This is a genomic window from Actinomadura sp. 9N407 (genome assembly GCF_044326315.1).
Lineage (GTDB): Bacteria > Actinomycetota > Actinomycetes > Streptosporangiales > Streptosporangiaceae > Spirillospora.
In genome coordinates this window covers 56,883-114,113 of record NZ_JBIRAW010000007.1, presented here as the reverse complement: position 1 = coordinate 114,113, position 57,231 = coordinate 56,883, and the positions used below count along the sequence as shown (strand labels likewise).

The window sequence follows — 57,231 nt, the reverse complement described above, 5'->3', positions numbered from 1 at the left end:
GCCCTGCTTGCCGCGCAGGTAGCGGCCCAGGACCTCGGTGAACGCGGACAGGTCGAGCATGAAGTGCTCGGTCTCCACGAACTTCGGCTTCTCGCCGTTGATCCGGCTGACCGGGTTGATCAGGTCGACCGGGTCGAGCTGGTTGCCGCAGTTGTCGCACTGGTCGCCGCGCGCGCCGTCGTACCCGCAGATCGGGCAGGTGCCCTCGATGTAGCGGTCGGGCAGCGTGCGGCCGGTGGACGGCGAGATCGCGCCCATCGTGGTCTTGGGGAAGATGTAGCCGTTGTCGTACAGGCCCTTGAACAGCTGCTGGACCACGGCGTAATGGTTGCGCGTGGTGGTCCGGGTGAACAGGTCGTAGGACATGCCCAGGCCGAGCAGGTCCTCGGCGATCACCCGGTTGTAGCGGTCGGCCAGCTCGCGGGCGGTGACGCCCTCCTTGTCGGCCTGGACCTGGATCGGCGTGCCGTGCTCGTCGGTGCCGCTCACCATCAGGACCTTGTTGCCCGCCATCCGCTGGTAGCGGCTGAACATGTCGGCGGGCAGCGCGAATCCGGAGACGTGCCCGATGTGACGGGGCCCGTTGGCGTACGGCCATGCGGGCGCGGTGAGGATGTGTCGGCTCGACGAGGACATACCCCAAGACTAGAGGTCCCGCCAGGCCCGCTCGAACTCGTATCGGCGCCCGGGCAGGGCGTGCCTGCCGATACTCTGCGATTCGGACACCACTCTGATTCTGCACCCCATCCCACAGCGAGGTTGAGCGAGGCATGGCCCAGACCACGGTGCGCGAGCCGGCCGGCCAGGACGCCCCGACCCGCACCGGACGGGCCAGGACGCCCCTGCGCAAGCGCCGGGTGGTCTGGCTCTCGGCACTGGTCGCGGCGTGCGGTGTGCTGGCCCAGTGGGTGGTCAACCCGCCGCCGCTGTACTTCGACCCGTACTACGTGTGGCTGGGCGCCCGCGACTGGCCGGACATCGCGCTGGACCAGTGGCCGTTCAACGAGGTCCCCCACCAGGTGACCCGGCTCGGCCTGGTGCTGCCCGCGCGTGTCGTCCAGGAGCTGCTCGGTCCCGGCCAGGCCGCCTACTTCACGATCGCGGCGATCGGCGGCGCGCTGTTCTTCGTGGGCTGCTACCTGGCCGTACGGTCGCTGTTCGGCGATCTGGCCGGGGTGGCGGCGGCGCTGCTGCTGATCGTCCACCCGTTCTTCACCATGACGAACCCGTACGGGGTCGACGTCACCTGGTCGGCGGGGGCGGTGCTGCCCGACATGCCGGGCGCGGGGCTGTTCGCGTTCGGGATGGCGGCGCTTGTGGTGGCGTCCCGCCGTACGGGACGGGCGCAGACGCGCATGCTGGTGGCCGCGGGGCTCTGCTTCGGCTCGGCGTTCCTGGTCCGGGAGTTCCTGGCGTTCCTGTTCCTGGCCATCCCGATCTACCTGGCGCTGCTGCGGATCCCGTGGCGGCGGAACGTGACGGTCGGCGTCCCGATGGTCGCGATCCTGGCCGGCAACCTGACCCACAACTTCGTGGTGTGGGGCGATCCGCTGGCCGGGCTGATGTCCGCGGCGAGCCACGGCGGCGAGTCCCGCGACTACGTGACCCGGATGCTGGCGCTGCGCTCGTTCCTCCGGGCGATGCACGACTGGCATCCGATGGGCTGGGTCTTCGTCGCCGCGCTGGTGCTGACCATCGTCGGCTGGGTCGTGACCCGCGACCGCCGCCTCGCGCTGGTCCTGGTGTGGTTCTTCACCCTGTGCGTCCCGCTGACGCTGATGTCAGGGGTCATCGACCCGCACGACATCTCGCTGCGGGGCTGGCTGCTGCGGTACTGGTTCGCGATCTTCCCCGCGCTGCTGGCGGGCGGGTTCGGCTCTCTGATCCTGCTGGGCCGGCGAATCCCCAAAGACATGGTGGCCCGGTTCCGGCTCCGTACGGTCGTCGCGCCCGCCCTGGCCACGATGCTGGCCCTGGCCTACGCCGCCTCGGCCGTGAACACCGTCCCGTACCTGCCGCGCGACAAGGCCTGGAACGAGCTGCGCGTCCACCTTCAGGCCGATGGCGGCGACATGCCCGTCCTGTGGGCGGACCGGCGGCTGGCCCAGACGCTGACCTTCTACACCCGTTCCCCATGGGGCGACCCGGTCTGGAAGGGCCAGATCAAGGACTTCGAGCACTCCTCCACCAAGCTTCCAGAGGAGTCGTACGGCCGGCCCATGCTGTTCACCCGCTGGCGCGGCCAGGAGTCGCAGATCCTCGGCGGCTACCGTCCCAGCGCCGAGGCAGGGTGGCGCCAGATGTGGCGTTCCTCTGATGGCGTCCTGGAGATCTGGGGCCCCGCTGTGTCTTAACAGTCCCGGCTCAGGTGCTCGCCTGGCGGCTCGCACCTGACCGTGCCTTGTGCGAGCGCTGCATCGCTACGCGATCTGCCCGGTGAAGCTCGCCTCCGGCATCACTGCACCGTGCAGGTAACGCGCTCGCGTCGTTGGCCGGGGCTTGATCAAGAACCCGCGCGCCAGGCCACCCAGTCGCCCTCAGGGGAACGGCGGCTGTCGACGACCTTCCAGCCGTTCGGGGCGTCCTTCCAGCTGGCGGTGGCGGGCACGTTCTTCGGCCAGTGCAGCACCGCGAGGTCCACGTTCTGCGGCACCGGGGTCCAGCGGGCGTCGAACAGCGACCCCTTGCTGTCCCAGGCCCAGTAGAACAGGCTGAGCCGTACCGTCCAGGGGACGTTCCAGTCGACGGCGATCGAGCGCTGCGCCTCCAGGTCGGTCTTGCCGCGCAGGTCGGTGTACGCGGCGAGGTTCTGGCCGAGGGGACGCGAGATCTGGTTCGTGGCCGTGGTCACCGTGGCGATGTTCACGATGACCAGCAGGCCGACCAGGACCGCCGGGCCGTGCCGTGGCAGCCGGGCGGCGATCAGGCACAGGCCCAGCAGGACGAGCCCGGCGAGCGTGGCATGCCAGAGCTGGAACCGGGTCCAGTCCCAGGTCAGGAACGAGATCTCCGGGAAGTCGAAGAGCGTGTAGGTGTACTCGCTCAGCAGGTCGCCCGCGTACCACTGGACGACGCCTGCGGTGAGCACCGCCAGCGCCACCGTGGCGGCCGCGGCCCACAGCACCGTACGGAGGGTGGCGCGCAGCAGCACGGCCGCGCCGACCGCGAAGAGCACGGGCGTGATGCAGGCCAGGTAGCGGCCGTAGACGTAGTTGCCGATGCGGTACTCGACCGGCAGCGCCGCCGACGTCGCGAACGCGATGCCCGCGATGGCCGCCAGGACGGCCAGTGACAGCACGCGCAGCTTGGGCGCGGTGCCTCGCCGTACCGCCACGACCGCGATGGTGACCAGCCCGATGCCGGCCACGCCGCCGGTCGCGACGATCTGGTACCAGACCTGGCCGGTCCCCAGCGACAGCACCCAGCCGTAGCCGTCCACCGTGGTCAGCCGGCGCCCGAGGTTGCCCGACAGGTCGTTGTCGCCGCCCGGGTACAGGGCCGGCAGGAGCGTCCGGTTGAGCAGAACGCCCGCCCCCGCCACCGCCGCGGTCGCGGCGGCGGCGAGCGCGCTCTGCCGCAGGCTGAGCCATCGGCACGCGACGGCGGCCAGCATGATCCCGGCATGCACGATCAGCAGGATGGCGCCCCGGCTGTGCGAGGCGTACACGTACGCCACGACCATCCCGGCCGACGCCCCGTACAGCGCCACCCGCGATCGGGACGTGTCCGGCGGCGCGGTCAGCCAGGCGTGCGTCAGCAGCAGCCACCCGAAGATCGCGACCGGGAGGACGGCGTCGGTCAGCACGAACTGGGCGTAGAAGAGCACGCAGGGCAGCAGCGCGGTGACGTGCCCGACGGCGTACGACCAGTTCCGCGTCAGCTGCAGGCGGCGCAGCATCAGGTAGGCCAGGGGCAGCATCGCGGCGCTGATGAGCGCGTTGATGACCAGGCAGATCCGGTAGATGGTCACCGGCTCGTCGGCGATCCAGAACGCCGGGAGCAGCAGCAGCGCGTACCCGCCCCGGTAGACCGTGCCGTACGACATGTCGGCCTCGGGCCCGCCCGTCAGCACCCGGGCCGCGAACAGGTAGCCCGCCTCGTCGGGCGTGGCGACCGGCATCGTCTGCCCCGACGCCAGCCACAGCCGGACGGCCACCTGCGCGGCCCAGCCGATCAGCAGCAGGACGCCCCACCGGCCGAGACGCCGCCTCGTTCCGGCGGGAGCGGCACCCGACCCGGCGGAACGGGCCGCCTGCCGGGCAGCGGGAAGGGTCGCGGCCTGGGGATTCATCAGAGGCCGGTGTCCGGAGAACCGGCGGGCACGGGCGAGAGATCCATCAGCGAGTCAGCCTGACACACACCGGCACACCCGTTTCGCTTGCTCGGCGAACACTCAGCAAGTTGTCGGGTTTGGCGTCGGCCTGTGACGACGTCGTTCCCTTCCGTAAGCGGCGGGGCACATGCCACGGTCGCGTCCCGCCATCGGAAGGGAGCGCCGGGCTGCGCCGGTCTACTCGGACTCGTCCTTGGCGGGATCGGCGGGCTGAGCCTTGGTGGGCTGAGCGTCGGTGGGCTGAGCCTTGGTGGGCCGGGCCTTGGTGGGGGCCTTCGCGGGCTGAGCCTTGGCAGGCGCCTTGGTGGACCGAGGCTTGGCGGGAGCCTTGGCGGCAGGCCGAGGCTTGGCAGGGGTCTTGGCGGGCTGAGCCCCCGCGGGCTTGGCCTTGGCAGGGGCCTTGGCGGCCTGAGTCTTGGCGGCCTGGGCCTTGGCGGGCTTGGTGGTGCCTGCGGCGGTCTTCGCGGAGGCGCTCGCGGGCTCCGGCTCGCGCTCGGGCTGCTCGGTCCCGGTCGGCTCGGTCTCGGCCTCAGCGGTCTCGGACTTCGCGGACTCGGACTTCGCGGCCCGCTCGGCCTCGGCGGCCTCTGCGGCGGCGGTCTCGACGGCGACCTGGTGCACGGCGGCGTCGACCACGCCCGCGGCCTCGTCGGCCGGGTCAACGGCCGGGGGGTGCTGCCTCCGGCGGATGCTCAGGATGCTGGCGAACAGCGAGGCGAACACGGCCTGCAGGCTCATCACCAGCGCGGTGGCGGACGGGACGACGATGCGCAGCGACTCGCGCGGGTCCAGCTCACCGAAGTTGTTGACCCGCCAGTGGAAGAGGGAGGCGGCCAGACCGGCCAGACCGGCGACGGCGAGCAGCCCGCCGAGCACGAGACCGCGTTCCAGGCTCCACCAATCAATGATCTTCTGTACCCTCCGATCATGCGGCAGGAATCCCTCCTGCATCGCATAGACCTTGGTGAGCAGGGCGAACAGCGCCGACTGGAAGCCGATCACCATCGCGGCGCCCGCGCCGACCAGCGTGTCGACGTCGAAGGCGATCTCCCCGACCCGTACCGGACCGAACGACAGCGCGATCCCGGCGACCAGTCCGAGCGTCATGAAGACGAGGCCCGGGATCAGGAACAGCCAGCGCGGGCTGTAGAGGAGGAGGAAGCGCAGATGACGCCAGCCGTCCCGCCAGGTGTTGAGATGCGGCGCGCGCGTCCGGCCGTCCGGGGAGAGCGTGGTCGGGACCTCGCGGATGTCGTACTTGGCGAGAGTGGCCTTGACCACCATCTCGCTGGCGAACTCCATCCCGCCGGTCTGCAGCCCGAGCCGCGTGATCGACTCCTTGTTGAAGGCGCGCAGCCCGCAGTGGAAGTCGCCGATCTTGCTGCCGAAGAACAGCCGGCCGACGAAGCTCAGCACCGGGTTGCCCAGGTAGCGGTGCAGCTTGGGCATGGCGCCCTCGGCGATGCCGCCCTGGAACCGGTTGCCCATCACCAGGTCGGCGCCGTCGCGCAGCTCGTCCAGGAACGGGCCGAGCGTGGCGAAGTCATAGGAGTCGTCGGCGTCGCCCATCGCGACATAACGCCCGCGGGCGGCGCGGATGCCGCCCATCAGCGCGTTGCCGTACCCCTTCTCGACGACGGGCACCACCCGGGCGCCCGCGTCGCGGGCCAGCTGCTGGCTGCCGTCGGTACTGCCGTTGTCGGCGATGACGACCTCGCCGTCGATGCCGCTGTCCTTGAAGAAGCCGATCGTCTTACGGACGCAGGTCTCGACCGTTTCGGCCTCGTTCAGACACGGCATCACTACGGAGAGTTCCACGCGATCTCCTTCGTTACCCCTGGTGACCGTCTGCGGTATTTTCCACTAATCTCGTCATGTTCCGCCGGGCGGCCGGCCGTTGTTCATGATGCCTGCCCGGAGCAAGCGATGCGCACCGCTCTCGTCAAGAGCGTCCGTATCGTGTTGCGTACTTGCAACCTGAAGACCCGCTCGGTCAGGGCCGTAGGCGGCAGGCTAGACGGACAAGCATACGGGCATGGCGGCCCGGAAAGGTTGGGTCGGCTTTGACGCGCGCCGGAGAACGCAGTGCCACCGAGCTGGGGGCCGGAGAGCACGGCGCTGGTCGGAACGGGGATGCGCAGCACCCTTCCGAGCGGCCGAGCGCCGGCCTGGACCGGGGAAAAGCCCCCGAGATCCTCGACCCGGAGCCCCCGGATCCCGGCGACACGCCGAAGGGCGGCCGTTTCGGTAAGGGCGGTCTCAGCAAGGAAGGGGCGGCCCGCACCGCGCGCCGGGTCCGTACCGCCGCCGTCGCCCGTGCCGCCCCGGGCCACCCGCGACGCCGCCGAGCGGGCGGCCCGGGAGGCCACCGACGATCCGGTCGGTCGGCTGCGCGACCGGACCGTCCGGCTGTGGGCGCTGACCCGTCGGAACCCGCTTTTCGCTGTGATCCTCGCCACGGCCGCGATGCTGCGGGCGATCACGATGCTCGGCTACCAGCCGGCGATGTTCTTCAACGACAGCTTCGACTACCTGCACGTCGCGATGAAGCCGTACCCGCACCCGCTGCGGCCCGACGGCTACTCGTTCCTGCTGATCATCCTCAAGCCGTTCCACAGCTTCGCCCTGGTGGTGGGGGTCCAGCACCTGATGGGCCTGGCGATGGGCGTCATGGTCTACGCGCTGCTGCGGCGCAGGTTCCGGCTGCCCCGGTGGGGCGCGTCGCTGGCCACCGTCCCGTTCCTGCTGGACGCGTACCAGATCCAGCTCGAGCACCTGATCCTGTCCGACACCATGTTCACCTTCCTGGTGGTGTGCGCGGTCACCGTGCTGCTCTGGCACGACCGCCCCACCTGGAAGATCGCCGCCGCGCTCGGCCTGATCATCGGGGTGGCCTGGCTGACCCGCTCGGTCGGGATGCCGGTGCTGATCGGCGTCATGATCTACATGCTGATCCGGCGGACCGGCTGGCGGATGATGGCGGTCACGCTGGCCGCCTGCGCGCTGCCGGTGGTCGCGTACGCGGGCTGGTACAAGGCCGAGAACGACAAGTTCACGATCACCGAGAGCAACGGGATCTTCTTCTACGCCCGGGTCTACAAGTTCGCCGACTGCCACCAGATGAACCCGCCGGTGGAGGAGATCCCGCTCTGCACCGAGGTGGGGACCCGGCTGCCCAACTCGCAGGACGGCATCTGGAACGCGGCGTCCCCGCTGGGGCGCTACCCCGGCGAGCGGTTCAGTCCCGAGAAGAACGAGCTGGCCAACACCTTCGCCAAGCGCGCCATCATGTCCCAGCCCGGCGACTACCTGAAGGTGATCGGGTACGACTTCCTGCGGGTCTTCCGGTGGGAGCGGACGGTCTTCCCCGACAAGGCCACCTACAACCAGTACGAGTTCGGCGAGACCTCCAGCAAGCTGCCCAACTGGCGGATGGACAACGACAACACCGCCGCCGACGAGGCCATGGCGTACGAGCAGGGGCAGGCCCGCACCCGGGTCGTGGAGCCGTTCGCCGGGATCATGCGGTTCTATCAGGACCACTTCTACATGCGCGGCACGGGCGTCGGAGTGCTGCTGCTGATCGGCCTGGCGGGGATGGGGGCGATGTGGCGGCGGCTGGGCGGCATGGCGTTCCTGCCGTGGTCGCTGGGCACCGGACTGCTGCTCGCTCCGGCCGCGACCGCCGAGTTCGACTACCGGTACGTGCTGCCCGCCATCCCGCTGGCCTGCCTGGCCGCGGGCATGGCGTTCTCGCCCGAGGCACGCGGCCGGATGACCGGGCCGCCGCGGCGGCTCGCCGAACTGCTGCGCCGCCGCAAGGGCGCCACGGGCACCCCGACCGAACCGCCGGCCGAGCCCGTGGAGGACAAGGTCCCCGAGCCCGCCGCCAACTGAGCCCGTACGCGGGCCTCGCGGTGGCTCAGTAGGCGTGCAGGCGCCGGAGCCGGAACACCAGCTCGAGATCGTCGGGCCGCGGCGCCGGCACCACCGGCGCGTGCCAGCCCCAGGGCGCCAGGGAGGCCCTGACGTTCTGGCTCTCGCAGTTGGGGCAGACGTGGTCGACCCAGGGTGACATGCACCGCTGCCCGTCCCGCCGGAACACCACCGCGTCGCCGCCGTGCCCGTCCGGGCTGTGCCGGATCTCGAATCGCTCGGCCCAGGTCGTCGAGCAGCACTGGCATTCGTAGACCCAGGTCTCGTGGCTCGACCATGCTTCGTGCATGGCCCCCACCCCCTTGGTGACCAGCCACTTCGCGCCCGGACGCGTCGCCTGCCCGCGCACGCTGCCGATTACCAGTATCCCCCCGCGAGCGCCGTACGGCCCCTCCCGGCCGGGTGATTTTTCCTGATTAGCGCTTCCCGGTTACGTGCGCTTCCCGTTACTTGCGGGCGGCGACCACGGCGTCGTACACCAGCCGCTTGGGAACGCCGTTCTCCTTGGCCACCTCGACGATGGCCTCCTTGCGGGGCGTGCCCGCCGACTCCCGTACGGCGACGGCGGCGGCGAGATCGGCCGGCTCCGACAGCCCCTCGGGCTCGGGCGCGCCGCCGACCACGATCGTGATCTCGCCCCGCACGCCGTCCTCCGCCCAGGCGGCCAGCTCGCCCAGCGGGCCCCGGCGGATCTCCTCGTAGGTCTTGGTCAGCTCCCGGCACACGGCGGCGGGACGGTCCGTACCGAACGCCTCCACCATCGCCGCGAGCGTGTCGTCCAGCCTGCGCGGCGACTCGAAGAACACCATCGTGCGCGGCTCGGCGGCCAGCGAGGCCAGCCGCCGGGCCCGCTCGCCCGCCTTGCGCGGCGGGAACCCCTCGAAGCAGAACCGGTCGGTGGGCAGCCCGGACACCACGAGCGCGGTCGTGACGGCGGACGGGCCCGGCAGCGCGGTCACCGGCACGTCCTCGTCCACCGCGGCCCGGACCAGCCGGTAGCCGGGATCCGACACGCCCGGCAGCCCGGCGTCGGTGATCACCAGCACGTCCCGTCCGGCCAGCAGCTCACCGAGCAGCTCCGCGGCCCGCGCCCGCTCGTTCTGGTCGTAGTACGAGACGACCCGGGCGCTGATCGCGACGTCCAGGTCGGCGGCCAGCCGGCGCAGCCGCCGGGTGTCCTCGGCCGCGATGATGTCCGCCCCCGCCAGCGCCGCTCGGAGCCGTGCCGAGGCGTCCTCCGGCCGTCCGATCGGTGCCGCCGCCAGCAGCAGCCTGCCCGTCGTCGCGCCGCCGTCGCCCGTGCCCGCCGCGTTCCCCGTCACCCCTCCATTCTGGCCGGTCGCCGCCCCTCCTCCGGCCCGGTACCGGCTCCGGCGCGGCTCCGGGACGGCTCGCGCGCCGCTCCCGGGCGGCTCCGGCGCATCCCGGCTCCGGCCCGACACGTGCCGGAAGCGCCCGTACGATGTCGGAATGGCGATGACGGATTACGCGCCGGCACCGGCCACCGCGGGGCCGCCCGCCGCACCCTCGCTGCGCGACCGGCTCGCGCCGCGCGTCCCGGGGAGCGCGGCGCTGAGCTGGCTGGGGCCGCTGCTGGTGACGCTCTTCGCCGGGTTCCTGCGGTTCGACCGGCTGGGCGTGCCCAAGGCGGTGGTCTTCGACGAGACCTACTACGCCAAGGACGCGCTGGCGCTGCTGAAGTTCGGCTGGGAGCACAACACCGTCAAGGACGCCGACAAGCTCCTGATCGCGAACCCGGACGCGAACATCTGGGCCGCCGGGCCGTCGTTCGTGGCGCATCCGCCGGCCGGCAAGTGGATGATCGCCATCGGCGAGTTCCTGTTCGGCGCGACACCGTTCGGCTGGCGGTTCACGGCGGCGCTGTGCGGCACGCTGTCGGTGCTGATCCTGTGCCGGGTGGCCCGCCGGATGACCGGTTCCACCCTGCTGGGCTGCGCGGCCGGGCTGCTGCTGGCGCTGGACGGCCTGCAGTTCGTCACCAGCCGCGCGGCGCTGCTGGACATCTTCGTGATGTTCTGGATCCTGGCCGGGTTCGCCTGCCTGGTGGCCGACCGGGACCGGTCCCGCCGGCTGCTGGCGGGCAAGATCGAGGACGGCGACGGCTCACCGTTCGGGCCGTTCGTCCCGCACGGCTGGCGCATCGCCGCCGGCGTCTGCCTGGGGATGGCGGTCGCGACCAAGTGGACCGGCCTCTTCTACGTGGCGGCCTTCGGTCTCATGGTCGTGTTCTGGGACTACGGGGCGCGCCGGGCCGCCGGGGTACGCCGCCCGGCCGCCGGAACGCTGCTGCTGGACGCGGCGCCGGCGTTCGCGCAGCTGGTCATCGTGGGCGCGATCACCTACATCCTCACCTGGTCGGGCTGGATCTTCCGGCCGGGCGGCTGGGGGCGCGGCGACGTCGCCGGATTCGTCCCGGCGCGGCTCTTCGAGGCGCTGCCCCCGCTGTGGAATTACCACGCGGAGATGCTCAACTTCCATACCGGGCTGGATTCGGAGCATCCGTACCAGTCATGGCCGTGGGACTGGCCGATCCTGCGCCGGCCGGTGGCGTTCTTCTACACCGAGCCCAAGGGCGACATGTGCCCCGCCGAGCGCTGCTCGCGCGAGATCCTCGGCATCGGTACCCCGGCGCTGTGGTGGGGCGGACTGATCGCCCTGGTCGTGTCCGTGGTGCTCTGGCTGGTGCTGCGCGACTGGCGCGCGGGCGCGATCCTGCTGGGCTTCGTGGCGGGCTGGGTGAGCTGGTTCCCGTCGGCGCTCTCCGACCGCACGATGTTCCTGTTCTACGCCACCCCGATGCTGCCGTTCATGGTGCTGGCGATCGTCCTGGTGCTCGGCTATCTCATCGGCCCGGCCAGATCGGACCCGCCGGCCGGGCCCCGGCGGGTGGCCGGGGCCGCGGCGGCGGGCGCCTTCGTCCTGGTGGTGCTGGCGAACTTCGCGTACTTCTACCCGATCCTGTCCGCCAAGGTCATGCCGTACGACGACTGGCATGCCCGGATCTGGTTCAGCAGCTGGATCTGATCCGCGCCCCCAGGACCCTTCTCCCTGCTTGAGCAGGTTCTCTACGTGAGCACGTTCTCTACTTGAGCACGTTCTCTACTTGAGCAGGGCGCGCATCTTCGCGATCTCGTCCTGCTGGGTCTTGATGATCGTCCCGGCGAGCTTCTTCGCCTCCGGGTCGGCGCCCTTGGCCTGCTCGTCCTCGGCCATGGCGACCGCGCCCTCGTGGTGCTCGATCATCATGGTGAGGAACATCCGGTCCAGTCCGGCGCCGGTGGCCTTCTTGAGCTCGCCCATCTGCTCGGGGGTCATCATCCCCGGCATTCCGGCACCGTCCTGGCCTGCACCGTCCTGGCCGCCGTCGCCGTGACCGCCGTGACCGCCGCTCGGCGCGCCGCCGCCCTCGGGCGGGACGGTGGCGCCCCACCGCTTCAGCCAGCCGGTCATCGTCTCGATCTCGGGCGCCTGGGCCTGCTCGATCTGCCGGGCGAGCCTCTTGACCTCGGCGTTGCCGGACTTGTCCGCGACGATCTCCGACATCTGCACCGCCTGCCGGTGGTGCGGGATCATCATCTGGGCGAACATCACGTCCTGCTCGTTGTGGCTCGCCGTGGCGCTGCTCGTCGCGGTGGCCGTGGCGGACGGGGACGCCTGCCCGGTCCCGCCCTCGTCGCCGCCGCATGCCGCCGTTCCCGCCAGCATGAACGCGGCCGTGCCGAGGGCCAGTAGCGTCGTCTTCACTTCGTCGTCTCCTGTGTCGTGGGTCGTATCAGGGCATGCCGGAGGAACCGGTGCGTGGCACCGGTCCGGGGGATGCCTTCTACAGCCGCAACACGGAGAGCCGATAGATGCTGGGCGGCCGGGGCGGGGGTCTCGCCAGGAACGAGAGCGGCCCCGAGACCGAGGTCAGGCGCGCCAGCAGGACGTTCAGTGCCCTCCCTCGTACGAGAGCGAGCACCAGCCCCGCGAGCAGGGCAAGACAGACCGAGCCGGCCGCCGCGCACCCGTTCTCATGTACGCCCGAATGCCCCGGATCGCCCCACTGCGCCCCCGCAGGCGCTTCGTGCATGCCCTGCCTGTCGGGTGCGCCGAGCGTGCCGTACGCACCATTCGCGCTAGGAACGCCGTGGGCGCCGCCTGTGCTGGATGTGCTGGGTGCGCCATGCGTGCCGCTCGTACTGAACGGCTGGAGGACCGGGGCGGACTGGATGACCGGGGTGGAGCTGTGCACGGGGGAAGGCGTGGCCGTGACGCCGTGCATCATGAACATGCCGGCGAGCAGGCCGAGCCCCATAAGGGCCAGCCACGCGCTCTGCGCCTTCTCTCGCCGGCTCACGGCCCCACCCTAGTGCGCGCTCACTCGTCGTTGACTCGTGGCGTGTTCGCCCTTTACGGGGGGGGGTTTGGGGGAACACGCCACGAGTCAACCGGAGGGGTGAGGAGGCGGGTGCCTGCTAGGCAGGTGGCTAGGGCCAGGAGGCCGCCGATTGCGGCGGCGGCGAAGGCACCTGGGACGCCGGCGAGTTCCTGGCCGAGGCCGGCGGCGGCGGAGCCGACGGCGCCGCCCACGCCGACGGCGGCGACGACCCAGGCGAACGCCTCGGTCACGGTGCCGGCCGGGGCCAGCTCGTCCACCAGCGTGAAGCTGCAGGCCAGCATGGGTGCCAGGAACAGGCCGCTGACGAAGGCCAGCACGCTCATGACCGGCAGGCCCGGCGCCCAGACGAGGGGCAGGTAGCCGACGGCGAGCGCGGCCATCAGCCAGGGGAAGCGCTGGTGGTCGTCGCCGGGCCAGGAGCGCGCCCCGTAGACCAGGCCGCCGGCCAGGGCGCCGCCGGACATGGCCGCGAGCAGGATGCCGTGGGCGAGGTCGTCGTGGGCGCGTTCGGCGTAGGCGGTGGCGGCGACCGCGTACACGCCGAGCGCGATGCCCGCGCAGGCGAGGCCGAGCAGCAGGACGCGCAGGCCGGACGAGCGGAGCGGGCCCGCCCAGTCGGCCGCGCGGGGCTCGCCCTTCCAGGTACGGGACGGCGGCGAGGTGGTGATCACCAGGGTTCCGGCGACGCCGAGCGCGCCGGTGAGCAGCAGGGCGACCTCGGTGTTGACGACGGCGGCGGCGACCACGAACAGCGGGCCGACGGTGAAGAGGATCTCCTGGGCGGCGGCGTCCAGCGCGTAGGCGGTCTTGATCTGGGCCGGTCCGGGCAGCACCCGGTTCCACAGCGCGCGCAGCCCGGCCTCCAGCGGCGGGGTGGCGAAGCCGGCCAGGATCACCGCGCCGACCGTCACGGGAAGTGGCCCGCCGCCGTTGAGCGCGATCAGCCCGAATCCGGCGGCCGACAGCCAGGCGGCGGGGAGCAGCACGCGAGGCTGGCCGTACCGGTCCATGGTGCGGCCGAGGATCGGCTGGCCAGCGGCCATGGCCAGGCCGAACACGGCGCCGAGCGTGCCCGCGAGGGCGTAGCCGCCGCCCTCGGCACGGATGTGCAGCACGATCGCGAACATGGCCATGCCGTTGGGCAGCCGGCCGAGCAGGGTGCCGCCGAGCAGGCGGGCGGCGTAGGTCACCCGCAGGAAGTCGAGATAGGCGCGCATCGTTCTCCGTGCCGGCTCCATGCCGGATCGTGCCGGATCGGTGCCGGCCGATGGCCGGGGTCATCCGGATTGGGTCATGCGGACTTGGGGCATGCGGACTTGGGGCATCGGCTTGGGGCATCGGCTTGGGGCATCGGCTTGGGTCATACGTATTACTTGGCCCGTCATACGTACCACCTCAGGGCCGTGCGGTTCTACCCTGTTCTCGTCCCGTCCGGCGCGAGGAGGTACCGCGGTGAGCGACCCCAGAGCCCGGAACGGGCGCCCTACCAGCAGGGACGTGGCTCAGGACGCGGGTGTCTCGCAGTCCACCGTCTCGCTGGTGCTGGGCGGCAAATGGCACGGGCGGGTCTCCCCCGCGACGGCGCGGGCCGTCCAGGAGACGGCGGACCGGCTCGGCTACCGGCCCAACGCCGCCGCCCGCAACCTGCGCCTCGGTACGACCCGGACCGTCCTGCTGGTGGTCCCGACCCTCACCGCGCCCTTCTTCGGCTCGGTCTACATTGGCGCGGCACGGGTCGCGGCGCGGCACGGGTTCGGGATCGTCGTCTACCCGCCCGACGACGCCAGGCCGGCCGGACCGGCGGGCAACCCGGCGGGCAGCCCGTTCGCGGTCCCGCACGAGGCGATCGACGGGATCATCGCCTCGTCCATGACGCAGCAGGCGCTGAGCGGGTTCGGGGGCACGCCCGTGGTGATGCTCGACAGCGGCCCGGCGGCCGCCGCGCCCACGGTCGATTTCGCGGTCGAGGACGGCATGCGGGCCGTCGTCGCCCATCTCGCCGCGCTCGGCCACCGGCGCTTCGGCCATGTCGCGGTGGACCTGGACGAGTGGACGTTCCAGGCGCGCGGCGAGGCCGTCGCCGACGCGGTCGCGGCCCTGCCCGGCGGCGTGCTCGACCGCGCGGCCGGGTCGATCGACGTGACCTCGGCGAAGGAGGCGGCCGGGCGGCTGCTCGACCGGCCCGTCCCGCCCACGGCGCTGATCTGCGACGACGACCTGATGGCGGCGGGTGCCTACAAGGCGGCGCGGGCGCGCGGGCTGGACGTGCCGGGCGATCTCTCGGTGACCGGGTTCGACGACGTCCAGGTCGCGGTGGCGATCGAGCCGGAGCTGACCACGGTACGGCTGCCGGCGCGGGAGCTCGGCGAGCAGGGCATGAGCGCGCTGCTGGACCTGCTGGAGGGCGGCCGGCCCGAGACGCGCCCGCTGCCCGTCGAACTGGTCGTACGGGCATCGACCGCGCCGCCCTCGACGGCGCCGCCACGGACTTAGGACCTGGTCACCGGACTTAGGGCCTGGTCAGGGGGCCGTTCTCAGCCGGCCGTTGTCAGCCCGTCCGGGTCCTCCTGGCCGGCCGTGGTGCCGTCCAGGAGGCGGCGCAGGCCGGCGGTCTCGGCGACGTCCAGCCCGCCGAACAGCTCCAGGGCCTCCTCCCAGCAGCGCCGTGCCCCGGAGGGATCGCCGAGCGCGGAGCGGATCCGGCCGAGGACCGTGAGCGCCCGGCCCTGCTGGTACTGGTCGCCGATCTCGCGGCCGACCGACAGCGATTTCTCGGCGCTCGGGCGGGCCTCGCGCGGGCGGCCGAGCCGCAGCCGGGTCTCGGCGATCCGCAGCAGGACGTACGACTCGCGCGCCCGCAGGCCCTGCGACCAGCAGATCGCGAGCGCGTCGTCGAACCGCGCCACGGCCTCGTCCAGGCGCCCGAGCTCGCGCAGCGCGATCCCCAGCGTGTAGAGCGCGTACGCCTCCCCTGCGCCGTGCCCGGACTCCCGGGCCAGGTCACGGCTCCGCTCGGCGGCGGGTACGGCCTTGGCCGCCTCGCCGACCTCCACGTAGGCGTAGGCGAGGTTGCCCGTCCGCTCGGCCTCGCCCGCGCCGTCGGCGAACTCCCGGCCCAGCTCAAGGGCCCGTTCGATGTGGCCGATGGCCTCGCGGTGGCCGCCCTCGTAGAACGCGATGTGGGACAGCAGGTCCAGGGCCGGAACGAGCAGGCGGCGGTCGCCGATCTCGCCGCAGAGCTCGACCGTCCGCTCGCCCTGCGCGCGGGCCTCGGGAAGCCGGCTCGTGTGCGTGAGCAGGCGCCCCAGCTCCAGGCGGGCCCGCGCCTCGACCTTGGCGTCGCCGCGCGCGGACGCCTCGTCCAGTACGGCGCGCGCCGCCGGGGCCGCCTCGTCCCAGCGGAAGGTGTCCTCCAGCAGCGGGTCCAGGCTGAGGAGGAGATCGGCCGCCTGGACGAGCGTGCGGTGGTCCGACGCGGTGTCCTCGGCGACCTGCCTGATCACGGCCAGCAACTCCGGGAGCTTGCGGGACGTCCAGGCGCGCGCGTCGTTCGTACTGCTGAACTCCAGGCCGCCCGTGTTATCCAGCCCCGTGTTATCGAGCCCCGTGTCGTCTGGGACCGCGTCATCGAACCCCGTGTCGTCGGGGACCGGAGTGCCTGGCCTGACCAGCCGGAGCACCTCCCGCTGCGTGGCCAGCGCGAACCGCAGGAGGCGGCGCAGCGCGGCGTGGCGCTCGCCTTCCTCGCCGGGAGGCTCGGGCAGCGCGCGGGCGAACAGCCACAGCAGGTCATGGATCCGGTAGCGCTCGGGCGAGGGCGAGTCGAGCAGCCCGAGGTCGACGAGGGACTCCAGGACGCGTTCGGCCTCGGTGCGGGAGGTACCGAGCAGCGCGGCGGCGGCCGCAGGCGACAGGCCGGGGATCTCGGGTACGGCCAGCAGCCGGAACGCCCGGGCGGTGGCCGTGTCGAGCTGGTCGTATCCCAGCCGGAACGTGGCTTCGACCGCGAGATCGCCGATCCGCAGCTCGGCCAGCCGGCGATGCCGGTCCGACAGCCGGGCGGCCAGCGACCGGATCGACCAGCCGGGCCGGGCCGCCAGCCGGGCGGCGGCGATCCGTACCGCCAGCGGGAGGAAGCCGCACAGCGCGACCGTGTCGACCACGGCCCGCCGCTCGGCGGCCGCCCGCGCGCCCACGATCCCGGTGAACAGCGTGATCGCCTCGACCGGATCGAGCACGTCGAGATCGACCGCCCGGACGCCGTGCAGCCCGGCGGGCCGGGCCCGCGCGGTCACCAGGACCGTGCAGCCCTTCGTTCCGGGCAGCAGCGAGCGGATCTGGTCGGCGTCGCGCGCGTTGTCGAGCAGGATCAGCACGCGCCGGTCGGCGAGCAACGACCGGAACAGCGCCGACCGCTCGTGCTCGCCTTCGGGCACGGACGGGCCGGGCTCGCCGAGCGCACGCAGGAACTCGCCCAGCACCACGGCGGGCTTCAGCGGGCGGTCGCCCGTGCCCAGGAGATCGACGTAGAGCTGCCCGTCGGGATGGGCGTCGCGTACGGCGTGGGCAACGTGCACGGCCAGCGCCGTCTTGCCGACGCCGCCGACCCCGGACACCGCGACGACCACCGGGGCCCGGCGCCCCTCCTGGGCCAGCCAGCCGGTCATCCGCTCGACCAGCGCGGCCCGTCCGGTGAAGTCGGCCAGGTCGGCGGGCAGCGAGGCGGGCCGTTCCGTGTTGCCTCCGTTTCCGCTGCCTCCGTTTCCGCTGCCTCCGTTTCCGCTGCCTCCGTTTCCGTTGCCTCCGCCACCGTTCGCGGTGGCGGGCGGCGCCGCCAGCGACGGGTCGTTGCGCAGCAGCCGGCCGTGCAGCTCGCGCAGCTCGGGCCCGGGGTCGACGCCCAGCTCGGCGGCCAGCGTCCGGCGCGCGGACTCGTACGCCCGCAGGGCCTCGGCCTGCCGCCCGCAGCGGTACAGCGCGATCATCAGCAGCCCGCACAGCGGCTCGCGCAGCGGGTGCTCGCGGCTCAGCGCGGCCACCTCGCCGACGATCCCGGCATGCCGGCCCAGCTCGAGATCGGCCTCGATCCGCGCCTGCAGGACCGCCAGCCGCCGCTCGGCCAGCCGGACCCGCGCCGCCTGCACGTACGGACCGGGCAGTCCGGGCAGCGGGGCACCGTCCCAGAGGTCGAGCGCGCGGCCGAACAGCTCCCGGGCGCGGGCCGGATCGCCCCGCCCGCGCGCCCGCTCGGCCTCGGCCGCGAGGGTCTCGAAGACTTCGGCGTCCAGCATGCCCGGGGCGGTACGGAGGGCGTAGCCTTTGCCGGTCGAGACCAGGACCTCGGGGTGGGCCCGATCGTTCTCAAGGGCCCGGCGCAATCTGGAGGCGTACGTGCGCACCGTTCCCACGGCACGGGCAGGCGGATCGTCTCCCCAGAGCGCGTCCACCAGGCCGTCGACCGACAGGGACCGCCCGCCGCTGAGCAGCAGCACGGCGAGCATGGCCCGCTGCTGCGGCCCGCCGAGCGCCGGCTCTCCGGTGCCCCGCCACGCGCGCACGGGCCCGAGCACGGTGAAGCGCAGTGCGGGAGTCGTCACAGCAGCAGAGTCTCTCATCCAGGTCTGACACCAGAGTTAACGATCTTCGATCGGTCCGCACGCCACCACCCCCCGCACCGCCGTTTATATTGCCGCATATGGTGCTTTGCAATGGAAGTGTCTCCGGTGTCCCCGGTACCCCTCTCGTTCGCCGTCCTCGGTCCCCCACGGGTCTGGCGCGACGGCGAAGAGCTGTCCCCGGGGCCGCCCCAGCAGCGCGCGCTGCTGGCCGCGCTGCTGCTCAGGGAGGGGCGTCCGGCCACCGCGCAGGAGCTGGTCAACGCCGTCTGGGGTGAGGAGCCGCCCCGCCGCGCGGTCGGCGCGCTGCGCACCTACGCCTCCCGGCTGCGCCGCCTGCTGGAACCCGGGCAGGACGCCCCGTACCGGGTCCTGGTGTCGGTCGGCGACGGCTACGCACTGCGCCTCGCGGCCGGGTCCCTGGACGCCACGGCCTTCGAACGCGACGTCGCCGCCGCCGACCAGGCCCGTTCCCAGGGCCGTACGGCCGAGGCCCGCGAGCTGCTGCGTTCCGCGCTCGCCCGCTGGCACGGCGAGCCGCTGGCCGGCGTGCCGGGACCGTACGCGCGGGCGCACCGGATCCGGCTCCTCGAACGCAGGCTGGCCGCCGTCGAGGCACGCCTCGAACTCGATCTCGAACTGGGCGCGCACGCCGGGATCATCTCCGAACTCACCGCTCTGGTCGCCGAGCACCCGCTGCGCGAGCGCCTGCACGGCCTGCTGATGCTCGCCCTGCACCGGGCGGGCCGCCATGCCGAGGCCTTGGCCGTGTACGCCGAGACGCGCCGGACCCTCATCGAGGACCTGGGCATCGAGCCCGGCCAGGACCTGTCGGATCTGCACCAGCGGCTGCTGACCGACGTACCGGAGCCGGCGCCGGCGCGGCCGCCCGCGCACGCGCAGGCCCAGCTCGCGCACGCACCGGCACAGCTGCCGGGGGACGTCCCCGACTTCACCGGCCGCGCCAGGATGGTCGACGACCTGCGGACGGCCCTGCTCGCCGGGCCGCGCCGCGCCGTCGCGCTGGTGGCGGTCTCCGGAGCGGGCGGCGTGGGCAAGACGGCCCTCGCGCTGCACCTGGCGCACCGGATCAGGGCGGAGTTCCCCGACGGCCAGCTCTACATCGACCTGCACGGCGCCGGCTGCGACCCCGCCGACCCGCATCCGGTGCTCGGCGCGTTCCTGCAGGCCCTCGGGGTGGAGCGGGACGCGATCCCGGCGGGCGTGGACGAGCGCGCCGCCCTCTACCGGACCCGGCTCGCCGGCCGCCGCGTCCTGGTCCTGCTCGACGACGCCCGCGACGCCCGGCAGGTCAGGCCGCTGCTGCCCGGCTCGCCGTCCTGTGCCGTACTGATCACCAGCCGGTCCAAGCTGGGCGGCCTGGACGCCGCGCGGCTGCTCGACCTGGACGTGATGGAGCCGGCCGAGGCACTGGCGCTCGCCGGCCGGATCGTCGGCGCGGACCGGCTGGCCGCCGAGCCCGCCGCCACCGGCGCGCTGCTGGCCGCCTGCGGGCACCTGCCGCTGGCGGTACGGATCGTCGCCGCCCGGCTCGCCGCCCGCCCGTCCTGGACGGTGGCCTCCCTGGTGGCGCGGCTGGCCGACCGCCGCCGCAGGCTGGCCGAGCTGCGGGTCGCCGACCTGGCCGTCGAGGCGGCCTTCCGGCTCGGCTACAACCAGCTGGGCACGGCGCAGAGGCGGGCGTTCCGGCTGCTCGCCCTCGCCGAGGGCCCGACGATCTCCCGTGACGCCGCCGCGGCCCTGCTCGGCCTGCCCGTACTCGACACCGAAGAGCTGTGCGAGTCGCTGGTCGACGTGAGCATGCTGCGTTCCCCGACCGCCGGCCGGTACCGCTACCACGACCTGCTGAAGCTGTACGCGCGCCAGCACGCCGACAGCGACGAGGCTCCAGAGGAACGCGCCACCGCCCTGCACCGGCTGTTCCACTTCCACCTGGCCACCGCCCGTACCGCGCACCTGCTCATCAACCCGGCGGACGGCCGCGCCCGCAACGCGCTGCTCCCCGCCGCCGTCCCGGGCCAGGCGTTCGATGGCCCGGACGCCGCCCGCGACTGGTTCTTCGTCGAGGCACCGGGACTGTTCGCCACGATCGCCCAGGCCGTCCACACGCGCGATCTCCTCCCGCTGGCCGCGGATCTGCTGCTGCTGACCGACACCCTGGTCAACTCCGGCGTGCACGCCAAGGAGTGCGAGCGCGCCGCGTACGCCGTCATCGACGCCGCCTGGGAGCACCGCGACCCGCGCAGCGAGGGCCGCGCCCACGCGCATCTGGGCCTGATCTACTACTACGCCGACCGGATGGACGACACCGCCGCCGTGTGCGAGGTCGCGCTGCGCCGTGGCCGGGAGACCGCGGACGTGTGGCTGGCCGCCGACGCGCTCGGCCTGCTCGGCCGCTGCGCGTTCATGAAGGGCCGCCGGGAGGAGTCGCTGCGCCGCCACATCGAGGCGCTGGACGCGTTCCGCAAGCTCGGCGACCGGTACGGGGAGGCCAGCACGCTCAGCGCCCTGTCCCGTTCGCTGCTCGCCCTCGGCCGCGCGGACGAGGCGCTCGTGGCCGCCGAGCGGGGCCTGTCCCTGCACCGCGAGCTGGGCGGCCCGCACCGTGCGGGCTACGGGCTCTACCAGCTCGGCATCGTCCTGGACGGCCTCGGCCGCACGGCGGAGGCGGTGAGCTGCCAGCAGGAGGCGGCGGAGACGTTCCGGATGCGCCGCAACCGCCAGTGGGAGGGCCTGGCGATCTTCCGCATCGCCGAGGCGCGGCTCCGCCTGGACGATCTGCCCGGGGCGGCCCGGTCCGCGCGCGAAGCCCTCCGCGTGCTCCAGGAGACCGGCCACGCCTGGGGTCAGGGCCAGGCCCTCCGCGTCCTGGCCGGCACCCTGGACGGCTCCGATCCGGGCCAGGCCCGCGCGCTCCGGCAGCAGGCGCTGCGGCTCTTCGAGCTCATCCACGTCCCCGACGCGGACGAGCTCCGCACCCTGGTGACCTAGCCGTGTTTCAAAGTCCCGGCCCACGGGGCTCGCCTGGCGGCTCGCACCGTGACCGTGCCTTGTGCGAGCGCGACATCGCTTCGCGATCTGGCCGGTGAGGCTCGCCTCCGGCTTTGCCTCACCGGCCAGGTAACGCGCTCGCGCGGTGGCCGAGCCAGCCTGGTGACCTCGCCCGATACCGATTCGGCTATCGTTTTCCGCCCCCTTTCCATATTGGACCGTTCTGAGATACCTCTGGTCTGCTCTCTCCATGCCCGCCGCCGCTCCCGCTCCAGCCGCTGCCCCGCCCGTACCGCCCGCTCCGCCCGACCCGGCCGCGGACGCCGACGACCGGCGGGTCGTCGCGATGCTGATCGCGATCCAGCTCGCCGCCTCGCTCGGCTTCTTCGCCGTGATGGCGCACGTGGTCGCGCATCTCCGGGACGACGTGGGCCTGATGGCCGGCACCATCGGGCTGGTCCTCGGGGTACGGCTCGGCGTGCAGTACGCCCTGCTCCTGCCGGTCGGAGCCGTCACCGACCTGCTCGGCGCGACCCGTACGGGCGCGATCGCCTGCGCCCTGCGCGCGGTGGGCTTCGTGCTGCTCGGGACCGCCGACGGCACGGCCGCGCTCCTGTGCGCGGCCGTCGTCCTCGGCGCGGGCGGCGCGCTCTTCCATCCCGCCGCCCACACCCTGCTGGCCGGCGTGCATCCCGACCGGCGCTCCCGCGGCTTCGCCGCGTACATCGCGACCCAGCACATCGCGGCGGTCGCCGGCCCTCCCGTGGGGCTCGCGCTCCTGGCCTTGGGGCCGGGCTTCATCCTGCTCGCGGGCGTGGCCGCCTCGACCTGGATGATCGCCGTCGCGCTCTTCCTGCTGCTGCCCCGCCGCGAGAAGAAGACCGCGCCGCCGCGCCCGCGCGACATCGTCCTGGGTGTACGGGCCGTCCTGCGCGACCGCACGTTCGTGCTGTTCGCGCTGATGACCGCGCCGACGACGCTCCTCGCCAACCACATGATGACCGTCGTGCCGCTCCAGGGCTTCAGCGCGAGCACGGCGACCCTGTGCTTCTGCGTCCTGGCCGCCCTCGCCGCGTCCGCCCAGCCCTGGGTCGCCGCCGCCCACCGGGGCGAACGCCCCTGGGTGCTGCGTTTCGGACTCCTGTGCGCGGCGGCCACCTACGTCCTGCTCGCCCCACTCGACGGTGACGAGACCGGCGTGCTGATGGTCGCGGCCGTGCTCAACGGCATCTCCAACGGGCTGGTCCAGCCGTCCATCTTCCAGCGCACCGCCCGGCACGCCCCGCCGGACCGGTTCGGCTCGTACTACGGCGTCCTGTCCTTCCTCTCCGGCATCTTCGCCTGCGTGGGCGGCCTGGTCGTCGGAAGGCTCTTCGACCAGGGACCGGCCGGCATGGCCGCCGCCCTGATCGGCATCGGCGCGTGCGCGCTCGTGGCCGCCGCCGGCACCCGGGGACCGTGACCGGCGGTGAACCATATGCGGATTGCTATGATCCACGCTCGTGAACCTGGTGGGGCACCTGCGGTGCTTCGTGGTCGTGGCCGAAGAACTGCACTTCGGTCATGCCGCCGAGCGCCTGGGCATGGCGCAGCCGCCGCTCAGCCAGCGGATCCAGCGGTTGGAGAGGGAACTGGGCGTACGGCTGTTCGACCGGTCGAGCCGCCGGGTGGAGCTCACCGCGCCCGGCCGGCTGCTGCTGGAGGAGGCCCGCGAGTTCCTGGCCCGCGCCGACCGGATCTACTCGCTGGCCGACCGGGCACGGGCCGGTGACGCCGGGGCGCTGCGGGCCGGCCTGCCCTCGGGCCTGGGCGGGGACGTCGTCGCCGCGATCATCGCCGCGTTCCGCGAGCGGAGCCCCGAACTACGGCTCGACCTGCGGGAACTCCCCACCGGCGACCAGGTACGAGCGCTGGCCGACGGCGTCCTGGACGTCGGGGTGCTGCGGCATCCGTGCGACACGCGCGATCTCGTCCTGGGCCCCTTGCTAGGCCAGCCGGTGGGCGTCCTGCTGCCGGAGCCGGAGGCTGCCAGTGCAGCGGCCGCCGATGCGGACGAGGTGCATCTCGCCGATCTCACCGGACGGGACCTGGTGGTCTTTCCTAGGGACGAGGCCCCCGGCGCGTACGACGAACTGCTCGTCACCTGCCGGCGGCACGGCTACGACCCGCCCGCCGTCCATGCGGCCGGCAACCCGCAGTTCGCGCTCGGCCTGGTCCTCGCCGGGTCGGCCGTCGCGCTGACGCCCCGTACGGCGGAGACGGCCGGGGTCGTCTGGCGGCCACTCGCCGGGGAGCCGCTGACCCTGCGCACGTCCTGTGCCTGGCGGCGGGACGACCCCGCCATCGCGGAGTTCACCGCCGTCGCCACGGCGGTGCTGCGGCGCGAGGCCGGGATGACCGCGATCGAACGGCCGGCGCGCCGGGTCGTCCCCCGGCCCGCCTCGGGGTTCCTCGCATGAGCGCCGAGTCGCGGATCGAGGCCGCCTTCCGGAACGTGGGCGTCACCGGGTACCTGTACGCGGCGGACGTCGACACCGGCCGGGAGATCGCCGTCCGCGGCGACGCCCCCGTGGTGCTCGCGTCGGTGTTCAAGGTGCCGCTGCTGGTGGCCTTCCACCGGCAGGCCGAGGCGGGCGCGCTGGAGCCCACCGAGCAGGTCACGGTGCCCGCCGGCGGCCGTACCAGCGGTCCCACCGGGATCTCGGCGCTGCTGGACGAGGTGCGGATGTCGCTGCGCGACCTGTCCTGCCTGATGATCACGGTCAGCGACAACGCCGCCGCCGACGTCCTGTTCGCCCGGGTGGGACAGGACGCGATCAACACCGCCCTGGACGAGCTGGGCCTGCACCGGACCCACGTCGTCTCCAACGGCCGCGAGCTGCACGACGCCCTGCTGAGCGACGCCGGCGTCGGCGACCTCGGGGAGCTGTGGGCGCACCTGGACGAGCCCGGACTGCTCGCGGGGCTGCGCGTACTCGATCCCGCCCACACCAACCACAGCACGCCGCGGGAGATGGCGCGGCTCCTGTCGTTCATCTGGCGGGACGAGGCGGCCCCGGCCGAGGCGTGCGCCCAGATGCGGCGGCTCTTCGGCCTCCAGGTGTGGCCGCACCGGCTCTCCTCCGGGTTCCCGTACGAGGACGTACGGGTGGGCGGCAAGACCGGCACGCTCCCCACGATCCGGAACGAGGTCGGTGTGGTCGAGTATCCGGACGGGGGCCGTTACGCCGTCGCCGTATTCACCCGCTCGCACAGTACGAACGCCGTCATGCCGGAAGTCGACGCCGTTATCGGCACGACCGCCCGGATGGCCGTTGAAGCCCTCCGCAAGGGGAGTCAGGCATAAAGAGAGTTGGACATATAGGGAGTCAAGCGTCCAGCTCGTCCAGAAGCGCATGGTCCAAAGGCGCGTAGGGCTCGGACACCAGTTTCGCCTTGGCCGCGCGATACGGGATGGCCGCGCCGCCGATCTCGATGAAGGCGCCGCTGCAGTCGCGGTAGAACGCCCCGCCGCGCTCGAAGAAATAGACGAGCGGTTCGTACGGATCCGGAAGCCTGGGCAACTCCACGTCCTGCTCTTTCAGGGCGGCGAAGTCGAGGGCCGCCTTGCACATCCGCGCGGCCGGCTGCAAAGAGGAGAGATCCATCTTCTGCTGTACGCGGCGTACCAGGTCGGGATCGGCGGCCACTCCGGTACCGAGTCGCCCGGCCACGTCGAAGAACGGAACCCTGGCCGCGCCCGCGTGGTGGGCCCACCAGTCCGAGCGGCGGAAGAACTCTCTCATCAGCGCCAGCCGGGAGCGGGTGCGGTCGGGGCCGTCCGGCCACTCGACGGACCAGTCGATCGCCATCAGCCGGTCGGCGAGGGCCTGCACGGGGCCGTTCACGAGGGGGGCGTTCACGAGGGGACACCGTTGCTCATGTTGTCCATGATGCCGGACCGAGCATGATCGGTCGGTATCGTGTGGGCGCGCCGGAGACCGTGTGGGCGCGCCGGAGGAGGAACGCTCACATGCCCGAACAGTTGCTGCTCGCAGGCCGGTACCGCCTGCTCGAACGGCTCGGCAGCGGCGGTATGGGCACGGTCTGGTCCGCCATGGACGAGACGCTCCGGCGGGACGTGGCGGTCAAGGAGGTCGTGTACCCGCAGGAGCTCACTGCGGAGGAACGCCGGGTCGCCACCGAGCGCGCGCGCCGCGAGGCCCGCTCCGCCGGCCTGATCGACCATCCCTCGGTCATCACCGTCCATGACGTCGTGATCGAGGACGACCGCCCGTGGATAGTCATGGAGCTGATCCGCGGCACCTCGCTGGAGCAGCTCGTCCGGCGGCACGGACCGCGCCCGCCCGCGATGGTCGCGGGCATCGGCCTGCAGGTCCTGGACGCGTTGCGGGCGGCGCACGCCAAGGGGATCGTCCACCGCGACGTGAAGCCGAGCAACGTGCTGCTGGCCGAGGACGGCAATCGCGTCATCCTCACCGACTTCGGAATCGCCAGCGTTGAAAGCGACCCTTCTCTTACCCGGACCGGTGCCTTTGTCGGGTCTCCGGGTTATGCCGCTCCCGAACGCCTACGCGAGCAGCCGGCGGGTCCTGAATCGGACCTGTGGTCTTTGGCCGCCACCCTCTACATGGCCGTGGAAGGCCGCGCTCCATTCGAACGCGACAACCACATGGCTTCGCTTGGGGCCGTCCTAACGGAGGATCCCGCACCACCGCGCCAGGCAGGATCCCTGGCCCCCTTGCTGTGGTATCTCCTGCAGAAGGATCCGTCTGCGCGGCTGACTCCTGATGCCGTACGGGACGTCCTGCAGAACGTCGCGTCCGGAAGGCCCTCAGGGCTGCGCGACCCGATACCCACTCCGCCCCCGCGCCGGCGCCGTTCCCGCGTGTGGATCCCTGTCGCGGCGGCTGCGGCGATCTTCGCCCTCGCCACCGGCACCGTGGTGGCCGTCGCTCTCTCCGGGGACGACGAGCCCGCGGCATCATCGCCGCCTCCCAAGCCCGAAGTGGTGTCGGCCCCGCCCTCATCGTCCCCCTCGGCGGACCCGGCGGCCCTCGATCTGTGCACGCTGCTCACGCCCGAGCAGATCAGCCGGCTCTTTCCCAAGGGAACGCCCGAACGGGGAAGGGAGGAGGGCAGGACCTGCTTCTGGACCGCCCCCAAGCACGGGCTCATGATCACCGACATCGGACGCCGCGCGGGGTCGCCGCCCCCCGAATCCCCCACCGAGGCGCACAACGAGTTCGTGAGCGTACGGAACTCGCGGGCCCAGGGGTCGAAGCTGACCGTCTGGGGCTGGACGGAGATCGGCGTCAGGCACGTCAAGGCCACGGGGACTCCCGCCCGTACCGCGCCCGGGATCGGGGACGAGGCCTTCTCGTACACGACGACCGGCACGTCGATGGCCATGGACAAGACCCAGGTCGTCCTCCGGGCCAAGAACTTCGTGCTGGAGGTCGAGTACGTCTACGCACGCGGCGCCGAGTCACCTGAAAAGGCGTTCCAAGCGTCCCGCTGGATCGCGCAGAGCATTGCAGGCCGCCGATGACGGACCGCGTACTCAATGGCCGCTATCGCCTCGTGCAGAAGCTCGGCCAAGGGGCCATGGGGATCGTCTGGCGCGCGCGCGACGAAACGCTCGGACGCGATGTCGCGGTCAAGGAACTGCTCCTCACCCAACGTCTCAGCCCGGAGCAGCGCGACCAGGCCGCCCAGCGAGCCATGCGCGAAGCGCGCGCGGCCGCCCTCCTCAGGCACAAGTCCATCGTGACCGTGCACGACGTCGTCCTGGACGAGGGCCGCCCGTGCATCGTCATGGACCTGCTCCCGGGCCGTTCCCTGGAGAAGGAGCCACCGATGCCACCCGACCGGGTGGCCCGCATCGGCCTCGACATCCTCGGAGCCCTCCGCGTCGCCCATGCCCAAGGGGTCCTGCACCGCGACGTCAAGCCCGCCAACATCTTCCTCAGGGACGACGGCCGCGCCGTTCTCACCGACTTCGGGCTCGCCTCCCTGGAGGGCGAGACGCCGCTCACCCAGGAAGGGCACCTGGTCGGGTCGCCCGCGTTCATGGCGCCGGAACGGGTCCGGTACGAGCCCAGCGGCCCCTCGTCCGACCCCTGTGGTCCTTGGGTGCGACGCTCTACGCTTTGATCGAGGGGCGCACCCCGTTCGCCCGTACCAGCGTCATGGGCACCCTCAGTGCCGTACTGACGGAAGAGCCCGCGCGCCCCCAGGCGTCCGGTCCCCTCGGCCCGCTCATCCTGGCCATGCTCATCAAGGACCCCGCCGCACGCCTGAGCACCGACCAGGTAGAGAGCGCCCTGCGTTCCTTCGCCGCGGGCGAACCGACATTGCCCGCGCTGCCGCTCCCCCAGGGCGCGCCTCCCGGCCCTTTGGGGCAGCCCACCGTCCCGGCCGTCAAGCCCCGAAAGAGCCACCGGGCATGGGGAATCGCCGCCGCCCTGTCCGGAACCGTCGTCCTGGTCGCCGTCATGGCCATCGCGATCGCGATCGCGTCCCAAGGCTCTTCTGGCACCGCTTCATCTGACACCACGGCTGCGGCCAAGCGGCAGCCGTCCGCCACCGCCGCCGCGACCCCGCCCGCCCGCTTCGCGGCGATTCCCTCTCCCTGCGGCCTCATCACCGCCGAGCAGGCGTCCCAGCTCGTCCCCTCCTTCTCCACCTCGAACGACGCCACCAGGCGGAGCAAGTCCTGTACCTGGATGACCGGCCCCCTCGCACCCGGCTCCCACGACGACCGGCTGGCCGTCACGCTCCGGATCGTGCCGGAGGCGAAGGCCGCCGACCAGGCCTTCATCCAGGACCGCAACAACGCGGTCGACCCCACCGACGTACCGGATCTCGGCGACGCGGCCTTCGCCTACGACACCGACTCCGACTCGAAGCTGGTGTTCCGGGTCGACAACCTCACCGCCGAGATCAACTACCAGGACGACGATTCCGCTTCGCCCCAGAAGGCCCTCAAGGCCGCCCGCTGGGTCGAGAGATCACTCGAGGCCGGCCGATGACCGCCGTACCGCCCGCTTCCGGGGACGCCTGCTGCCGCGCGTACGGGCGATTCAACAGGTTCTGACCGAAACGGTCACCTTTGTTCCGGGTGGTCGATACGATCGGGCGTTACGGTGAGCGGCTTTCGTGTCGAGGGTGGCGTCTCATGAACGATCGGCTGGGTTTCTCGCCCGCCCTGTACGCGATGCCGCCGGTACGGACCCCGGAGATCATCGTGGTGGACACGGGGTTCCCGGCTCCCGTACGGCGGCTGGCGGCGCGCGGGGTCGATCTGGCGGTGGTCCTCGCCGCCGCGGCCGGGGTCTCGGGCGTGATCGTCCTGATCACCGGGCCGGGCCCGGCGGCGCTGGCCGCGATCGTGCTGGCGGCCGTGCTCGTGACCGGGTTCCTGTACGAGGCGTTCTGCCTGGCGGGCTGGTCGCTGACGCTCGGCAAGCGGGTCCTGGGGCTGCGGGTCGTCGGAGCCGACGGGGCGCCGGTCTCCACGAGAACGGCCGTCGGGAGGGCCCTGGAGTTCCCGCTGGGAATGTCCGTGGCGGGCCTGGTGCCGGTCCTCGGGCAGGCGCTCTGGCTGCTGAACGCGTTCTCGCTGGTCTGGGACCGGCCACGGCGGCGGTGCTGGCACGACCGGATCGCCGGAACGGTGGTCGTCGGCCGGGCCGTCGTGGTCCGCGACGGACATTAGGCTCACGTACGCCCACCCGGCGCCGGTGAAGGACCCAGGCGGTTCGGAACCATAGGCTGTTACCCCGGGTTTGTTCACTCTTGGGGAGAATGCGTTGCGGCTGCCGGAGCATCTGGGCCTACTGCTCACCGACGAGCCGGTCCTCGACGTCTACTCGTACGGGCCCTGGCGGGTCCCGGACGGGCTGTTCGAGGAGATCAGCGAGCGGATCGACGCGCTGGCCGCCGATCCGCGCTGCGCCGGACTGACCACCGACGAGCACAAGCTGCTGACGCTGCCGGCCTCGCTGGTGACGGCGGAGATCTTCGGGATCCTGGCGTTCCTGCCCGGCGGCGGGGCGATCAAGGCCGGCTCCTGGTCGCAGCTGCCGGAGCGGCTGCTGCACCGGCATCTACTCAATCCCGGGCCGCTCAGCACCCGGATGACCCGCTGGGACGCGCCGGGCGGGCGGTGGCGCCCGCCGGTGGACTGGCTGGTCGAGGCCCCCGACCGGGAGCTGGCGATCTCCCTGGCCCGCGACTGCCTGGACGTCCTGGAAGGCATCGAGCCCCTCGACCAGCGGCGCAAGGCGCTGCTGCGGCTGTACGAGGACCCGCCCCAGTGCGACGTCAACCTGGCCAAGATGGAGCTGCGCGAGCACTGGCACGCCCATGCCGACGACGAGATCCTGTCGGCGCTGCCGGAGCTCCAGGGCCCGGTGGGCTACCTGGAGTGGGTCTCGGCGGGCCTGCTCGCCGCGTACGAGCACCTGGTGAGCGTGGCGCCGCGCGACGAGACGGTGGAGACCCACCTGATCCAGCTGCTGCTCCAGGGCAGCCTTGAGCACGTTCCGGCGGAGCTGGCCGTGGCGCTGGGCGAGGACCGCTACCTGGAGCTCCAGGGCCGGTTCAAGACGGAGCGGCGCGGCTTCAAGGCGGGCGCCTGGCAGGAGCGGACCCGCGCCTGGCTCGTCCGGGCGATGGTCTCCGGCTCGGCCGACGCCTGCCGCGCCTGGCTGGACATGGCGATGCGCTGGGTCGCGACCGTGCAGGGCCTGCCGGGCGACCCGTGGTTCCCCAAGCCCGAGTGGATCCCGGTCGGCCAGTTCCAGACCGACCTGCGGCGGCTGTACGCGCCGCGCCGCCGGGTGATCAACCCGCTGGTGGACGAGCTCCGGATCGAGCCGGTCACGGCCGACGGCAAGCGTCCGGCGAAGCCCGCCGTGGCCGATGTGACCAGCACGATCGTCGGGCAGCCCGAGGTGACCCGGGCGCTCGCGACGTTCGGCCGGGGCAACGCGCCCGTACGGCTGCTGCTGGCCGGCCCGGACGGCACCGGCAAGCGGGACGCGGCGCAGGAGCTGAGCAAGGTGCTCGACCTCGGCCGCGACCCGGTCTGGCTGACCGACAACCTGTTCGCCGGGCAGCGGCTCTCGGACGCCGTCGCCAAGCTGCACGCCGACATGCGCGACTGCGCCGGCGAGCGGCTGCTGATCATCGAGGGCCTGGACGGCATCGTCACCGATCCGGGCAACGGCGAGGCCATCGCGGGCGAGCTGCACCGGCTGCTGGCGGTGCACGCGGAGCTGAGCCTGGTGGCGCTGTGCGACGCGGGCGGCGTGGAGCGGATCCGCGAGGTCGACCCGGTCCTGACGCACCGGTTCCTCATCGCCCGCACGCACCCGTTCGACGAGGACGGCCACGCCGAGCTGTTCCGCCGCGCTCTGAAGGCACGCGGCGCGCGCGGCACCCGGCACGCCCTCACCGCCGCGGGCCTGCTGCTCACCGCGACCCCACCCGTCCAGACGCTCCGCAACGCCCGGCTCGCGCCGTACCTGGCCGACCTGGTCGTGGAGTCGGTACGCGCCCGGGGCACTGCGCCGTCAAACACCGGGCCGTCAAACACCGGGCCATCCGACACCGGAGAGCCCGGCGCGGAGCTGGTGGTCGGCAAGCGCGACATCCCGGCGACCCTCGACACCACGCAGAGCGCGGGCGACCCGATGGTCGAGCTGCGCGAGCTGACCGGCCTCGAGACCGTCAAGCACGAGATCGGGCTGCTGGTCGCCGAGACCCGCGCGGCACGGCTGCGCAGCGACACGGGGCTGCGGATCAGCGCGCCGACGCGGCACATGGTCTTCACCGGCAATCCCGGTACGGGCAAGACCATGGTGGCCCGGCTGCTCGGCCGGATCTACAAGAAGCTCGGCGTGCTGTCGTCCGGGCACGTGGTGGAGGCCTCCCGGGCCCATCTGGTCGGCGAGTACATCGGGCAGACCGCGCCCCGGACGCGCCGACTGGTGGAACGGGCGATCGGCGGCGTGCTGTTCATCGACGAGGCGTACACCCTCACCCAGTCGCCGCTGAAGAGCGACTACGGGCACGAGGCGATCGCCGAGCTGGTCAAGCTGATGGAGGACCACCGGGACGACCTGGTGGTGATCGTCGCCGGCTACCAGCGGGAGATGGTCGAGTTCCTGGCCGCCAACCCCGGCCTGGACTCGCGGTTCCCCAAGCAGCTGCACTTCCCCGACTACACCGACGACGAGCTGGTCATGGTGTTCGAGCAGCTGGCGGGCGCCGACGGGTTCCGGCTCGCGGACGGCACGACCGGCCTGCTGCGGACGACGCTGCGCCGCGCGCCGCGCGGGTCCTCGTTCGGCAACGGCCGGCTGATGCGCAACCTGCTGGACATCGCGGTGGCCAACCAGGCGCAGCGGATCGCGTCGGCGGACCGGGACGCCTGGCACCCGGAGCCGAACGGCTCGCACCCCGCCAAGCAGGCCGGCGCGCACTCCGGCACGGGGCCGGAGGTCGCGCCGCCGACCAGGGACGAACTGATCACGCTGACCGCCGACGACCTGCCGCCGTCGCTGGACTATCCGGAGGAGCTCCTCGGCCTCTACCTGTGATCCGAGCCGCCTGGGCGACACGGCACTTCCGGGTGACACGGGGCTTTTAGATGGGTATGTCCTAGTCGCGAGTCCCGGGCCCGCCGCTTCCCCGCCCGTACGCCCGACGGCGAGGAGGACGGCCATGCCCGCCCCCGGAGACGAGCGGCTCGCGACCGTACTGCGCGACATCGCCGGCCACCAGGCGGCCCGGCTGCGCGACGGGACGCTGCCGTGGAGCTGGTGGCTGGAGCGCGCGGCCCGGTTCGGGCGGCGGTACGGCTTCACCGACACCCTGCTGATCTCGGCGCAGTGGCGGGCGGCCACCGACGTCCGGTCGTACGCGGCGTGGCGGGCGGCCGGTCGCCAGGTCAGGAAGGGCGAGACCGGGATCCGGCTGCTGTCCCCGGTCACGGCCGTCTTCGACATCACCCAGACCGAGGGCCTCCCGCCCGAACCCCGGCGGCCCGTACCGCCGTCCGAGGCCCGCGCCCGGCTCGCCGCACTGGCCGCCCGGCACGGCGTCCCGCCCGTACGGGAGCCGGACGATCTGGGCGCGGCCACGCTGCTCGCCCACCGGCTCGCGCACGCGCTGAGCCCACGTGACCGGCTCCACCTGTCCGACCAGACCGACCGGCCTGACGGGGCCTGCCACGGGCTCCGGCGCGTCGAGGCGGACTCGGTCGCGTTTCTCGTACTGGCGGGCTTCGGCCTGGAGACCGGCCACCTGGCCTTTCCACCCGCCGCCGGACCGTACGCCGCCGCCGGGGTCGGCGACCGGATCGTCCGGCTCGCCCGCCGGATCTGCGCGGCGTACCCGCCCGTACACGACCTCCCCGTACACAACCTGATGGAAACGGCGCAGCGCTTCTTCCAGGCCCGGCTGGAGGACGGCTGGGTGCCCGCCTATCTGGCCGGACGCGGCTTCCCACCGTCCGTACAGCGGCGGTGGCGGATCGGGTACGCCCCGCCCGGCCCGCGGGCGCTCACCGAGCATCTGCGGGCCCGCGGCCACGACGACGAGGCACTCATCGGCGCCGGGCTGGCACGGCGCGGCCGTTCGGGTGCGGTCTACGACATCTTCCGCGACCGCGCGATGTTCGCGATCCGTACCGGCGACGGAACGATCGCCGGGTTCATCGGCCGCCGGGCCGATGGCGCGGACGGCCCGAAGTACCTGAACGGGCCCGGCACCGACGCCTTCCATAAGGGCGAGCTGCTGTACGGCCTGTACGAGGCCAGGGAACGACTCGCGGCCGGTACGGCGCGGCCGGTCGTCGTGGAGGGTCCCCTGGACGCGATCGCCGTCGGCCTGTCCTCGCCCGCGCACGCCGCCGTGGCCACCTGCGGCCTGTCCATGTCGGCGGCCCGGCTCGCCGCGCTCGGCAGGGTCGCCGACCTCGGCCGGACCGGGCTCGTCATCGCCCTCGACGGCGACCACGCCGGCCGGACCGCGACACTGCGCCTTTGGAAGACACTGCGCCCTGGGGAGACACCGCGCCTCGGGGAGACACCGCGCCTCGGGGAGACGCTCGCCGCCGTGAGCGGCCCCGTGGAGGCCGTACGGCTCCCACCCGACCGCGACCCGGCCCGCCTCCTGCAGGACGGCGGACGCGCGGCCGTGCGCGCCGCCCTGCGCTCGCGCGTCCCGCTGATGGACGTGATCGTCGACGGCGCGATCGAGCGCCACGGCGGCTCGCTCGCGACCCCCGAGGAGCGGCTGGGCGCGATCCGGGCCGCCGCTGCCGTGATCGCCGGGGGCCATCCGTCCGGGGCGGCCCGCCAGGTCGCCCGCGTCGCGACCCGGACGAACGTGCCGTACAGCCTCATCACCGACGAACTGGTCGCCATGATCTGTAACTCTCAGTAGCGGACCGACCACCCATCGCGCCCGTTCCGCCGCTCGTCGACGCGGCCGCCGACGGCGTGAACCTACGCGCCGGTACGCAATAGCTTCATCGCGCCCTGCAAGGAGAGAAGCTCGCATCGGCTCCCCCGTGGGGGGCGAGCGGCGGCACCGGTTCGGCCGCCGCTCAGGGAGCCGGCGATCACGTCCGCGCGCAGGGCGGGGGGACGGGGTCACGGCGGCCGGTTGATGGCGCGCACCGGTCGCCGTGACCTCCCCCCGACCGCCTGGGACGGCCGGCCACTAGGACACTTGGGGCAGCCGCAGCACGAAGCGGGCGCCCGGCGCGTGATCGGCGATCTCCAGGGACCCGCCGTGCGCCGCCGCGATCTCCCGCGCCAGCGGCAGCCCGAGGCCGCTGCCGCCCCGGTCCAGCCGGCGCCCCTCGGCCAGCCGGGTGAAGCGCTCGAACACCCGCTCCCGATCCTGCTCGGGGATCCCGTCCCCGTCGTCGGTGACGGTCACGACCACCTCGGTCCCGTCCGCCTCGACCTGGAGGTCCACCCGTTCGGCGGCATGCCGTACGGCGTTGTCGAGCAGGTTGGTGAGCACCCGTTCGAGCTGGATCGGCGAGCCCAGCACCGGCGCGTCCGAGGCCAGATCACCGTGTACGGGGACGCGCCCGTTCGTCCGGCGTTCGATCTGCTCGGCCGCCAGCCCGCTCACGTCCACGACCCGGCGATCGGGATTCGCACCGGCGTCCAGCCTGGCCAGCACCAGCAACTCGTCCACGATCGCGGCCAGCCGCGCGATCGCCTTCAGAGCCCGCCGGTTCGCGCCCGGCCAGTCGGTCTCCTCCGGGTACGCCCCGTCCACCTCCAGCTGCGTGTGCAGCGCCGTGATGGGGCTGCGCAGCTCGTGCGAGGCGTCCGAGACGAACCGGCGTTGCGCCTCGGCCGACCGCTCCAGCCGCTCCAGCGTGGCGTTCGTCGTCGCCGCCAGCTTGGCGATCTCGTCGCCGGAGTCGGGGACCGGGACGCGGCGGCTCAGGTTCTGGCCGCTGATCTCCTCCAGCTCCCGCCGGATCCGCCGTACCGGCCGCAGCGTCAGCCCGACGGCGAACCACGCGACCAGCGCGACCGTCAGCACCAGGACCGGAGTACCGACGTAGACCAGCAGGTAGATCCATGTCAGGGCGCGGTTGACATCGGCGAGGTTGACCGCCGTGTAGACCAGCCTGGGGCCGTCCGGCGCCCGGACCCACAGCGCCACCGCCAGGTAGCCGTCGGCGCCGTGCCCTGGCATCCGCACCTCGATCTCCCGCGTGACGGTCCGCTCGTACCCGTCCGGCTCGAACCTGGCGATCCTCCCCCTGCGGACCATCCCCTCCGTACCGCCCACGGCCCGCCCGTTCGGCCCGATGACCTGCACCACGAAGGCCCGCCTCGGGGCGACCGAGGTGATCTGCACCGTCCGCGGCAGCCGCCCCGTCCGCACCTGGCTGGCCACCCGGCGCGCCACCAGCTCCGCCCGCGTCTGCGAGGCCTCCCGCAGGTTCCCCGGCACCGTGGACAGCAGCACCACCGAGGCCGTCGAGAAGACCACCGCCGCGATCAGCGTCGCGCACGCGGTCAGCCGGGCCCGCAGCGAACGCGGCATCAGCCGCCGCACGAACCGGCACGTCACAGCCGACATGGCACCGCCCGGCACGACACGGCCGGAACGTACAAGACGCTGGGCCGACGCCGGTACCACCATGGAGGCATGAGCATCGACCTTTCCGCGGCCGCCGACTTCATGGCCACGCACGCACGCGTCCTCGACCGGCGCCGCTTCCAGTTGCTGACGGGCGAGCCCGGCACCGCCGCCGTCCTGGACGCCCTGGACGCCTATCGCAATCCCGACGGCGGCTACGGCTGGGGCCTGGAGCCCGACCTGCGCGCGCCCGAAAGCCAGCCCGGCGCCGCCCTGCACGCCTTCGAAGTGTTCGAGGAGGCCCCGGCACCCCAGGCCACCGAACTCTGCGACTGGCTGGACTCGATCACCCTGCCGGACGGCGGCCTGCCGTTCGCGCTGCCCCTGACCACCACCGCCGGATCGGCCCCATGGTGGACGGGCGCCGACCAGGAATCCTCGTCCCTGCAGATCACCGCCATCTCAGCGGCCTCCGCGCACCAGGTACCGGACATCGCCGGCCACCCCTGGCTCGAACGGGCCACGCGCTACTGCATCGACGCCGTCGAGGCCCTCGACGGCAAGCCGCACGCGTACGTCCTCGCCTTCGCCGTCCGCTTCCTCGACGCCGTGTACGACACCCGTCCCGAGGCCCCCGCCCTTCTGCGGCGGCTGGCCGAGCACATCCCGGCCGACGGACTGATCCCGGTCGAAGGCGGCACGGCCGACGAGAAGCTACGCCCGCTCGACCTGGCCCCGTTCCCGGACCGACCGGCCCGCGAACTGTTCGCCCCGACCGTGATCTCCGCCGACCTGGACCGGCTCGCCGCACTCCAGCGGGACGACGGCGGCTGGACGGTCGACTACGCGAAGATCTCCCCCGCAGGCGCGCTCGACTGGCGCGGCCACGCGACCGTCCACGCCATCGCCGTGCTCCGCCGCAACGGCCGGGCGTGACGCTGCGGCCGCGTCCCGTTCAATGACGGGACGCAGCCGCCGGAACGTCACCGCCCATGAACGGTCGGGCGCTCGCTGACACCGGTGTCGGAGTGCTTGGGGCGCTTCATGCCCGCAAGCCCCAGCAGGCCCAGCAGACCCGCGAGACCCCAGAGGCCGCCGTTGCCGCCGCCCTCGTCCTGCGTGTCGTTCGGCTGCTTCTTCTGCTGCTCGACCGCGACGACCCCCGCCTGCGGCTGCGCCGGCTGCGCCATCGCGGCCGCCGCCGGACCGAACAGGACGAACAGCCCTATCCCACTCGCGACCAGGAACTTACGCATATCTCTCTCCCCCCATATCTTCGAGTCCTCCATCCGGATTACTCGAGACGAGTTGCGATCGTTCCAGTACAACTACGACCCGTTCCCAGAAGTCGCCCCCGATAACGGCCATTACTCTCCGATGACCAAACCCACCCGTACCCGGTACACGAGAGATACCCGGCATGACCGTCGCCGTCGCGGTCGTGCTGCTGGGCGGAGTCTGCGTCGTGACCGGCATGATGGTGCTCACCTTCACGTACTACGCCCTGGTCGACCGGCTGCGGGCGTACCCACCAGGGCACGTGCCGGGCAACCCGTACATGGAGACGTCAGCGGAGGTGGCGCCGTACTTCTTCCTGCTGCTGGCGGCCCTGGTCCTGTTGGTCTGGGCGACTTCGCGGGCGTTGCACGGCGGTCGGGAGGGCCGGATCGGCCTGTGGATCTCCGCCGTACCGCTGTCTCTGGGGCCACTACAGATCGCATTCGAAGCGACCACGCAGGGGTTCCTTCAATGGGAGACCATCATCCTCATAATCGCGGTGGTCATGGCCGCACAGGCGGCCCTGTTGCTGGCGCTTCCCACCACGAACGCCTTCTACAGGAGGGCCGGCGCCGATCCGAGAGCAGGCTGACCGGAGCGGCCGGACATCGGCGTCCTGGTGTGAACGATCCGCTCCGGCGATCGTAGATATCGCTGGGATGACCATGTCGCGCGTGGCCGGGTGAGCAATGACGCGTTTCTCCGCCTGGTCCGAGCCGCCGGGGGTCTGCCCGCCGGGGTCCAAGCATGGGGCGCGTGGTGATCCCTGGGCAGTGTCATGAATGCGGCTCGCTTTGAGGGACCGTATCCGTCCTGGTGGTGAACTTGGTGTTCGCCGCCGAAGTGTTGGCCGGGCCCTTGACCCGTTCCAAAAGAACCACGGGAATCTCCCGGGTGGTCCCCTCCTGGTAGGTCGCGTACTCCGGCATGGCCGACACCATCAGGTGCCACAGGTGTGGCCGCTCTGCCGCAGTGGCGGGACGGGCGCGTGCGGCGAAGCTCTGAGTACCGACCTGCACGGTGACATCCGGGTCGGCGAGCAGGTTGAGATACCAGGCCGGGTGGCGGTCGGCGCCCCGGTTGGAGGCCGCCAGGACGTAACGGTCGGCGTGGCGTTGGTAGACGAGTGCGGTGCGGCGCAGTTCGCCGCTCTTTCGGCCCCGGGTCGTCAGCAGCAGGTCGTTCACGCCCGGCCGCGGTCGACCACCGGTCTCCTCGAAACGGCGGATGTGCTCGGCGACCCAGGCGTTCGGGCTGTCGTGGACCTCGGCCATCACGCTTCCCGAACGCTGACGGCGGCGCGCTGGCGGCGGGGCGTGTCGAGCAGCGGGATCACGGAGTCCGCGTAGGAGATCCCGCTCGCCGGGCCGCCGTGCTCAGCCATCAGCGCAGCGCCGGACGGCCCGGGCGGGACCGACACGAGGCGAACCGCCCCGCGGCGCACGCCCGCCTTGGCAAGCCCGGATGCCAGGGTGCGGGACGAGGCGGTGAAGATTTCGTACGGCGGTACCGACAGGTCCACGGCAGCGCTGATAGCGGCGTCCCGCCCGGTGGCCCCCTGCACGATGCTGAGCTCGTCCGTAATATGACCGCCTGGTCCGAAGACCGCGATGTTCATGACGAACCCCTCTCACCAGGAGCGGGACCTGTACACCCCCGCCGGTCCGCGGACGCTATCGCAGGCCGCGGTTACCACCGGGATACCGGCTATCGCGAGGCCATGAGGCAGCCGCTGCCCGCCGGCATGTCGGATGAGCGGTCCCGTCCTCGCTCACCCCGCAAAGGGACGCCCACGGCACGTGTCGATCGGCCGCCGCCGCGTTCGCGAGGCCGTCCTTACCGCGATCATGATCTGCATCGCTGACCTGCAGATCCTCAACACCCGCAAAACGACGAGATCCCCTCTCAAGAACGGCCCGGATTGCCATTAGGCGTCGGTATCGGCTGGCACAATCACGCGCCATGAACGACAGGGAAGGCGACCCGCTCGCCGGGCTGGACGACGTTGACTGGGCGAACCTGCAACACGCTTACGGTCCGGCCGAGGACGTGCCCCATCTGCTCCGGGCGCTTGCCTCAGAGTCGGCGAGCGAGCGTGACAAGGCCATGGACGAGCTTTGCGCCAACATCTTCCACCAGGGCAGCCGGTACGAGGCGACCGCGCACGCCGTGCCGTTCCTGGCCGCGCTGGCCGAGGGCCCCAGGGTCCAGGACCGTGTCGACATCGTGCGCCTCCTCTGCGCGATCGCGATCGGCTACGACGAGTCGTACCTGCCGAGCGGGGTCGACATCGCCGAATGGCGCGCGGACATCGAACGGATGCGTACCGCCGATCCCGACGAGGGGCTGCGCCGGATGAAGCAGTGGGTCGCGGAGGCCGTCACCGAGGGCGAGCGCAGCGTCCGCGAGATGCACCTCGCGGTCTACGACCTCGGCTGGTCCCTGCGGCATGCCGATGCCGAGCTCGGCGCGTACGACGCCGTCCGCGCCACCGTTCCCGCGCTGCGCGACCTGCTCGGCGACCCCGCCCCACAGATCCAGGCCGTCGCGGCGTACACGCTGGGCTGGTTCCCGGAAGAAGCGGCCGGGACGCTGCCCGCGCTGCGGCGGCTGCTGATGCCCGAAGTCGTCCCCGACGTGGCGGCCAACGCGATCGTCTCGGTGGGCCTGCTGGCCGGCCATGACTTCGCACCGCAACTCCGCGCCTTCCTGACCGCAGAGGACGCGCTACTCCGCTGCGCCGCCGCGATCGCACTGGCCCGGCTGGAGGTCACCGACCCGGAGGTTCTCCAGGTGCTGGAGGCGGCCGCTGCGCAACCTCCGGAAGGCTCCGCACTCGGGATCCACCATCTGAACGGCAATGTGCGCGGATACGCGACGATCACGCTGGCGGCGATCGAGGAGCGGGCACATCCGAGACTTCTCGGCGCGATGCTCAAAGGGCTGGCGCTCAGCTCCGGGCCCGCTGCCTTCCCCACGGTCGAGGCTGTGCTGCAGCACGTCTTCGGACAGCCGATGAGCGCGCCACTGTCACCGTATGAGGATCTGACCGAACCGCAGCAGCGTGCCATGCGGACGCTGGCCGAGATGGGGGCCGATACCTGGTGCTGGGGCAACTTCATGCTGATGCTCAGCGCCTGGGGCCTACCGTCCCAACGGGCGGAGTGCCGTGCGTACGTGGGGCTTGACTAAGACGCGCGCGAGCACGCTCACGGCCCTCTCGACCGAACACCCAACACCAACCCGCGACCTTTAAGGCAAGTCAGCTTTTTTCTGCGATTCGCATGGCGAGCCGTCTTTCCATCTCGGGGAGTTCGTCTTTGATGCGGTTCCGTTCTTTCCTGGTGGCCTGCTTGGCGGATTTCCTGATCCTGTGCACATAGTCCTCGTCCAGGTAGGTAGCGTCCTTGCTCTGGCGAGCCCACTGTGCCCCCTGGGCGTGGCCAAACACGTCGAACAGTTCAGCCATGAACAAGAATGCGCACTGTAGTGTCACTTCCTTGCTGCGGGGACGCCAACCGCTTGGCGTCCTACAGCCATCGGAGGCCTCGCCCGGCCCCCGATTTGGCCTGGTCAAGGCATTGTGAGCCGCAGGTAGCGAGTGAGGTCCCGGATGCCTCGGCTCGGGTCCTGGTTGAGCCAGCGTTTGGCGTGGGTCCCGATCCTGGCCGCGCGCCATGGAGAGCCATCTGGGTGGGCAACGTGCGGGTGTGTGACCTGGTGGATGCAGCGATGCGCCGTTGTGGCCAGGGCAGAGAAGCGGTTCTGCACCTCTGGCGAGTGATCGGCCGGGAGCCATGTGTGTGCGAGTCGTCCGATTTCGAGAGTCTCCCGGTCGACTACGGGGATCTTGCGGCCGTCTGCGCGGTTGTCCCAGCCATCGATCCGGTTGATACGTCCGTTCAAGAACTGCATGAGGGGTCCTTCCGGCCTGCCGGATCGGTCAAGCAAGCGCAGGAAGGCTTGCACGCCTTCTTCCGCGAGTATCTGAGCCAGGTCGTCGCCGGCGGTGCCCCCGTCGTAGTCCGTCCAGGCGGCGATCCCTCGGATGCGTGGCGCCAGCATGGCGCTGAAGCTCTGGACATCGGCGGGCACCATGAACACGTTGATCGTTCTGCTTCTTTGGCCTAGTGCGCGTCCCACGGCGTCAGTGTGTCAGTACAGGCAAGTACTGGTCTGAGGCGTTGCAGCCAGTTCGGCCGTCACCCAAAGACCGCATCGTGGGCGGTCTCTGCGGGTGTTCGAGTCGATGGTGATTCCTGGTCTGCTGAGTATGCGGAGATGGCTGGGCCTGGGCTGGTGGGGGCCGAGGTTGATCGTGGTGCGGTGCTGGTGTGTCATCCATCCATCCGCAGCGCGCTCGCCGATCCATCGAACGGGTCAACGGCCTGCACGGTGACCGCTGCGACGCCGGTACGCCTTCGGTAACGGTGGTGGTGGTCCGGCGGCGAGGCTCACGCCGACGCCGCGGCGGCCTGCTGGCCTTCGCACGGCTGGCCACTCGGAGAAACTGAGTAACAAGGTCTCGTTGGACGCGAACAGGAAAGCGCTCACGAGTTTGGGTCGTAGCTGTACTTCACTGCACCGAAAAGGCCGGTTCCCATACAGGGAACCGGCCTTGACCTGGGTGGAGCTGAGGGGATTTGAACCCCTGACCCCCTCGATGCGAACGAGGTGCGCTACCGGTCTGCGCCACAGCCCCAAGGACTCCGTTAGGTTAGCAAACTCCCGGGGGTGCTCGCGCACCGGTTATTCGCCGACGGCCCTGCGGTCGTCGGCGTACTGGTCGAAGACCTCCTCGTCGGCGGGGGTGACCAGTTCGATGATCTCGGCCTTGGGCTCCTCCGGGACGGGGCGGGCGCGGCGGGCGGCGGCTCGGGCGGCATGGTCCTGGCGGCGGGCGATGTCGACGCCGACGGCCACCCGGAGGAGGGCGAGGTGGCCCGCCAGCAGGAGGATCGGGGGCAGGGTGATCCACCACGGGGCGACGCCGCCAGCGATCAGGCCCAGGGTGGTGGCCAGCAGCAGGGACAGGCCCGAGGTGCGGCGGCGGCGCCGGGCGATGACGGCGGCGCGGCCGGAACGGCGCTGCGGACGTGTTTCCGGGGTTTCCAGGACTTCCGGCGTCTCCAGGGGCTCGGGGTCTTCGGTGGTCTCTTCGTCGAGGTCCTCGCGCTTGTGCAGCAGGCGGGAGATGTTGGACTCGCCGTCGCGGCGCAGCCACATGGGAACGAGGACGACGGCCCAGACCGCGACGATGGCCAGGTAAAGGACAGCACTGCTCACGGGCCCACCGCCGGGGCCAAGGGCGGGCCGACTTTCGGCGCGCGCACGTGCAATGGGAGCAGGGTCACGCCCCGCACGGTACGAGCAGGTGTCAGAGGTTGACGAGCATAAGGGACGGTGTGTCGCGAGATCGAGACCAGCGTTACTCTCTGTTTGCCGGGCCTTCTCACTCGCAGGATTCTTACCGGAGAAAGTCAGCGCGGGCTCAGGGAAATGCCTGCCGGCGGTCGGCGGGCCAGCGGGAGCGCAGGCCATGGGGTACGTCCTCGACCGTCAGGGCGTAGCAGATGTGATCGCGCCAGGCCCCGTCGATGTGCAGATGGCGGCGGCGAATTCCCTCTTCCCGGAATCCGAGTTTTTCGACGACCCGGCGGCTGGCGGTGTTCTCCGGGCGGATATTCGCCTCGACGCGGTGCAGGCCCACGGTGAAGAAACAGTGGTCCACGGCGAGGGCGACCGCGGTGGGGATCACGCCGCGGCCGGCGACCTGGCGGTCGACCCAGTAGCCGATCTGGGCGGAACGAGACGAACCCCACACAATGGCGCCGATGGTCAACTGGCCCGCGAATCCGTCCTCGTACGTGACGACCCAGGGCAGCGCGAGGCCCTGCCGGGCCTCGCGGCGCATGGTGTGGACCATGCTGAGGTACGGGCCGAGCCCGGTACGGAACAGGGGCGTCTCGGGGTTGGTGGGCTCCCAGGGACGCAGCCAGTCGGCATTGCGCACGCGCAGGTCGCGCCAGGTCGCAGCGTCACGATGCCGGAGCGGGCGCAGCCCGACCGGCCCCTCGGTCAAGGTGACCGGCCAACCCCGCAATCGTTCCACGGCTCCATGATTCCCTGGTGGGAGTCCGGACGCCATCATTGTCGCCGACAATCGTCAGGAACGGCGGCGCGCGGCCCACTCCCGGATCTTGCCGATCCGCTTGCGGATGTCGTCGGAGGACGCCTGGGCGATCGGCGGGCCGCCGCAGGTACGGCGCAGCTCGGCATGGATCACGCCGTGCGGCTGGCCGGTGCGGTGGTTCCAGGCGCCGACCAGTCCGTTGAGCTCCTTGCGCAGGGCGTGCACGTCCTCGGCGGCCGTACGGTCGGAACGGGGATCGCCGGTCTTGCGCCTGCGCTCGTTCTTGACCTGCTCGTTCTTGACCTGCTCGGCCTGGCGCTTGCGGAGCAGGGCGCTGACCTGGTCGGGTTCGAGCAGGCCGGGAATGCCGAGGTACTCCTCCTCCTCGGCCGAGCCGGTCGCGGCCTGCATGCCGAACTCGCCGCCGTCGTACAGGACGCGGTCGAACGTGGCCGACGCCTCGACGGTCTCGAACGGAAGCTCCTCGCCCACGTCGGGACTGTCGCGCTGCCGGTTGGCCTCGGCGAGCAGGTCGTCGTCCAGGCCGTCCTCGCGGACCGGGCGGTCGAGGACGTGGTCGCGCTCGGTCTCCATCTCGGCGGCGTGGCTCATGAGGGTGGGCACGGAAGGCAGGAAGACCGAGGCGGTCTCGCCGCGCCTGCGGGCCCGGACGAAGCGGCCGACGGCCTGGGCGAAGAACAGCGGCGTGCTGGTGGACGTGGCGTACACGCCGACGGCCAGCCGGGGGATGTCGACGCCCTCGGAGACCATCCGGACCGCGACCATCCAGCGGTCCTCGGTCTCGCCGAACTGCTTGATCTTCTTGGACGCGCCCGGGTCGTCCGACAGCACGATGGTGGCGCCCTGGCCGGTCACGGCGCGCAGCATCTTGGCGTACGCGCGGGCCGTCTCGTGGTCGGTGGCGATCACCAGGCCGCCGGCGTCGGGGATCACCCGGCGTAGCTCGCTCAGCCGGCGGTCGGCGGCGGCGAGGACCTGCCTGATCCAGTCGCCCTTGGGGTCGAGCGCCGCCCGCCAGGCCTGGGACGTCTGGTCCTGCGTGAGCGGCTCGCCGAGGGTCGCGGTGATCTCGTCGCCGGCCCGGGTGCGCCAGCGCATCTCGCCCGCGTACGCGAGGAAGATGACCGGCCGGACGACCCCGTCGGCCAGGGCGGGCCCGTAGCCGTAGGTGTAGTCGGCACGGCTGCGCCGGATGCCGTCGGGGCCCTCCTCGTACTGGACGAAGGGGATCGGGTTGATGTCGGTACGGAACGGGGTGCCCGACAGTGACAGCCGGCGGGCCGCGGGCTCGAACGCCTCGCGCACGGCGTCGCCCCAGGACAGTCCGTCACCGGCGTGGTGCACCTCGTCGAAGATCACCAGGGTCTTGCGGTCCTCGGTGCGGTTGCGGTGCAGGGCCGGCCGCGCGGCGACGGTCGCGTAGGTGATCGCGATGCCGTGGAACTCCTTGCCGACCGGGCCCTGGCCGTTCTGGTACTCGGGGTCGATCTTGATGCCGACCCGCGACGCCGACTCCGCCCACTGCCGCTTGAGGTGCTCGGTGGGGCAGATCACGGTGATGGAGGCGATGATCCGGCGGTCGAGTAGCTCCCTGGCCAGACGCAGCGCGAACGTGGTCTTGCCCGCCCCGGGCGTCGCGACGGTGAGGAAGTCGCGCGGCCCCGGCAGGCTGCCGTCAGTGCCGAAATAGGCCTCGAGCGCCTGCTGCTGCCAGGCGCGCAGGGACTGGGCCGTCCCCCAGGCGGCCCGTTCGGGGAACGCGGGGGGCATGTCCGATGCGGCGAAAGTGCTCACGGTCATTGAAGGCTACCGAGCCCCGCCGACAGTTCGTGCCCGGCCGTGCCCGCCGGGCGCGCGGTAGGCGGCCCAGGACGCGCGAACGCGCCTGGCCTGGCCGGTGGTGAACTCGCGCATGCAGTCGTCCGTTCCGTAGTTCATGAAGTTGCGCACAGGGTCGCGCCCGGGCCGGCGGCAGGTGTTCCTCGAACGCGGGCAGCCTTCGGCCGGTCGTGCCTCGTACGGGGTGTCGTCCACACCGTCGCCCGGCGCCTCGCAGCCGTTCTCGAACGTGTGGAACAGCCCGAGCCAGTGCCCGACCTCGTGTGCCGCCGTGTGGCCGCGCCCGAAGTGCTTGAACGAGCCGCCCGGCACGGTCCGGTGGTCGATGACCACGCCATCGACGACGGGGTCCGCCGCGTACCACTGCGGGAACGTCGAGAATCCGAGCACGTCCGAGCCGACGGACGCCGTGTAGAGGTTGAGCGTTCCCCGTCCCCCTTTGCGCAGTGCCTTCTTCATCCGGCGCTCGTGGCGCTCCGGCTCCCGGAACCAGTTCCGCCTGGACGTGCTGTCGTAGCCCGCCAGCCGGAACCGGACCCTTGTGTCGATCCCGCCGCGCTTGCCCCCGTACGCGCGGTTGAGGGTGCCGACCTGCTTGCGTGCGATCCCCCGCGACACCCGCCCCTGGGCGCCATCGGTGACGGCATGGAACCAGACGGGTACGACAATCCGGCGAGCCGTCCTGCCGGCCGTCCTGCGAGCCGCGTCGAGAGCGCGCTCATCAGCGGTCCCGTAACGCTCGTCCAGCGTCTTCCGCAGATGCCCCAGCATGCCGACGACATCCTCACCGCTCCGGCCGTGAGGCCGCCGCTCGTACCGTGCCGCCGCCCGCCCCACCCCTGGCGTCGCCCCTGCCCCCGCCATCGCGTGTACGTGGACGCAGGCGACATCTCCCGCTCTCTCGCCGGTGGCCGGAGGGTGTCGATCAGGCGGCCCACCTCCACCACTCAGCGCTCCGGACGCAGTACAGAAAGTCACCGTCACAGCGCATAGTGAGACCACCAGGGTCCGGCCCATCGATTCCCCCGAGTTCGGTACGTCGCGATCCTGCTCCCCGATGGTCCCCCGACCACCACGGGATCACGAGCCGAACACCCTCACTCGGCGTGCCGTCCCCGCTGAGGCGGCGCCGTTACGGGCGGCTCAGCGGGGAGGTGCGATCACTCCTTGCCGTCGCCGCCGCCGGCCTTCATGGTCTCGTAGATCTCCTTGCACTCCGGGCAGACCGGGTACTTCTTGGGATCCCGGTTGGGTACCCAGACCTTGCCGCAGAGCGCGATCACCGGCGTGCCGGTGACGGCGCTCTCGGTGATCCTGGCCTTCTTCACGTAGTGCGCGAACCGCTCGTGGTCGCCGTCACCGTGCGACAGATCCGGCCGGGTATCGCTGTCGGGCCGGGTATCGCTGTCGGGAAGGATCTTGGTACTCATGTGCCCTCCTCGGCCCCTGCGGCTCGGTGGCCGCGTCCGCATGGCTGCTGGTGATCCGCCAGGCCACCGCGGTCGTCCGCGGGGTCGCCGATCGTCGTCTGCGGGCATCGCTCTCGCCGCTCACTGCGGCGTGTCGCGGCTGCCCACTCCACACCTTAGTTCAGCGCCGGCACAGCTCGGTTCGGCCCGTTCGGTCGAAGGTTCCCGTTCAGCCGAAGGTGCCTGTTCAGTTGGAGGTGCCCGTTCAGTTGAGGGTGGGGTCCTCGGGGAACGTGGACACGAAGGCCAGGTCGCCGCCCTGCCTGCGCAGGACCTCCTGCCAGAGCCGGTCGGGGGCGGCGGCGAACACGTCGCCCGCCTCGGCCGGCACCAGGTACCAGGCGCCCTCCTCGACCTCCGAGTGCAGCTGGCCCGCCGACCAGCCCGCGTACCCGGCGAAGACCCGCAGCTGGAGCAGCTCGGGCGCCAGCAGCGCCGGCGGTGCGTCCAGATCGACCAGGCCGACCCGGGACACCTCGGAGCCGCCGTCGAGGGCACGCCAGCCGAGCGGCTCGTCCTCGCCGGGCAGCCGGGCGAGCGCGAGCGCGTTGTCCAGCGCCACCGGCCCGCCCTGGAAGACGACCGACGGGCCGGTCACCAGCTCGGCCCACGGCGGCAGGACCCGGTCGACGGGGACCTCGGTCGGCCGGTTGAGGACAACCCCGAGCGTCCCGCCGTCGAAATCGTGCTCCACGAGCAGGACGACGCTCCGCCTGAAGTTGGGGTCTTCCAGCTGAGGGCTGGCCACCAGCAGGAGCCCCACCCTGATGCCGTCTTCCATGGGATCCATGATGCGTTGCCGAGACCTCCGGCGGCACGTCCCCCCAGTCGTTAGCCTGTTACGCGTTCCAAATCTTCGGGGATACAAGCACAATACGGGTCCAGGTCAATATTGATCTACGAGCATGGATCCGCGAGCATTTGGGAACCACGAGCATCTGATCGAGCAACAGCGACCGTGCGCGGGTGCGGACCGGCGGGCGGCGAGCCGGGAGGAACGCGATGCAGTTGCCCAGGGTCGTCATCGCCGCCGTCTTCTTCGTGATCGGGGCGCTGATCGCGGTCCCATCGCTGGTGAACTGGATGTCATCGCCATCGTCGGCCAGCCCGGCGGGCAACAACACGACGACCTCGCCCTCGCCCTCGCCCAGCCCCAAGCCGACCAGCCCCAAGCCGACGACGCCGAGCGCCACACCGCCCAAGACGCCCCCGACGTCCAAGACCCCGGCGCCGGCGCTGCCGCTGCGGGTGACCATCGGGACGGTCGGCTGTCCTGAGCGCGAGGTCAAGGTCACGGTCCGCAACACCGGCACGCAGAACGCCGACTACGCGATCGAGAAGAACGACGACACCGAGGCCGTACCCGGCCAGATCGGGGCCGGCGCGACCCGTACCAGCACGGTCACGCTGCGGGAGGACCGCCGGACCCGCATCGAGGTCACCTACCGCAACCAGCGGGTCGAGGCCAAGACGCTCACCGCCAACTGCGCCAAGAGCAAGGACGCGGCACCCGCGCCGACCGACTCCCCCGACGACGAGCTGCCCCGTACCGGCCCTGACACGGTGCTGTGGGCCCGCGCGGCGACCGGCGGGGCCGCGATGATCACCGGCCTGATCATCTTCTGGTACGGCGGGATCTGGCCCCGCCGGCGCGAGCAGGTCTTCGCCAAGAAGCGGACCGACTGACCCGCACCGCCGCCTGCGCTCCTCGTTGACTCGTGCTGTGTTGACTCGTGGCGTGTTCGCCCTTGGCGTCGCCTGTGGAGGCGAACACGCCACGAGTCAACGTGGTCGGCAATGCGGGGGGAGGCTCAGGCTTCGGTACGGGGGCGCCCGCCGGCGGCCTCGCGGACGGCACCGGCCACGCGGGGGACCACCTCGGCGTGGAAGACGCTCGGGACGATGTAGTTGGGGCCGAGCTCGTCATCGGTCACGACACCGGCGAGAGCGGTCGCGGCGGCCAGCAGCATGTCCTGGGTGACGACGTCGGCCTGGGCGTCCAGCAGCCCGCGGAAGACGCCGGGGAAGGCCAGCACGTTGTTGATCTGGTTGGGGTAGTCGCTGCGGCCGGTGGCCACCACCGCGGCGTGCTCGCGCGCCACGTCGGGCGAGACCTCGGGCTCGGGGTTGGCCAGCGCGAACACGATGGCGTCGTCGTTCATCGTGGCGATGTCGCCGCCGTTGAGGATCCCGGGCGCCGACACCCCGATGAACACGTCGGCGTCCTTGACCGCGCCGTGCACATCGCCCGCGTAGCCGTCGGCGTTGGTGTTGTCGGCGATCCAGCGCAGCGAGTCGTCGAGGTCGCCGCGGCCCTTGTGGACCGCTCCCTTGAAGTCGCAGACGACGACGTCGCGCGCGCCGGCGTGCATCAGCAGCCGCAGGATCGCGGTGCCCGCGGCACCCGCGCCCGCCATCGTGATCCGTACCGCGCCGATGTCCTTGCCGACCACCCGCAGCGCGTTGGTCAGCGCGGCGAGCACGCAGATCGCGGTGCCGTGCTGGTCGTCGTGGAAGACCGGGATGTCCAGCAGCTCGCGCAGCCGGGCCTCGACCTCGAAGCAGCGCGGCGCGGAGATGTCCTCCAGGTTGATGCCGCCGAACGCGGGGGCCAGGATCTGCACGGTACGGACGATCTCGTCGGTGTCCTGGGTGTCCAGGCAGATCGGCCAGGCGTCGATGCCCGCGAACCGCTTGAACAGGGCGGCCTTGCCCTCCATCACCGGCAGCGCGGCCTCCGGGCCGATGTTGCCGAGCCCCAGCACCGCCGAGCCGTCGGTGACGACCGCGACGCTGTTGCGCTTGATGGTCAGCCGGCGGACGTCCTCGGGGTTGCGGGCGATGGCCAGCGAGACCCGGGCGACGCCGGGCGTGTAGGCCATCGACAGCTCGTCACGGGTGCGCAGCGGCACCTTGGACTGCATCTCGATCTTGCCGCCGAGATGCATCAGGAACGTGCGGTCGCTGACCTTGTGGATCCGGATCGCGTCGAGCTTCTCCAGCGCCGCCGCGATGGCCTCGGCGTGCTCGGTGTCACGGGTGGCGATCGTGACGTCGATCCGGAGCGTCTCGTGACCGGCCGTGTTGACGTCGAGCGCCGTGACGATGCCGCCGGCGTTCTCGACGACGTGGGTGATCTGGCTGACGGCCTTGCCGCCGGCCGGAACCTCCAGGCGGACGGTGATGGAGTACGACACGCTGGGCACGCTGGCCACGACTTGCTCCCTCTGCTACCGGGTACGTCATTGTCCCGGTCGCATCGTCCCACGGGGGGACGAGCGGCCGGATGCCGTCGCCCGGCGCCTACACCGGCCCCGCTCTTCCGCCGGCTCTGCTCTTCCGACTTCTCAGACGGCCCGTGCCGCGGTCGTGATCAGCTCCACGGCTGCGGGCTCGGGAAGCCTCGTCGTGTCGATCACGAGGTGGTAGAGCCGCGAATCGGCGGGATCGGCCCCGTAGAAATGCTTCACGTAGGCCGCTCGGGCGCGGTCATTGTCATCGAGCATACGCTCAACATCACGCTGCGACGTCCCGGACGCGGTGATCCCGGCCGCGCCGCCGCCCGTTCCGCCCGGGTCCACGCTCCCGGCCTCGCCCACGCCGTCGCCTTCGCCGGACGGCTCGGTGAGCGCTCGGGCCAGCCGCCGCGCCCGGGGCCCGTCCAGCCGTACGTGCAGCGCGCCAGGGTGATCGGCGAGCAGCACGGCGCCGGCCCGGCCCAGGATCACCCCGCCGTCGCCCTCGGCGGCCCGGCCGATGATCCGCTCGGTGTGGGTGACGAACTCCTCGTCCGGAACGATCGCCCGGTCGGGCAGGTAGACGTCCATGCCGCCGAACGTGACGCTCGGCAGCCGGGCGGCGCCCGCGAGGATGCGGCCCAGTCCGCTCTCGGCCCGGTCGTCGTGCGCGAGGGCCTCCTCGAGCGTGCAGCCGATCTCCGCGGCGACCGTGGCCGGGATCGCGCGGTCCACGAAGGGCAGCGCGAGCTCGGCGGCGACGGCGGGGCCGATCGAGCTCCCGCCCGCGCCGAACGTGGCGGAGATGGTCACGACGCGTGCGCTCACACCGCCATCATGCCCGTTTCCGCCGGGAACGGAACGGAAACCGGAACCTGCCCGGCCCCCGGAACAGACCCGGCACGGACCCGGAACAAGCCTGGCTCAGGCCAGGATCGAGTCCGGATCAGAACAGCGCCGACTGCAGGCCTCGGCGGGCCTTGGCCACCCTCGGGTCGTCGGACGGCAGCATGTCGAACAGCGCGAGCAGGTGCTTGCGGGCGGCGTCGCGGTCGTCCCCGGCGGTACGGCGGACGGCGCCGACCAGCCGGTCGAAGGCCTCGTCGATCCGGCCGGAGACCAGCTCGATGTCGGCGGCCTGGATCTGGGCCTGGACGTCACCGGGGTCGGCGGCGGCCTTGCGCAGGACGGCGTCGGCGTCGAGCGCCTGGACCCGCTGGCTCAGCTCGACCGCGGCGAGCCCGCGCTTGGCGTCGGGGTCCTGCGGGGTCTGGGCCAGGATCCGCTGGTACGCGGCCTTGGCGGCGTCGAGGTCGCCCGCGTTCAGTGCCTGCTCGACCTCGGCGTACATCGGGTCGGCCTGCGGCTGCTGGGGCTCACCGGCCTCGACGGGCTCGACGGGCTCGCCCTCGGGCAGCCCGCCCTCGGGAAGGATGCCCTCCTGGACCAGCGCCTGCATGAGCTGGTCCAGTGCCTGCCGGACCTGCGGCTCGGGGGCGGCCTGGTTCATGAACGGCATCATCTGGCCGCCGACGACCATCGCCACGAACGGGATCCCGCGGATGCCCATCTGCTGCATGTACTGGGCGAGCGCCGGGTTGGCGTCGATGTCGACCTTGGCGAGGATCCACTTGCCCGCGGCCTCGTTCGCCAGCTTCTCCAGGATCGGGCCGAGCTGCTTGCACGGCCCGCACCACTCGGCCCAGAAGTCCACCAGCACGGGAACGGTGCGCGACCGCTCCACCACGTCGGTGTTGAACGACTGGTCGGTGACGTCGATGACGTACGCGCCGCCACCACCGCCCGCACCCGGCGCACCCGGCGCGGCCGGCGCGGCGGACGTACCGGCACTCGCCTGGCGCTCCTGCTGCTTCTTGGCGGCTGCTTGGCGGGCCCCCAGATCAATGGCCCCGTGCAACGAAAAGTCCCGAGAAGGCATGGGTCCATCCTGCCCCATGAACGGGGCGCCCGGTGCGCGCGTCCGCTAGCAGCGGAGCGCACCGTTCTTCCGGAACGCGCCACAGGGTCTTCCGGGACGCGCCGCGGCGGCCGTCCGGCCCTTGTCGACATGCCCGCCGGCACCCGCCACTTCGCCCCGTTCCCGTCTGTACGGACAGAAGCGAATAATTCCTGGAATTCGCCGCGCCTTCGCACGGGCAAAGAATCGAGCCGCCCGGGCGCGTAAGGAGAAAGAAGGCTGACAGCTATCGCCAAGCCTGGTTATAGTCACGATGTCGATGCATGGTGCGACGGCAAAAAGAGGCTCGCCGCCGGGCTCACGACGAGACCCGGGTTCGAGCGGAAAAGCGCCGCGGCGGGGGGAAAGGCCGCCGGTGCTCCTCTTGGGTCGCCCACGAACGCATGACGCGACAACGGGGGGTTTGAGTGATCGCGGATCATTCCGCGATCGTGGCCCGAGGGATGGGTGTCCGCCGCGGGGGGCGGTGGCTCCTGCGCCCGGTGGCCTTCGGCATCGCCGAAGGCGTGATCGGCCTGGCCGGTCCACCTGGTGTCGGTAAATCCACTCTATTGGCTACGTTCGCGACATTGCGCCGGCCGCACAGCGGGCGCCTCAATATACTCGGCCACAACACCGGTGAGTCCGGCGCGCTGCGTGCCGTACGAGCGAAGATCGGATTCCTGCCGGGCCGATTCTGCTGGTCGAAGACCATGACCGCGGAAGAGCTGGTGGCCTATTCGGCCTATTACAAGAGGGTGCGCGCGCCGGCGGCCAGGGACATCATGAAACGGCTCGGAGTGGCCGACGAATCGCGGACCGAGCTGGCATTGCTGCCGCCCGACGTCCGGCTGCGCGCCGGGCTCGCGGCGGCCTGCGTGCACGAACCCGAACTGGTGGTGCTCGACGATCCGCTGGAGGAGCTGTACGCCGGGCGCGGCGCCGCCGACGAGGCCGCGATCGCCGAGCTGATCCCGCTGATCCGGTCGCTGGCGCCCACGGTGCTCGTCTCGGCGGCCCGTCCCGAGCATCTGGCCCCCTGGTGCCGCGACGTCTTCACGCTCGCCCGCGGCCGGCTGACCGAGCACGCGGCCCGGCCGGCGCAGCCGATCCAGCGCCCCCGGATCCGCGCGGGCCGGCTGCCCGCGGGGAGCGGCGCCGGTGTCTGAGCTGGGGCGGGTGCTCCGGCTCGACGCCCGCCGCGCGGCACTGCTCGTCGCGGTACCGCTGCTGACCGGGATCGGGATCGTCACCGCCTGGCTGTCGCTGGTCCCCGGCGTCGCGTACTGGGACAACTCCATCGTCGCCCTGATCAACTCCGTCCGGTTGCTCGGTCCGGTCGCGGCCGGACTGGCCGCGTGGGCCGCCGTACGCGAGCGCGGCCTCGACTACCTGCGCGACCTGTCCCCCCGTTCACCCGCCACGGGGGCTCTGCTCGACCTGCTGCTGCTGGCCGGGGCGGCGGCACTCGCCTACGGGACGGTCACGATCGTCGTGACCGCCGAGACGGTGCTGCGGCAGGCGGCCGGCCGTCCGCCCCTGCTGGGGGTACTCGTCGGCGGGGCGGCGCTGATCCTGCATGTGACGGTCGGCTACCTGGCGGCACGCCTGTTCCCCCGGCCGGTCACGGCCGTGGCGGTGATGGCATTGACCTGGTCGTGGGCGGCGCTGCGCACCCCCGGCACGTCGTGGTGGAGCCTGCTGCCGCCCGCGACGTTCGACCAGGTGGAGCTGTTCACCGGGCTCCGCCTGCGCGTCCTGGCCGATCAGGTCATGTGGGCGCTGGGCGGCACCGCGACGCTGATCCTCGGCTACGTGACCCTGGTCACCCGGCGAATGCTCCTCGCCGTTCCCCTGCTGCTGGCCCTCATCGCCACCGGCGCCGCCACGGTCCGCCTGAACGCCTCGGACGGCGATGCCGTCTCCCCGGCCTCGGCCGACCTGTCCTGCCGCCACTGGCCGCTGCAGATCTGCGTCCACCCGGCGCTGCGTTCCGCGCTGCCCGCACTGATGACGGCGGTGACACCACTCGCGACGCGGCTGAGTGGGACGCCGGGCCAATTCACCCGAGTGGTGCAGCGCCCCGGCTCCGCGCCCATCGCGGTCGTACGGGGCACCGCCTCCATCCACCTCGACGACGCCCTCTCCCCCGGGTACGAGCTGCGCGCCGTACAGCAGATCAAGGACGCGCTCGCCGACCCGCGCGCCTGCGCCGTCCCCCGGTACCCCGGCTACCGCGCACTGGTGGACGCCTGGCTGCTCGGCCGGCCGGCCCCGTCGATCTCGGACGCGCCGGCGGCCCGCAGGTTCGGGGACTGGAGCGAGGACCGCCGCCGGGCCTGGCTCCGTTCCAACTACGCGGAGTACCACGCCTGCGGCCTCGGCCCGCGCGACTTCAGGCCCGCTCCGGCCAAGCCGTCCACGGACGCCCGGCGCCCGTCGCCGCGCCCCACCCGACCGCGCGACCTGCCCGCACGCCGCCCGCCGGCCCAACGCTCACAGGCCCAGCGCCCGCAAGCCCAGCGGGGACCGGCTCACCAGGGGGCGGCCCAGCAGGGACAGGCCCGTCCCAGGCCGGCTCAGCCCAAAACGGCTCCACCCAAAACGACTCCACAGCGTTCCCCGGAACGCGAACCGCCCGCGTGAACGTTCACGCGGGCGGGATCGTACGAAGAATTCTCCGCGTGCGAAGAATTCCCTGCATGGCCGCGACGAGACCCCCCAGACCCGGCGCGGCCATGCAGAGCTTGTTCAGGCCGGAAGGCTCGACGCCGTCCCGGCCCGCTTGATCCAGTGGCGCTCCACGAAGTACGGGGCCACCGGGAGCACACTGGCGATCAGTGCGAGCACCGTGCGCTTCAGGTTCCAGCCCAGCGCTCCGCGGGCGATGAACACCATCCCCACATAGGCGAGGAACAGCGCCCCATGAGCGGCACCGGTGATCGATACCGCCACCGGCATGTCGCCGATGTACTTCATCGGCATCGCGACCAGGAGCAGCAGCAGGAATGAGGTCGCCTCGGCGATCGAGACGATCCGGAAAGCACGAACGATGTCCACGGCAGGTCAACGTACCGGTACCCCGCCAGTGTTTCGAACGGGCGTATGGCCCTGCTCACATCTGGGTCGCCGCCGGGTAAGGTGACCCGGCCGGATCGCCGGGCATGCCCTACCCATGGCACGTTCTGAGCAAAAGAACGCTGGGTCCCGAAAGAGCGCCGAGTCCGCGAAGACCGCACCGCCCCGCGGACGTGGCACGCGCACCCTCCTGCTGGTCATCGCGCTGACCGTCGCGCTCGTGATCGCGGCGCAGCAGATGATGGGGATGCTGCCCGGCTGGATCAACCCGTTCGCCGAGGAGACCAAGGACCGCAGCGGGCCGGTCGTGGTCCAGTCCATCCGCGACCTGGCCCGCTTCGAGTCGGCCAGCGGCAGCTACCAAGTGATCGTGGACCTGGAGAAGGACGCCAAGTTCCTGCCGGGCTCGGTACGCGGCGAGCGCACCCTCTTCGTCGGGCACGGCTCCGTGGACGCCTACGTGGACTTCGCCAAGCTCGCCTCCGGCGCCGTCACCGTGAACGCCGACCGTACGGCCGCGACCGTCAGGCTGCCCCGCGCCCAGCTCGAGGCCACCAACCTCGACCCCAAGCGCAGCCACGTGTTCTCCACCCAGCGCGGACTGATCAACCGGATGGGCGACTTCTTCAGCAGCAACCCCGCCGACCAGCAGCAGCTCTACGTGCTGGCGAGCCAGAAGATCCAGACCGCGGCGGCCGAGAGCGGCCTGCGCGAGCGCGCCGACCAGAACGCCAAGCAGATGCTCCAGAACCTCCTGAAGGCCCTCGGCTTCAAGACAGTGACCATCCAGCCCGTCGCCCAGTAGCTCACCCAGACCAGCCACCGACCTCAGCCCGCAACGACCTCAGGCGTCGCCCGGAACGCGAATGAGCAGAGCGTCTCCCTGACCGCCGCCGCCGCACAGTCCTGCGGCGCCGGTGCCGCCGCCGCGGCGCTTCAGCTCGTACGCCAGGTGCAGGACGATGCGGGCGCCGGACATGCCGACCGGGTGGCCGAGGGCGATCGCGCCGCCGTTGACGTTCACCTTCTCGGGGCCGACGCCAAGGTCGCGCATCGACTGGATGCCGACGGAGGCGAAGGCCTCGTTGATCTCGATGAGGTCGAGGTCGGCGGCGGTGACGCCCGCCTTGCCGAGGGCGTGCGCGATGGCGTTGGACGGCTGGGACTGCAGCGAGTTGTCCGGGCCGGCGACGGTGCCGTGCGCGCCGATCTCGGCCAGCCAGGTCAGCCCGAGCTCCTCCGCCTTGGCCTTGGACATCACCACGACCGCGGCGGCGCCGTCGGAGATCTGCGAGGCCGAGCCGGCGGTGATCGTGCCGTCCTTGCTGAACGCGGGGCGCAGCCGGCCCAGCGTCTCGGTCGTCGTGTCGCCCCGTACGCCCTCGTCGGTGGCGAACACCACCGGCTCGCCGCGCCGCTGCGGGATCGTCACCGGGGCGATCTCGTCCTCGAACAGGCCGTTCTTGACGGCCTCGGCGGCGCGCTGGTGGGAGCGGGCGGAGAACTCGTCCTGCTCGGCCCGGGAGATGCCCAGCTTGGCGTTGTGGCCTTCGGTGGACTCGCCCATGGAGACGTTGTCGAACGCGTCGGTCAGCGCGTCGTGGGCCATGTGGTCGAGCACTTCGATCGACCCGTACTTGTAGCCCGCCCGCGACTTGGGCAGCAGGTGCGGGGCGCCGGTCATCGACTCCATGCCGCCGGCCACCACGATCTCGTGCTCGCCGGCCCGGATCAGCTGGTCGGCCAGCGCGATCGCGTTCAGCCCGGACAGGCAGACCTTGTTGATGGTGATCGACGGGACGCTCATCGGGATGCCCGCCTTGACGGCGGCCTGCCGGGACGGGATCTGCCCGGCGCCGGCCTGCAGCACCTGGCCCATGATCACGTACTCGACCTGGTCGCCGGCGATCCCGGCCCGCTCCAGCGCGGCCTTGATCGCGTGCGCGCCGAGGTCGGCGGCCGAGAAGTCCTTCAGGGAGCCCAGCAGGCGGCCGATCGGAGTACGGGCTCCGGCGACGATGACGGATGATGCGGTCATGAGGGGGCCTCCACAAAGGCTCGGCGGCGACGTTTGCCACGATACCCAGGAGGACCGAACGCGATTCCCGCCGCCCCGTACCCGAGGAGAACCCATGCTGACCCGCATCGACCACATCGGCATCGCCTGCCATGACCTGGAGGCGACCGTGCAGTTCTACCGGGAGACCTACGGGTTCACCGACGCGCACTTCGAGGTGAACGAGGAGCAGGGCGTCCGGGAGGCGATGCTGAAGATCAACCAGACCGGGGACGGCGCGGCCAGCTACATCCAGCTGATCCAGCCGATCCGGGACGACTCCACCGTGGCCAAGTGGCTGGAGAAGAACGGCGAGGGCGTGCACCACATCGCGTTCGGGACCGACGGTGACGTCCAGGACGAGGCGGACGGCATCTCCGGCAAGGGGGTCAGGGTCCTGTACGACGAGCCGCGCCGGGGTTCCATGGGCTCCCGGATCACGTTCCTGCACCCCAAGGACTGCCATGGCGTGCTGACCGAACTCGTCCAGAAGGCGACCTCCTGACCCGGGCTCTCCTGACACGGGGCGTCTGACACCCCCGGTCAGCACCAGCGGGTGGCCAGAGGGGCAGGGCGTTGGGACGGGCCACTGGGCCGTGCCACCCGTACGGGCCGCCGGAACCGGCCGTACGCGCCGGCACGTGTCCGGTTTCGGGGTGTTCACCGGCGAAAACGATCACGATTCGGCGGACACGTCGGGAAACCCGAGGATCGTGACGTGTTCGATATCACAACG

At 71.8% G+C, this 57,231-nt stretch carries 49 protein-coding genes and 1 tRNA gene (1 of these 50 cut by a window edge); 22 read left to right on the top strand and 28 right to left on the bottom strand.

Annotated features, from left to right (window positions below):
* On the bottom strand, positions 1–636 hold the 5' end (the start) of the coding sequence (gene metG / locus ACH34Q_RS13300; protein ID WP_395983171.1) for a methionine--tRNA ligase. Its footprint begins 1,224 nt before the window's first position; the window shows 636 of its 1,860 coding nt (coding positions 1–636); the start codon lies at positions 634–636; the stop codon falls past the left edge of the window.
* Between the two features lie 134 nt (positions 637–770).
* Between metG and ACH34Q_RS13295 the strand changes: the two genes are divergently transcribed.
* Entirely contained in the window at positions 771–2,354 is a 1,584-nt protein-coding gene (locus ACH34Q_RS13295; RefSeq protein ID WP_395983170.1) for a glycosyltransferase family 39 protein, read from the top strand.
* Between the two features lie 149 nt (positions 2,355–2,503).
* Here ACH34Q_RS13295 and ACH34Q_RS13290 read toward each other — a convergent pair whose 3' ends face one another.
* Entirely contained in the window at positions 2,504–4,291 is a 1,788-nt protein-coding gene (locus ACH34Q_RS13290; RefSeq protein WP_395983169.1) for a hypothetical protein, read from the bottom strand.
* Positions 4,292–4,510: 219 nt separating this feature from the next.
* Positions 4,511–6,151: a glycosyltransferase gene (locus ACH34Q_RS13285; RefSeq protein ID WP_395983168.1), complete on the bottom strand. Its 1,641-nt coding sequence runs from the start codon at positions 6,149–6,151 to the stop codon at positions 4,511–4,513.
* Positions 6,152–6,649: 498 nt separating this feature from the next.
* On the opposite strand from ACH34Q_RS13285, the gene ACH34Q_RS13280 reads away from it, so the two are divergent.
* Complete coding sequence (locus ACH34Q_RS13280) at positions 6,650–8,230, top strand: phospholipid carrier-dependent glycosyltransferase (protein WP_395983167.1); 1,581 nt, start codon at positions 6,650–6,652, stop codon at positions 8,228–8,230.
* A gap of 25 nt (positions 8,231–8,255) precedes the next feature.
* On the opposite strand, the gene ACH34Q_RS13275 is transcribed toward ACH34Q_RS13280, so the two are convergent.
* On the bottom strand, positions 8,256–8,618 hold the full coding sequence (locus ACH34Q_RS13275) for a hypothetical protein (RefSeq protein WP_395983166.1): 363 nt from the start codon (positions 8,616–8,618) through the stop codon (positions 8,256–8,258).
* Between the two features lie 97 nt (positions 8,619–8,715).
* Positions 8,716–9,591, bottom strand: a complete 876-nt coding sequence (rsmI, locus tag ACH34Q_RS13270) for a 16S rRNA (cytidine(1402)-2'-O)-methyltransferase (RefSeq protein WP_395983165.1) — start codon at positions 9,589–9,591, stop codon at positions 8,716–8,718.
* Between the two features lie 148 nt (positions 9,592–9,739).
* On the opposite strand from rsmI, the gene ACH34Q_RS13265 reads away from it, so the two are divergent.
* On the top strand, positions 9,740–11,314 hold the full coding sequence (locus ACH34Q_RS13265; protein ID WP_395983164.1) for a dolichyl-phosphate-mannose--protein mannosyltransferase: 1,575 nt from the start codon (positions 9,740–9,742) through the stop codon (positions 11,312–11,314).
* A 75-nt stretch (positions 11,315–11,389) separates the two neighbouring features.
* Here ACH34Q_RS13265 and ACH34Q_RS13260 read toward each other — a convergent pair whose 3' ends face one another.
* From ACH34Q_RS13260 to ACH34Q_RS13250, 3 genes are all read right to left on the bottom strand, one after another.
* Positions 11,390–12,034 carry a DUF305 domain-containing protein gene (locus tag ACH34Q_RS13260; RefSeq protein ID WP_395983163.1) on the bottom strand — a complete coding sequence of 215 codons (645 nt, stop codon included), beginning with the start codon at positions 12,032–12,034 and terminating at the stop codon, positions 11,390–11,392.
* Between the two features lie 79 nt (positions 12,035–12,113).
* Entirely contained in the window at positions 12,114–12,629 is a 516-nt protein-coding gene (locus ACH34Q_RS13255; RefSeq protein ID WP_395983162.1) for a hypothetical protein, read from the bottom strand.
* A gap of 53 nt (positions 12,630–12,682) precedes the next feature.
* Positions 12,683–13,888: an MFS transporter gene (locus ACH34Q_RS13250; protein ID WP_395983161.1), complete on the bottom strand. Its 1,206-nt coding sequence runs from the start codon at positions 13,886–13,888 to the stop codon at positions 12,683–12,685.
* A gap of 235 nt (positions 13,889–14,123) precedes the next feature.
* Here ACH34Q_RS13250 and ACH34Q_RS13245 point away from each other — a divergent pair, with 235 nt between their 5' ends.
* Positions 14,124–15,164: a LacI family DNA-binding transcriptional regulator gene (locus ACH34Q_RS13245; protein WP_395983160.1), complete on the top strand. Its 1,041-nt coding sequence runs from the start codon at positions 14,124–14,126 to the stop codon at positions 15,162–15,164.
* A 41-nt stretch (positions 15,165–15,205) separates the two neighbouring features.
* Here ACH34Q_RS13245 and ACH34Q_RS13240 read toward each other — a convergent pair whose 3' ends face one another.
* Positions 15,206–18,268, bottom strand: coding sequence for a BTAD domain-containing putative transcriptional regulator (locus ACH34Q_RS13240; RefSeq protein WP_395983159.1), 3,063 nt, complete (start codon positions 18,266–18,268; stop codon positions 15,206–15,208).
* Positions 18,269–18,379: 111 nt separating this feature from the next.
* Here ACH34Q_RS13240 and ACH34Q_RS13235 point away from each other — a divergent pair, with 111 nt between their 5' ends.
* From ACH34Q_RS13235 to ACH34Q_RS13220, 4 genes are all read left to right on the top strand, one after another.
* Positions 18,380–21,298 carry a BTAD domain-containing putative transcriptional regulator gene (locus ACH34Q_RS13235; protein ID WP_395983158.1) on the top strand — a complete coding sequence of 973 codons (2,919 nt, stop codon included), beginning with the start codon at positions 18,380–18,382 and terminating at the stop codon, positions 21,296–21,298.
* Between the two features lie 250 nt (positions 21,299–21,548).
* Positions 21,549–22,760, top strand: coding sequence for an MFS transporter (locus tag ACH34Q_RS13230; RefSeq protein ID WP_395983157.1), 1,212 nt, complete (start codon positions 21,549–21,551; stop codon positions 22,758–22,760).
* Positions 22,761–22,800: 40 nt separating this feature from the next.
* Complete coding sequence (locus tag ACH34Q_RS13225) at positions 22,801–23,757, top strand: LysR family transcriptional regulator (protein WP_395983156.1); 957 nt, start codon at positions 22,801–22,803, stop codon at positions 23,755–23,757.
* Positions 23,754–24,644 carry a serine hydrolase gene (locus ACH34Q_RS13220; RefSeq protein WP_395983155.1) on the top strand — a complete coding sequence of 297 codons (891 nt, stop codon included), beginning with the start codon at positions 23,754–23,756 and terminating at the stop codon, positions 24,642–24,644. Before ACH34Q_RS13225 ends, ACH34Q_RS13220 begins: the two co-directional genes overlap by 4 nt.
* 22 nt (positions 24,645–24,666) lie before the next feature.
* Here the strand turns inward: ACH34Q_RS13220 and ACH34Q_RS13215 are convergent, their stop codons facing one another.
* Positions 24,667–25,200 (bottom strand): hypothetical protein, encoded by a 534-nt coding sequence (locus tag ACH34Q_RS13215; RefSeq protein ID WP_395983154.1) that lies wholly within the window; start codon positions 25,198–25,200, stop codon positions 24,667–24,669.
* Positions 25,201–25,310: 110 nt separating this feature from the next.
* Between ACH34Q_RS13215 and ACH34Q_RS13210 the strand changes: the two genes are divergently transcribed.
* The 6 genes from ACH34Q_RS13210 (at position 25,311) to ACH34Q_RS13185 (ending at position 33,757) form a co-directional block, all read left to right on the top strand.
* Positions 25,311–26,849 (top strand): serine/threonine-protein kinase, encoded by a 1,539-nt coding sequence (locus ACH34Q_RS13210; RefSeq protein WP_395983153.1) that lies wholly within the window; start codon positions 25,311–25,313, stop codon positions 26,847–26,849.
* The gene (locus tag ACH34Q_RS13205; RefSeq protein ID WP_395983152.1) at positions 26,846–27,454 is read left to right on the top strand and encodes a serine/threonine-protein kinase; all 609 of its coding nucleotides are present in this window, start codon (positions 26,846–26,848) and stop codon (positions 27,452–27,454) included. Before ACH34Q_RS13210 ends, ACH34Q_RS13205 begins: the two co-directional genes overlap by 4 nt.
* Positions 27,451–28,332, top strand: coding sequence for a hypothetical protein (locus ACH34Q_RS13200; protein WP_395983151.1), 882 nt, complete (start codon positions 27,451–27,453; stop codon positions 28,330–28,332). Before ACH34Q_RS13205 ends, ACH34Q_RS13200 begins: the two co-directional genes overlap by 4 nt.
* Positions 28,333–28,478: 146 nt before the next feature.
* Positions 28,479–29,018 carry an RDD family protein gene (locus ACH34Q_RS13195; RefSeq protein ID WP_395983150.1) on the top strand — a complete coding sequence of 180 codons (540 nt, stop codon included), beginning with the start codon at positions 28,479–28,481 and terminating at the stop codon, positions 29,016–29,018.
* Positions 29,019–29,112: 94 nt separating this feature from the next.
* Positions 29,113–31,908: an AAA family ATPase gene (locus ACH34Q_RS13190; RefSeq protein WP_395983149.1), complete on the top strand. Its 2,796-nt coding sequence runs from the start codon at positions 29,113–29,115 to the stop codon at positions 31,906–31,908.
* Between the two features lie 124 nt (positions 31,909–32,032).
* Positions 32,033–33,757 carry a toprim domain-containing protein gene (locus ACH34Q_RS13185; RefSeq protein ID WP_395983148.1) on the top strand — a complete coding sequence of 575 codons (1,725 nt, stop codon included), beginning with the start codon at positions 32,033–32,035 and terminating at the stop codon, positions 33,755–33,757.
* 279 nt (positions 33,758–34,036) lie between these two features.
* On the opposite strand, the gene ACH34Q_RS13180 is transcribed toward ACH34Q_RS13185, so the two are convergent.
* Positions 34,037–35,428 (bottom strand): sensor histidine kinase, encoded by a 1,392-nt coding sequence (locus ACH34Q_RS13180; RefSeq protein ID WP_395983147.1) that lies wholly within the window; start codon positions 35,426–35,428, stop codon positions 34,037–34,039.
* A 69-nt stretch (positions 35,429–35,497) separates the two neighbouring features.
* On the opposite strand from ACH34Q_RS13180, the gene ACH34Q_RS13175 reads away from it, so the two are divergent.
* Positions 35,498–36,364, top strand: coding sequence for a hypothetical protein (locus tag ACH34Q_RS13175; protein ID WP_395983146.1), 867 nt, complete (start codon positions 35,498–35,500; stop codon positions 36,362–36,364).
* A 47-nt stretch (positions 36,365–36,411) separates the two neighbouring features.
* Here ACH34Q_RS13175 and ACH34Q_RS13170 read toward each other — a convergent pair whose 3' ends face one another.
* A complete protein-coding gene (locus ACH34Q_RS13170; RefSeq protein WP_395983145.1) occupies positions 36,412–36,684 on the bottom strand; it encodes a WGxxGxxG family protein in 273 nt (90 codons plus the stop codon).
* 164 nt (positions 36,685–36,848) lie between these two features.
* Between ACH34Q_RS13170 and ACH34Q_RS13165 the strand changes: the two genes are divergently transcribed.
* Complete coding sequence (locus ACH34Q_RS13165; protein ID WP_395983144.1) at positions 36,849–37,298, top strand: hypothetical protein; 450 nt, start codon at positions 36,849–36,851, stop codon at positions 37,296–37,298.
* A 184-nt stretch (positions 37,299–37,482) separates the two neighbouring features.
* Here ACH34Q_RS13165 and ACH34Q_RS13160 read toward each other — a convergent pair whose 3' ends face one another.
* Together ACH34Q_RS13160 and ACH34Q_RS13155 are read right to left on the bottom strand one after the other, a co-directional pair.
* On the bottom strand, positions 37,483–37,980 hold the full coding sequence (locus ACH34Q_RS13160; protein WP_395983143.1) for a nitroreductase family deazaflavin-dependent oxidoreductase: 498 nt from the start codon (positions 37,978–37,980) through the stop codon (positions 37,483–37,485).
* Entirely contained in the window at positions 37,980–38,324 is a 345-nt protein-coding gene (locus ACH34Q_RS13155) for a hypothetical protein (protein WP_395983142.1), read from the bottom strand. Before ACH34Q_RS13155 ends, ACH34Q_RS13160 begins: the two co-directional genes overlap by 1 nt.
* 344 nt (positions 38,325–38,668) lie before the next feature.
* Between ACH34Q_RS13155 and ACH34Q_RS13150 the strand changes: the two genes are divergently transcribed.
* Positions 38,669–39,898: a HEAT repeat domain-containing protein gene (locus ACH34Q_RS13150; RefSeq protein ID WP_395983141.1), complete on the top strand. Its 1,230-nt coding sequence runs from the start codon at positions 38,669–38,671 to the stop codon at positions 39,896–39,898.
* 70 nt (positions 39,899–39,968) lie between these two features.
* Here ACH34Q_RS13150 and ACH34Q_RS13145 read toward each other — a convergent pair whose 3' ends face one another.
* From ACH34Q_RS13145 to ACH34Q_RS13105, 9 genes are all read right to left on the bottom strand, one after another.
* Positions 39,969–40,175: a hypothetical protein gene (locus ACH34Q_RS13145; protein ID WP_395983140.1), complete on the bottom strand. Its 207-nt coding sequence runs from the start codon at positions 40,173–40,175 to the stop codon at positions 39,969–39,971.
* Positions 40,176–40,279: 104 nt separating this feature from the next.
* Positions 40,280–40,810, bottom strand: a complete 531-nt coding sequence (locus tag ACH34Q_RS13140; RefSeq protein WP_395983139.1) for a hypothetical protein — start codon at positions 40,808–40,810, stop codon at positions 40,280–40,282.
* Positions 40,811–41,334: 524 nt separating this feature from the next.
* Positions 41,335–41,408 (bottom strand) — tRNA-Ala (locus ACH34Q_RS13135).
* Positions 41,409–41,455: 47 nt separating this feature from the next.
* Complete coding sequence (locus ACH34Q_RS13130) at positions 41,456–41,992, bottom strand: hypothetical protein (RefSeq protein WP_395983138.1); 537 nt, start codon at positions 41,990–41,992, stop codon at positions 41,456–41,458.
* 205 nt (positions 41,993–42,197) lie between these two features.
* A complete protein-coding gene (locus ACH34Q_RS13125; protein WP_395983365.1) occupies positions 42,198–42,854 on the bottom strand; it encodes a GNAT family N-acetyltransferase in 657 nt (218 codons plus the stop codon).
* An 18-nt stretch (positions 42,855–42,872) separates the two neighbouring features.
* Positions 42,873–44,630, bottom strand: a complete 1,758-nt coding sequence (locus ACH34Q_RS13120) for a DEAD/DEAH box helicase (protein ID WP_395983364.1) — start codon at positions 44,628–44,630, stop codon at positions 42,873–42,875.
* 36 nt (positions 44,631–44,666) lie between these two features.
* Entirely contained in the window at positions 44,667–45,470 is an 804-nt protein-coding gene (locus ACH34Q_RS13115; protein WP_395983137.1) for a zinc metalloprotease, read from the bottom strand.
* Positions 45,471–45,859: 389 nt separating this feature from the next.
* Positions 45,860–46,129 carry a DUF3039 domain-containing protein gene (locus ACH34Q_RS13110; protein ID WP_395983136.1) on the bottom strand — a complete coding sequence of 90 codons (270 nt, stop codon included), beginning with the start codon at positions 46,127–46,129 and terminating at the stop codon, positions 45,860–45,862.
* Positions 46,130–46,373: 244 nt separating this feature from the next.
* On the bottom strand, positions 46,374–46,949 hold the full coding sequence (locus tag ACH34Q_RS13105; RefSeq protein WP_395983135.1) for a YqgE/AlgH family protein: 576 nt from the start codon (positions 46,947–46,949) through the stop codon (positions 46,374–46,376).
* 221 nt (positions 46,950–47,170) lie between these two features.
* Here ACH34Q_RS13105 and ACH34Q_RS13100 point away from each other — a divergent pair, with 221 nt between their 5' ends.
* On the top strand, positions 47,171–47,854 hold the full coding sequence (locus ACH34Q_RS13100; protein ID WP_395983134.1) for a hypothetical protein: 684 nt from the start codon (positions 47,171–47,173) through the stop codon (positions 47,852–47,854).
* Between the two features lie 125 nt (positions 47,855–47,979).
* Here the strand turns inward: ACH34Q_RS13100 and ACH34Q_RS13095 are convergent, their stop codons facing one another.
* The 3 genes from ACH34Q_RS13095 to ACH34Q_RS13085 all read right to left on the bottom strand — a co-directional run bounded on the left by ACH34Q_RS13095 (position 47,980) and on the right by ACH34Q_RS13085 (position 51,322).
* Positions 47,980–49,383, bottom strand: coding sequence for an NAD-dependent malic enzyme (locus ACH34Q_RS13095; RefSeq protein ID WP_395983133.1), 1,404 nt, complete (start codon positions 49,381–49,383; stop codon positions 47,980–47,982).
* Between the two features lie 132 nt (positions 49,384–49,515).
* On the bottom strand, positions 49,516–50,232 hold the full coding sequence (locus ACH34Q_RS13090) for an AAA family ATPase (protein WP_395983132.1): 717 nt from the start codon (positions 50,230–50,232) through the stop codon (positions 49,516–49,518).
* Between the two features lie 118 nt (positions 50,233–50,350).
* The gene (locus tag ACH34Q_RS13085; RefSeq protein ID WP_395983131.1) at positions 50,351–51,322 is read right to left on the bottom strand and encodes a tetratricopeptide repeat protein; all 972 of its coding nucleotides are present in this window, start codon (positions 51,320–51,322) and stop codon (positions 50,351–50,353) included.
* Positions 51,323–51,825: 503 nt separating this feature from the next.
* On the opposite strand from ACH34Q_RS13085, the gene ACH34Q_RS13080 reads away from it, so the two are divergent.
* Positions 51,826–52,530 carry an ATP-binding cassette domain-containing protein gene (locus ACH34Q_RS13080; protein ID WP_395983363.1) on the top strand — a complete coding sequence of 235 codons (705 nt, stop codon included), beginning with the start codon at positions 51,826–51,828 and terminating at the stop codon, positions 52,528–52,530.
* A complete protein-coding gene (locus ACH34Q_RS13075) occupies positions 52,523–54,007 on the top strand; it encodes a hypothetical protein (RefSeq protein WP_395983130.1) in 1,485 nt (494 codons plus the stop codon). The genes ACH34Q_RS13080 and ACH34Q_RS13075 overlap by 8 nt, the downstream gene beginning before the upstream one ends.
* A 105-nt stretch (positions 54,008–54,112) precedes the next feature.
* Here ACH34Q_RS13075 and ACH34Q_RS13070 read toward each other — a convergent pair whose 3' ends face one another.
* The gene (locus ACH34Q_RS13070; protein ID WP_395983129.1) at positions 54,113–54,421 is read right to left on the bottom strand and encodes a DUF3817 domain-containing protein; all 309 of its coding nucleotides are present in this window, start codon (positions 54,419–54,421) and stop codon (positions 54,113–54,115) included.
* A 115-nt stretch (positions 54,422–54,536) separates the two neighbouring features.
* On the opposite strand from ACH34Q_RS13070, the gene ACH34Q_RS13065 reads away from it, so the two are divergent.
* Positions 54,537–55,244 carry a DUF4230 domain-containing protein gene (locus tag ACH34Q_RS13065; protein WP_395983128.1) on the top strand — a complete coding sequence of 236 codons (708 nt, stop codon included), beginning with the start codon at positions 54,537–54,539 and terminating at the stop codon, positions 55,242–55,244.
* A 39-nt stretch (positions 55,245–55,283) separates the two neighbouring features.
* Here ACH34Q_RS13065 and ACH34Q_RS13060 read toward each other — a convergent pair whose 3' ends face one another.
* Positions 55,284–56,477, bottom strand: a complete 1,194-nt coding sequence (locus ACH34Q_RS13060) for an acetyl-CoA C-acetyltransferase (RefSeq protein WP_395983127.1) — start codon at positions 56,475–56,477, stop codon at positions 55,284–55,286.
* 94 nt (positions 56,478–56,571) lie between these two features.
* Between ACH34Q_RS13060 and mce the strand changes: the two genes are divergently transcribed.
* Entirely contained in the window at positions 56,572–57,000 is a 429-nt protein-coding gene (gene mce / locus ACH34Q_RS13055) for a methylmalonyl-CoA epimerase (protein WP_395983126.1), read from the top strand.
* The last annotated feature ends 231 nt before the right edge of the window (positions 57,001–57,231 follow it).

Excerpts from the sequence above, each read along its gene's own strand:
- ACH34Q_RS13125 (WP_395983365.1), bottom strand. The coding sequence starts at position 42,854 with ATGGCGTCCGGACTCCCACCAGGGAATCATGGAGCCGTGGAACGATTG.
- ACH34Q_RS13220 (WP_395983155.1), top strand. The coding sequence starts at position 23,754 with ATGAGCGCCGAGTCGCGGATCGAGGCCGCCTTCCGGAACGTGGGCGTC.
- ACH34Q_RS13080 (WP_395983363.1), top strand. The coding sequence starts at position 51,826 with ATGGGTGTCCGCCGCGGGGGGCGGTGGCTCCTGCGCCCGGTGGCCTTC.
- ACH34Q_RS13290 (WP_395983169.1), bottom strand. The coding sequence starts at position 4,291 with ATGAATCCCCAGGCCGCGACCCTTCCCGCTGCCCGGCAGGCGGCCCGT.
- ACH34Q_RS13065 (WP_395983128.1), top strand. The coding sequence starts at position 54,537 with ATGGCACGTTCTGAGCAAAAGAACGCTGGGTCCCGAAAGAGCGCCGAG.
- ACH34Q_RS13295 (WP_395983170.1), top strand. The coding sequence starts at position 771 with ATGGCCCAGACCACGGTGCGCGAGCCGGCCGGCCAGGACGCCCCGACC.
- ACH34Q_RS13160 (WP_395983143.1), bottom strand. The coding sequence starts at position 37,980 with ATGGCCGAGGTCCACGACAGCCCGAACGCCTGGGTCGCCGAGCACATC.
- mce (WP_395983126.1), top strand. The coding sequence starts at position 56,572 with ATGCTGACCCGCATCGACCACATCGGCATCGCCTGCCATGACCTGGAG.
- ACH34Q_RS13265 (WP_395983164.1), top strand. The coding sequence starts at position 9,740 with ATGGCGATGACGGATTACGCGCCGGCACCGGCCACCGCGGGGCCGCCC.
- ACH34Q_RS13100 (WP_395983134.1), top strand. The coding sequence starts at position 47,171 with ATGCAGTTGCCCAGGGTCGTCATCGCCGCCGTCTTCTTCGTGATCGGG.
- ACH34Q_RS13060 (WP_395983127.1), bottom strand. The coding sequence starts at position 56,477 with ATGACCGCATCATCCGTCATCGTCGCCGGAGCCCGTACTCCGATCGGC.
- ACH34Q_RS13115 (WP_395983137.1), bottom strand. The coding sequence starts at position 45,470 with ATGCTGGGGCATCTGCGGAAGACGCTGGACGAGCGTTACGGGACCGCT.
- ACH34Q_RS13155 (WP_395983142.1), bottom strand. The coding sequence starts at position 38,324 with ATGAACATCGCGGTCTTCGGACCAGGCGGTCATATTACGGACGAGCTC.
- ACH34Q_RS13170 (WP_395983145.1), bottom strand. The coding sequence starts at position 36,684 with ATGCGTAAGTTCCTGGTCGCGAGTGGGATAGGGCTGTTCGTCCTGTTC.
- ACH34Q_RS13105 (WP_395983135.1), bottom strand. The coding sequence starts at position 46,949 with ATGGAAGACGGCATCAGGGTGGGGCTCCTGCTGGTGGCCAGCCCTCAG.
- ACH34Q_RS13175 (WP_395983146.1), top strand. The coding sequence starts at position 35,498 with ATGAGCATCGACCTTTCCGCGGCCGCCGACTTCATGGCCACGCACGCA.
- ACH34Q_RS13250 (WP_395983161.1), bottom strand. The coding sequence starts at position 13,888 with ATGCGCGCCTATCTCGACTTCCTGCGGGTGACCTACGCCGCCCGCCTG.
- ACH34Q_RS13205 (WP_395983152.1), top strand. The coding sequence starts at position 26,846 with ATGACGGACCGCGTACTCAATGGCCGCTATCGCCTCGTGCAGAAGCTC.
- ACH34Q_RS13185 (WP_395983148.1), top strand. The coding sequence starts at position 32,033 with ATGCCCGCCCCCGGAGACGAGCGGCTCGCGACCGTACTGCGCGACATC.
- ACH34Q_RS13235 (WP_395983158.1), top strand. The coding sequence starts at position 18,380 with ATGGAAGTGTCTCCGGTGTCCCCGGTACCCCTCTCGTTCGCCGTCCTC.
- ACH34Q_RS13165 (WP_395983144.1), top strand. The coding sequence starts at position 36,849 with ATGACCGTCGCCGTCGCGGTCGTGCTGCTGGGCGGAGTCTGCGTCGTG.
- ACH34Q_RS13110 (WP_395983136.1), bottom strand. The coding sequence starts at position 46,129 with ATGAGTACCAAGATCCTTCCCGACAGCGATACCCGGCCCGACAGCGAT.
- ACH34Q_RS13120 (WP_395983364.1), bottom strand. The coding sequence starts at position 44,630 with ATGCCCCCCGCGTTCCCCGAACGGGCCGCCTGGGGGACGGCCCAGTCC.
- ACH34Q_RS13230 (WP_395983157.1), top strand. The coding sequence starts at position 21,549 with ATGCCCGCCGCCGCTCCCGCTCCAGCCGCTGCCCCGCCCGTACCGCCC.
- ACH34Q_RS13150 (WP_395983141.1), top strand. The coding sequence starts at position 38,669 with ATGAACGACAGGGAAGGCGACCCGCTCGCCGGGCTGGACGACGTTGAC.
- ACH34Q_RS13180 (WP_395983147.1), bottom strand. The coding sequence starts at position 35,428 with ATGTCGGCTGTGACGTGCCGGTTCGTGCGGCGGCTGATGCCGCGTTCG.
- ACH34Q_RS13145 (WP_395983140.1), bottom strand. The coding sequence starts at position 40,175 with ATGGCTGAACTGTTCGACGTGTTTGGCCACGCCCAGGGGGCACAGTGG.
- ACH34Q_RS13195 (WP_395983150.1), top strand. The coding sequence starts at position 28,479 with ATGAACGATCGGCTGGGTTTCTCGCCCGCCCTGTACGCGATGCCGCCG.
- ACH34Q_RS13210 (WP_395983153.1), top strand. The coding sequence starts at position 25,311 with ATGCCCGAACAGTTGCTGCTCGCAGGCCGGTACCGCCTGCTCGAACGG.